Source organism: Holdemania sp., assembly GCF_986127675.1.
On sequence record NZ_CFQZWI010000001.1, the window covers coordinates 56,968 to 107,226 of the forward strand.

Annotated in this window: 48 protein-coding genes and 1 other annotated feature (1 of these 49 only partly in view); of the genes, 14 read left to right on the top strand and 34 right to left on the bottom strand. The window is 50.4% G+C overall.

Annotated features, from left to right (window positions below; all coding sequences use genetic code 11):
- The 5 genes from gluQRS to ispF all read right to left on the bottom strand — a co-directional run.
- Nucleotides 1-755: the 5' portion of a tRNA glutamyl-Q(34) synthetase GluQRS gene (gene gluQRS, locus AC5OW4_RS00275; protein WP_072683108.1), read on the bottom strand. Its footprint begins 172 nt before the window's first position; only the first 755 of its 927 coding nucleotides appear in the window; it begins with the start codon at nt 753-755; its stop codon lies off the left edge, out of view.
- Between the two features lie 258 nt (nt 756-1,013).
- Nucleotides 1,014-1,868 carry an anti-sigma-V factor rsiV gene (locus AC5OW4_RS00280; RefSeq protein ID WP_072683107.1) on the bottom strand — a complete coding sequence of 285 codons (855 nt, stop codon included), beginning with the start codon at nt 1,866-1,868 and terminating at the stop codon, nt 1,014-1,016.
- Nucleotides 1,869-1,871: 3 nt separating this feature from the next.
- A complete protein-coding gene (locus AC5OW4_RS00285; RefSeq protein WP_072683106.1) occupies nt 1,872-2,366 on the bottom strand; it encodes an RNA polymerase sigma factor in 495 nt (164 codons plus the stop codon).
- 357 nt (nt 2,367-2,723) lie between these two features.
- The gene (locus tag AC5OW4_RS00290) at nt 2,724-3,023 is read right to left on the bottom strand and encodes a hypothetical protein (protein WP_072683105.1); all 300 of its coding nucleotides are present in this window, start codon (nt 3,021-3,023) and stop codon (nt 2,724-2,726) included.
- Nucleotides 3,020-3,502 carry a 2-C-methyl-D-erythritol 2,4-cyclodiphosphate synthase gene (gene ispF, locus AC5OW4_RS00295; RefSeq protein ID WP_072683104.1) on the bottom strand — a complete coding sequence of 161 codons (483 nt, stop codon included), beginning with the start codon at nt 3,500-3,502 and terminating at the stop codon, nt 3,020-3,022. Before ispF ends, AC5OW4_RS00290 begins: the two co-directional genes overlap by 4 nt.
- Nucleotides 3,503-3,900: 398 nt before the next feature.
- Between ispF and AC5OW4_RS00300 the strand changes: the two genes are divergently transcribed.
- The 4 genes from AC5OW4_RS00300 (at nt 3,901) to brnQ (ending at nt 7,458) form a co-directional block, all read left to right on the top strand.
- Nucleotides 3,901-4,104: a helix-turn-helix transcriptional regulator gene (locus AC5OW4_RS00300; RefSeq protein ID WP_072683103.1), complete on the top strand. Its 204-nt coding sequence runs from the start codon at nt 3,901-3,903 to the stop codon at nt 4,102-4,104.
- On the top strand, nt 4,101-4,529 hold the full coding sequence (locus AC5OW4_RS00305) for a hypothetical protein (RefSeq protein WP_072683102.1): 429 nt from the start codon (nt 4,101-4,103) through the stop codon (nt 4,527-4,529). Before AC5OW4_RS00300 ends, AC5OW4_RS00305 begins: the two co-directional genes overlap by 4 nt.
- A 190-nt stretch (nt 4,530-4,719) precedes the next feature.
- Nucleotides 4,720-5,589 carry a carbohydrate kinase family protein gene (locus AC5OW4_RS00310; RefSeq protein ID WP_072683101.1) on the top strand — a complete coding sequence of 290 codons (870 nt, stop codon included), beginning with the start codon at nt 4,720-4,722 and terminating at the stop codon, nt 5,587-5,589.
- A 283-nt stretch (nt 5,590-5,872) separates the two neighbouring features.
- Nucleotides 5,873-6,107: a binding site (T-box leader), on the top strand.
- Between the two features lie 40 nt (nt 6,108-6,147).
- Complete coding sequence (gene brnQ / locus AC5OW4_RS00315) at nt 6,148-7,458, top strand: branched-chain amino acid transport system II carrier protein (RefSeq protein ID WP_072683100.1); 1,311 nt, start codon at nt 6,148-6,150, stop codon at nt 7,456-7,458.
- Between the two features lie 332 nt (nt 7,459-7,790).
- Here the strand turns inward: brnQ and AC5OW4_RS00320 are convergent, their stop codons facing one another.
- Together AC5OW4_RS00320 and AC5OW4_RS00325 are read right to left on the bottom strand one after the other, a co-directional pair.
- Complete coding sequence (locus AC5OW4_RS00320) at nt 7,791-9,254, bottom strand: hypothetical protein (protein ID WP_493676496.1); 1,464 nt, start codon at nt 9,252-9,254, stop codon at nt 7,791-7,793.
- A gap of 64 nt (nt 9,255-9,318) precedes the next feature.
- Complete coding sequence (locus AC5OW4_RS00325) at nt 9,319-10,356, bottom strand: diguanylate cyclase domain-containing protein (protein ID WP_493676497.1); 1,038 nt, start codon at nt 10,354-10,356, stop codon at nt 9,319-9,321.
- Between the two features lie 359 nt (nt 10,357-10,715).
- Here AC5OW4_RS00325 and AC5OW4_RS00330 point away from each other — a divergent pair, with 359 nt between their 5' ends.
- Genes AC5OW4_RS00330 through AC5OW4_RS00340 form a run of 3 tightly spaced genes read left to right on the top strand, consistent with a single transcriptional unit; the run spans nt 10,716 to nt 13,195 of the window.
- On the top strand, nt 10,716-12,215 hold the full coding sequence (locus tag AC5OW4_RS00330; protein WP_493676498.1) for a sensor histidine kinase: 1,500 nt from the start codon (nt 10,716-10,718) through the stop codon (nt 12,213-12,215).
- Entirely contained in the window at nt 12,212-12,925 is a 714-nt protein-coding gene (locus tag AC5OW4_RS00335) for a response regulator (RefSeq protein WP_493676499.1), read from the top strand. The genes AC5OW4_RS00330 and AC5OW4_RS00335 overlap by 4 nt, the downstream gene beginning before the upstream one ends.
- A 6-nt stretch (nt 12,926-12,931) precedes the next feature.
- A complete protein-coding gene (locus tag AC5OW4_RS00340) occupies nt 12,932-13,195 on the top strand; it encodes a hypothetical protein (RefSeq protein ID WP_072683096.1) in 264 nt (87 codons plus the stop codon).
- Nucleotides 13,196-13,615: 420 nt separating this feature from the next.
- On the opposite strand, the gene fucO is transcribed toward AC5OW4_RS00340, so the two are convergent.
- Together fucO and AC5OW4_RS00350 are read right to left on the bottom strand one after the other, a co-directional pair.
- Nucleotides 13,616-14,767: a lactaldehyde reductase gene (gene fucO / locus AC5OW4_RS00345; RefSeq protein ID WP_195395740.1), complete on the bottom strand. Its 1,152-nt coding sequence runs from the start codon at nt 14,765-14,767 to the stop codon at nt 13,616-13,618.
- A gap of 92 nt (nt 14,768-14,859) precedes the next feature.
- The gene (locus tag AC5OW4_RS00350) at nt 14,860-15,417 is read right to left on the bottom strand and encodes a TetR/AcrR family transcriptional regulator C-terminal domain-containing protein (protein ID WP_072683093.1); all 558 of its coding nucleotides are present in this window, start codon (nt 15,415-15,417) and stop codon (nt 14,860-14,862) included.
- A 329-nt stretch (nt 15,418-15,746) separates the two neighbouring features.
- Here AC5OW4_RS00350 and AC5OW4_RS00355 point away from each other — a divergent pair, with 329 nt between their 5' ends.
- The 5 genes from AC5OW4_RS00355 (at nt 15,747) to AC5OW4_RS00375 (ending at nt 19,673) form a co-directional block, all read left to right on the top strand.
- Nucleotides 15,747-16,142, top strand: coding sequence for a hypothetical protein (locus tag AC5OW4_RS00355; RefSeq protein WP_493676500.1), 396 nt, complete (start codon nt 15,747-15,749; stop codon nt 16,140-16,142).
- The gene (locus AC5OW4_RS00360) at nt 16,136-16,609 is read left to right on the top strand and encodes a potassium channel family protein (protein ID WP_493676501.1); all 474 of its coding nucleotides are present in this window, start codon (nt 16,136-16,138) and stop codon (nt 16,607-16,609) included. Before AC5OW4_RS00355 ends, AC5OW4_RS00360 begins: the two co-directional genes overlap by 7 nt.
- Before the next feature lie 2 nt (nt 16,610-16,611).
- A complete protein-coding gene (locus AC5OW4_RS00365) occupies nt 16,612-17,277 on the top strand; it encodes a potassium channel family protein (protein WP_195395743.1) in 666 nt (221 codons plus the stop codon).
- The gene (locus tag AC5OW4_RS00370; RefSeq protein WP_493676502.1) at nt 17,274-18,752 is read left to right on the top strand and encodes a TrkH family potassium uptake protein; all 1,479 of its coding nucleotides are present in this window, start codon (nt 17,274-17,276) and stop codon (nt 18,750-18,752) included. The genes AC5OW4_RS00365 and AC5OW4_RS00370 overlap by 4 nt, the downstream gene beginning before the upstream one ends.
- Nucleotides 18,753-19,031: 279 nt before the next feature.
- Nucleotides 19,032-19,673, top strand: a complete 642-nt coding sequence (locus AC5OW4_RS00375) for a CatA-like O-acetyltransferase (protein ID WP_072683088.1) — start codon at nt 19,032-19,034, stop codon at nt 19,671-19,673.
- A gap of 255 nt (nt 19,674-19,928) precedes the next feature.
- On the opposite strand, the gene AC5OW4_RS00380 is transcribed toward AC5OW4_RS00375, so the two are convergent.
- From AC5OW4_RS00380 to AC5OW4_RS00450, 15 genes are all read right to left on the bottom strand, one after another.
- Nucleotides 19,929-21,338, bottom strand: coding sequence for an ATP-binding protein (locus AC5OW4_RS00380; RefSeq protein WP_072683087.1), 1,410 nt, complete (start codon nt 21,336-21,338; stop codon nt 19,929-19,931).
- Between the two features lie 111 nt (nt 21,339-21,449).
- Nucleotides 21,450-21,899: a UCP014422 family protein gene (locus tag AC5OW4_RS00385; protein ID WP_072683086.1), complete on the bottom strand. Its 450-nt coding sequence runs from the start codon at nt 21,897-21,899 to the stop codon at nt 21,450-21,452.
- Between the two features lie 64 nt (nt 21,900-21,963).
- Nucleotides 21,964-23,295 (bottom strand): MFS transporter, encoded by a 1,332-nt coding sequence (locus tag AC5OW4_RS00390; RefSeq protein ID WP_083538356.1) that lies wholly within the window; start codon nt 23,293-23,295, stop codon nt 21,964-21,966.
- 51 nt (nt 23,296-23,346) lie between these two features.
- The gene (locus tag AC5OW4_RS00395; RefSeq protein ID WP_072683084.1) at nt 23,347-24,669 is read right to left on the bottom strand and encodes a hypothetical protein; all 1,323 of its coding nucleotides are present in this window, start codon (nt 24,667-24,669) and stop codon (nt 23,347-23,349) included.
- A gap of 54 nt (nt 24,670-24,723) precedes the next feature.
- The gene (locus AC5OW4_RS00400; protein WP_493676503.1) at nt 24,724-27,750 is read right to left on the bottom strand and encodes an AAA domain-containing protein; all 3,027 of its coding nucleotides are present in this window, start codon (nt 27,748-27,750) and stop codon (nt 24,724-24,726) included.
- A gap of 190 nt (nt 27,751-27,940) precedes the next feature.
- On the bottom strand, nt 27,941-29,002 hold the full coding sequence (locus tag AC5OW4_RS00405; RefSeq protein WP_195395751.1) for a HipA domain-containing protein: 1,062 nt from the start codon (nt 29,000-29,002) through the stop codon (nt 27,941-27,943).
- A 151-nt stretch (nt 29,003-29,153) separates the two neighbouring features.
- Nucleotides 29,154-29,549 (bottom strand): BlaI/MecI/CopY family transcriptional regulator, encoded by a 396-nt coding sequence (locus tag AC5OW4_RS00410; protein WP_072683081.1) that lies wholly within the window; start codon nt 29,547-29,549, stop codon nt 29,154-29,156.
- A 186-nt stretch (nt 29,550-29,735) separates the two neighbouring features.
- Nucleotides 29,736-30,194, bottom strand: coding sequence for a hypothetical protein (locus AC5OW4_RS00415; protein WP_195395752.1), 459 nt, complete (start codon nt 30,192-30,194; stop codon nt 29,736-29,738).
- A gap of 75 nt (nt 30,195-30,269) precedes the next feature.
- A complete protein-coding gene (locus tag AC5OW4_RS00420) occupies nt 30,270-32,201 on the bottom strand; it encodes a BglG family transcription antiterminator (RefSeq protein WP_072683079.1) in 1,932 nt (643 codons plus the stop codon).
- 71 nt (nt 32,202-32,272) lie between these two features.
- Nucleotides 32,273-33,502 (bottom strand): hypothetical protein, encoded by a 1,230-nt coding sequence (locus tag AC5OW4_RS00425; RefSeq protein WP_493676504.1) that lies wholly within the window; start codon nt 33,500-33,502, stop codon nt 32,273-32,275.
- 9 nt (nt 33,503-33,511) lie between these two features.
- Nucleotides 33,512-33,931, bottom strand: coding sequence for a PTS sugar transporter subunit IIA (locus AC5OW4_RS00430; protein WP_195395755.1), 420 nt, complete (start codon nt 33,929-33,931; stop codon nt 33,512-33,514).
- The gene (locus tag AC5OW4_RS00435) at nt 33,924-34,802 is read right to left on the bottom strand and encodes an HAD-IIB family hydrolase (RefSeq protein ID WP_195395756.1); all 879 of its coding nucleotides are present in this window, start codon (nt 34,800-34,802) and stop codon (nt 33,924-33,926) included. The genes AC5OW4_RS00430 and AC5OW4_RS00435 overlap by 8 nt, the downstream gene beginning before the upstream one ends.
- Complete coding sequence (locus AC5OW4_RS00440; protein ID WP_493676505.1) at nt 34,786-35,616, bottom strand: PTS system mannose/fructose/sorbose family transporter subunit IID; 831 nt, start codon at nt 35,614-35,616, stop codon at nt 34,786-34,788. The genes AC5OW4_RS00435 and AC5OW4_RS00440 overlap by 17 nt, the downstream gene beginning before the upstream one ends.
- Nucleotides 35,591-36,403 (bottom strand): PTS mannose/fructose/sorbose/N-acetylgalactosamine transporter subunit IIC, encoded by an 813-nt coding sequence (locus tag AC5OW4_RS00445; RefSeq protein ID WP_195548222.1) that lies wholly within the window; start codon nt 36,401-36,403, stop codon nt 35,591-35,593. Before AC5OW4_RS00445 ends, AC5OW4_RS00440 begins: the two co-directional genes overlap by 26 nt.
- 18 nt (nt 36,404-36,421) lie before the next feature.
- Nucleotides 36,422-36,925: a PTS sugar transporter subunit IIB gene (locus tag AC5OW4_RS00450; protein WP_195395759.1), complete on the bottom strand. Its 504-nt coding sequence runs from the start codon at nt 36,923-36,925 to the stop codon at nt 36,422-36,424.
- A gap of 394 nt (nt 36,926-37,319) precedes the next feature.
- On the opposite strand from AC5OW4_RS00450, the gene AC5OW4_RS00455 reads away from it, so the two are divergent.
- Nucleotides 37,320-37,484 (top strand): transposase, encoded by a 165-nt coding sequence (locus AC5OW4_RS00455; RefSeq protein ID WP_493676506.1) that lies wholly within the window; start codon nt 37,320-37,322, stop codon nt 37,482-37,484.
- 538 nt (nt 37,485-38,022) lie between these two features.
- Here AC5OW4_RS00455 and AC5OW4_RS00460 read toward each other — a convergent pair.
- The 8 genes from AC5OW4_RS00460 to AC5OW4_RS00495 form a co-directional block, all read right to left on the bottom strand.
- Nucleotides 38,023-38,763, bottom strand: a complete 741-nt coding sequence (locus AC5OW4_RS00460) for a YdcF family protein (protein ID WP_195548223.1) — start codon at nt 38,761-38,763, stop codon at nt 38,023-38,025.
- 269 nt (nt 38,764-39,032) lie between these two features.
- Entirely contained in the window at nt 39,033-39,605 is a 573-nt protein-coding gene (locus tag AC5OW4_RS00465; RefSeq protein ID WP_195395761.1) for a guanylate kinase, read from the bottom strand.
- Nucleotides 39,606-39,845: 240 nt separating this feature from the next.
- Complete coding sequence (locus tag AC5OW4_RS00470; protein ID WP_195548224.1) at nt 39,846-40,679, bottom strand: Cof-type HAD-IIB family hydrolase; 834 nt, start codon at nt 40,677-40,679, stop codon at nt 39,846-39,848.
- The gene (locus tag AC5OW4_RS00475; RefSeq protein WP_195548225.1) at nt 40,672-42,156 is read right to left on the bottom strand and encodes a glycoside hydrolase family 1 protein; all 1,485 of its coding nucleotides are present in this window, start codon (nt 42,154-42,156) and stop codon (nt 40,672-40,674) included. The genes AC5OW4_RS00470 and AC5OW4_RS00475 overlap by 8 nt, the downstream gene beginning before the upstream one ends.
- A 1-nt stretch (nt 42,157) precedes the next feature.
- A complete protein-coding gene (locus tag AC5OW4_RS00480; protein WP_195548226.1) occupies nt 42,158-42,667 on the bottom strand; it encodes a PTS sugar transporter subunit IIA in 510 nt (169 codons plus the stop codon).
- A 5-nt stretch (nt 42,668-42,672) separates the two neighbouring features.
- Nucleotides 42,673-44,064: a PTS transporter subunit EIIC gene (locus tag AC5OW4_RS00485; protein ID WP_195548227.1), complete on the bottom strand. Its 1,392-nt coding sequence runs from the start codon at nt 44,062-44,064 to the stop codon at nt 42,673-42,675.
- An 18-nt stretch (nt 44,065-44,082) separates the two neighbouring features.
- Nucleotides 44,083-44,955, bottom strand: a complete 873-nt coding sequence (locus tag AC5OW4_RS00490; protein WP_229100736.1) for a PRD domain-containing protein — start codon at nt 44,953-44,955, stop codon at nt 44,083-44,085.
- A gap of 333 nt (nt 44,956-45,288) precedes the next feature.
- Entirely contained in the window at nt 45,289-46,206 is a 918-nt protein-coding gene (locus AC5OW4_RS00495) for a LysR family transcriptional regulator (RefSeq protein ID WP_195395766.1), read from the bottom strand.
- A 195-nt stretch (nt 46,207-46,401) separates the two neighbouring features.
- Here AC5OW4_RS00495 and AC5OW4_RS00500 point away from each other — a divergent pair, with 195 nt between their 5' ends.
- Nucleotides 46,402-48,168 (top strand): FAD-dependent oxidoreductase, encoded by a 1,767-nt coding sequence (locus AC5OW4_RS00500; RefSeq protein ID WP_195395767.1) that lies wholly within the window; start codon nt 46,402-46,404, stop codon nt 48,166-48,168.
- A gap of 46 nt (nt 48,169-48,214) precedes the next feature.
- On the opposite strand, the gene AC5OW4_RS00505 is transcribed toward AC5OW4_RS00500, so the two are convergent.
- The gene (locus AC5OW4_RS00505) at nt 48,215-49,255 is read right to left on the bottom strand and encodes a hypothetical protein (protein ID WP_195395768.1); all 1,041 of its coding nucleotides are present in this window, start codon (nt 49,253-49,255) and stop codon (nt 48,215-48,217) included.
- A 34-nt stretch (nt 49,256-49,289) separates the two neighbouring features.
- Nucleotides 49,290-49,802: a hypothetical protein gene (locus AC5OW4_RS00510; protein WP_195395769.1), complete on the bottom strand. Its 513-nt coding sequence runs from the start codon at nt 49,800-49,802 to the stop codon at nt 49,290-49,292.
- Between the last annotated feature and the right edge of the window lie 457 nt (nt 49,803-50,259).

Below are 50,259 nucleotides of genomic sequence, written 5' to 3' on the forward strand. Positions count from 1 at the left end.
AGCGCCTGATCCCGTTTGGATAACCGCTGCCCGTGTTCGTTCATCAACAAAGGAATGTGGTAAAACTCGGGGACAGGCAGGCCAAGACATTGATAAAGATAGATCTGGCGAGGGGTGGACGATAACAGATCCATCCCCCGGACCACCTCGGTGATTCCTGTCAGACCATCGTCAATCACCACCGCCAGCTGATAGGCAAACACGCCGTCGGAACGCCGCACAATAAAATCGCCGCAGGTCTGATCCAATCGTGACACCCCCTGTCCCTGAAGTCCGTCCTTCAACGCGATGACCCGATTGTCCACCCGGACCCGCATTGCCGGCCGGCGGGTTTTCTCAAGCGTCCGTTTTTCCTGTTCGCTCAAATTCCGGCACCGTCCGCTGTAAAGCAATTCCCCATCCGTTCCGTGCGGAGCACTGGCGCTGTGCAGATCCGTCCGGCTGCAATAACAGGGATAAATCAGGTTCTTCTTCTGCAGCTCACCGAGCTTTTCTTCATAGATTGCCGTACGCTCACTCTGCCAAAGCGGTGTTTCATCCCAATCCAATCCCAGCCAGCGCAAATCATCCAGGATCTGTTCAGCAAAAGCGCGCCGGCTGCGCTGCGGATCCAGATCCTCAATCCGCAGCACCCAGCTTCCCTGCTGAGATCGCACGGACAGCCAGCTTAACAACGCCGCCGTCACATTGCCAAGATGCATCCGTCCGCTGGGACTGGGCGCAAACCGTCCCCGGACTTGTCCTTTTTCTCCCATAACCTTCCCCATTTCCTTCTCCGGCGGTCTGCGCTTCACGAGCTTTCCGTATCAGCGTCATCCGGCCGGATCTGAATATTTTTATGATAAAACTTTTTCAGTTAAAAGTAAAACAGACCGTCGATTCCGATCTGTTTTCCGTGTTCCTATTTCATTTCTACTCTTTCCTTCAAAACTCAGGTCCTGACAAAGCCCAGCCCAAGCTTCGATTGATTTGCATTTGCCGCAGAGCGTATCCTCCGTTCTGAGCCGGGCTGTCTATTTCAACAAAGGCAGACTCAGAATAAATTCCGGCGTTCCGCTGGACCCCGGGGCGATTTCATACTCGTCATAGACAACGACAACCTGACGATTTTCATTAATAAAGAATTTCTGATTCGCGCTGAGTCCGGCATATCCACCTTCCTCATCAAAATCGAAGAACGAAGATGGGTTTTCAGCCAGCTGGCGTTCGATCTGGGCGCGGATTTGTTGATCTGCCGCCGCAAGATTCTCCGGGCCTATCGCCTCAGCTAACGTCAGCTCCTGTCCGGTTTCCAAGTCCAGATTGAAGAAATAGCGCTGATCATACCCGCTGGCCATCGTCGTTGTCGTGTCGATCGAGAAGCTCAGCAACGTTCCCTGATTGTAGTGAATATGATAATCGGCATAAAAATCAACTGGATAATACGGCTCCTTCTGACTGGCAGCCTGTTTTTTCAGCGCTTCCGCCTGGCCGCGGGCTTCGGCGGACAGCTGGTTCAGTTCTTCCTCAATCCGCTGATTAATCCGCTTTTCAAATTCCGCATTGCCGCTGTTTTCCACCTTCGGCAGCGTGATGTGGATGACTTCATTCGCATCTTCCTTATCAATCTGCACGCCCGTCACAAGCCGCAGAAATTCGCCGATCACCGGCAGTTTCGCTACATTTTGCGCAAACACCGGCGACACATGCATCATCAGAGTAAAACAAGCCGCCGCGGCCGCAAAGCTGATCAGCCCTTTCATTACCCACCGGGGTTTTTGCGTTTGTTTCTGTCCCTGAGCAATCGCCTGTTTTACCCGTGCGTTCAGCTGGGGCGGAAGCGGTTGATTCTGATATTCCTCTTTGGCCTCTATCCAAGGTTCCTGCATTGTCTACACCTCCTGTTTCAACTGTGTTTTTAATAATTCCAGTCCTTTATAGACCTGAGATTTGATCGTATTGACATTGGTCTGCGTCATGGCCGCGATCTCGTCAAATTTCAGTTCTTCAAAAAAGCGCAGGATGATCACCGTTCGCAGCTTTGGTTCCAAGGCCATCACGGCCTGAAACAAATCGCTGTATTCGATCGGCGATGTATCCTGAGTATACCCCTGATACTCCTGCAGCGATGCCTGACGCTGACGTTGTGTGATCTGTTTGCGGCATGTTCCGTTGGCTTCGTTGATGCAGATCCGCACTAACCATGTCCGGATATATTCCGGCTGTCGAAGCTGGCCGATTTGCGAATACGCCTTGACGATCGTTTCCTGTACGACGTCCAGCGCGGACTGTTCCTCTTTGACAATGGAAAAGGCGATTCTGTACAACATCGCCTGATGTTCCAGAACCGTTTTTTCCAACAGCTCCTTTTTTTCTTCTCTGTTCATGAGCCTGCTCCTTCCGATCTAAAACCAGATTGCCGCCGCGATATCACCTCCGATTTTAGAAAAAGATCTTTTTCCGGGTTTCTACTTAATTAGGTGTTAAACCTGTGGTAAAAGTTGGAATTTCGTTTTCTTTTTTATACGATTTCCAATTTTATGGATGGCTGCGGAAAACAGAAAAACCGGAAACGCTCTTCTATCCGCGATCTTTTCACACTCGCTAAAATGGAAAACCCTCTTTTCCCATGGCGAACATGGCCGGATCCGGAAAAGAGGGGATTCTGTTTCATGCCTGGAGCGGGACATGTTCATCCTGTCCCGGTCTTTTCTGCTCCTGACACAAACGTAATGAATATTTGTTTATCGGAAAGCCTGCCGGCTGCGCATGACCAGAAAGGTCATCATAGCCGGATCGATCAGATTCAACAAGTTAAATGACAGATCGACATGATTCAGAACATTGATCAGGAAAATCGTCGCGCACATCGTCCAATATAAACGCAACCCCAACAAACGTCCCTGCATCAAAAGCGTCAGACACCACAGACTGATCGCCGCGATCCCCAGCATCATCCAGGCCTGACCAAACAAACTCTCAACCGCGATGATGGCATTGTAAATCAGACTCAGCTGCAGCCAGAAACGACAGAATTTACTCATGCTTCCGTTTTCTCCAACAAAACGATGGCCTGGGCCAGCACGCCTTCTTCCCGGCCGACAAAACCGAGCTTCTCCCCGCGCGTCGCCTTGACGTTGACCTGATCCTGCGCGCAATGCAGCGCCTGTGCGATGTTTTGACGCATCAACGGGATATGCGGAGCCATCTTCGGGCGTTCAATCATGATCAGCGCGTCGACGTTGCCGATGCGATAGCCTTTGCTTTCCATTAATTCTGTCACCTGTTCGAGCAGAATCAAAGAACTGATGCCTTTGTATTGCGGATCGGTATCCGGAAAATGCTTTCCCAGATCCCCTTCGCCTAAAGCGCCGATCACCGCTTCCGCGATCGCGTGAAGCAAGGCGTCAGCGTCGGAATGTCCGACTAATCCTTTCGTGTGTTCAATTTCAACGCCGCCTAAAACTAAACGGCGGCCTTCCGCCAACTGATGAATATCGCTGGACTGCCCAATTCTAAACATGTTTTATCCTTCTTTCTTTTGTGTTCTTGAACGCCGATCCCCAGATCAAACCGCGGGTATTTCAGAAATCCATCTTTGATTTTCATCCCTGGGGAATGGGAAACGAATTCTTCTTTCTTTTATTATAAAGAATACGGCGTAAAATCGCATCCTTTCTCTGAAATATTTTATAAGAACTTTTCCTTATTACGTCCTGCGCAGCGGTTAAAAGCTGAGTGTTAAAGATCAGAAAAGCAAATGATCGAAAGAATGTTCTTCACCAGAGACCGCCAGCTCCATTTCAATCTCGTTTGTTCCACCCCTTCTCTATCCCGGAAAAATGGAAAGTCTGCTTGACATAGCAACGAAGCATGCTATACTATAATGGAAAGCAAGCTTTCCATGAATGGAGGAGGTTTATGAAGAACAGACTGGAAGCGCTGCGTAAAGCGCGCGGCATCAAGCAGGAAGAATTGGCAGCCGCCCTGGAAGTTTCCCGGCAGACGATCGGCTCGCTGGAAAACGGCAGGTATAATCCATCAATTTTGTTAGCTTTTAAAATTGCCCGCTATTTTGACGTCAGTATTGAAGATGTTTTCATTGATGAGGAGGAATCAAAATGAAAAAAAGAAACGCACTTCTGCTTGCCGCAGCCGGATTGCTTTTGATTGCCGCTGGTTTTCTTCTGCTTCGCACATCCATTTTTCCCGTTGATAATCTGCCCGCTCTGCCTTATCTTTTGATCGGCGTTGGCTGCGGCGTTTTCGGTCATGGCGCAGGCGCCTGGATCAGCCGTCAAGCTTTAAAAAACGCGCCTGAGATTCAGAAGCAAATCGAAATTGATCAGCGGGATGAACGCAACGTTCAGATCGCCAATCGGGCGAAAGGCAAAGCTTACGACGCGATGATCTATATTTTCGGTGCTTTAATGGTATCGTTTGCGCTGATGAACGCGGATCTCTTTGTCATCCTGTCCTTGGTCGCCGCCTACCTGTGCGTCGTCGGCATTTCGGTTTACTATCGCGTGAAGTTTGACAAAGAAATGTGAAGTTGCTAAACAGTCAGTCAGGCTCACGAAAAATACAGGATTTTTTCAAAATTCACAAGGGAAGCCGGCCACTTCCTTTTTTCTTTTAAATCCGAAACATTTCCGCGGAATTTCGCGTTCTTTCCGCATGGATTGACAGTTTTCTTTCCGCCGACTTTCTGTTATCATGATGGAAAAGGATGTGGGAATCATGAATGGAATCGCCGTGATCGGAACGTCAATGATTGATCTTGTCGTTGTCGGCCGTCAGACTTTTGAAATGGAGCATTGCAACAAAGCGCAGATCGTGCGAAGCTTCGGCGGATCAATGCACAATGTCGCTTATAACTGCGGTTGTTTAGGTCTGGAAACGCATTTTGTCAGCAAGTTCGGGCGCGATGACGCCGGACTGGCAATCGTCAACGAGCTGCAGAAAAAAACATGTTTCGTTTACGGCCCGGTTGTCAATCAAAGCACGCCGGTTTTCATCTCGGCTTCCGATCCGGAAAAAGGGCTGTACTTTTCGTCCATCCAGCCGGAATTTCTCTTCCATGGCGAAGGGGAAGATCTTCCTTACTGCGTCTTGGGAGAATGTGACTGGGGAATCACCGATCAGACCGATCTCACATTCTTAACGACGCTCTTAGCCAAAACGCCGCAGACACGCTGGATTTTCAGCGGTCAGATTCCGCCGGAGGCCACATTGGACAAATGGGAAGGAATCGTGCTCAACCGTGATGAAATGACAGCTTACGCCGGCTCAGTCCCGATGGCGCAGGCTGCGAAAGCGCTGTTGAAAAAAGGCGTCAGCTGGATCATTATTACTTTGGATAAGGATGGCGCGCTGTTAGTAACGCTGGATGGGATTCGCCCGTATCCAGCGGAGAAGGACGGCGCTTATCCGCTGGGCTGCGGCGACGCGTTTTTAAGCGGACTGCTCTTAGGTCTGACGCAAAAGAAACCGATCGAGCATTGTCTGCATCCCGCTTTGGCCGCGGCGGCAATCGTGCTGCAGGAGCCTGCCGCATTGTCAGAAAAGCTATGTCAGCTGAAACCCCGAACCGCTTCCCAACCCCAGTAAATCGGCAGATAAGCCAAGCCAAATGAGAAAGATTGATAAAACTCCGTTTCCTTCAATTTTAATCGCTATCCTTGATTGAAGGTGCGATCAAGGGGATTGAAAACCGGGATTATCCTGCATCTATTCCTTCAGGATGACAAGGTTAGAGGATTAGGACTATCTCCGCCAGAAAAATCAAGAGGTTCACCTCAATTCTGATTGATTAGCGGTAAATCATGACCAATATTTTGTCGATCTTCCACAAAAGAATTGACATCCTGCGGAAATTGAATACAATCAGGGTATAGATTCGATGACAAGAATAAGTAGACGGAAATTTCTGAACCTCACCAGAGAGCCGGATCCAGGTGTAAGCCGGCAGGCAGAATTCCAGCCGAAGTCCTCTTGAAGAAGCCTTCTGAACTGACAGTAAGAAGTGCCGGACGCTGATCCCGTTAAAGACACAGCCCATTGACAGATGGGAAAAGAGCCGGAATTTTCCGGAATCAAGGTGGTACCGCGGTCAAGCCGTCCTTTGTTGGACGGTTTTTTTGTGGATCGAACTGGAAGGAGAGTTTTATGAAAAAATGTTCTAAAAAGAATCTGATCCTGCTGAGCCTGACGTTGTTTTCAATGTTTTTCGGGGCTGGCAATCTGATTTTCCCGCCCTTCCTGGGACAAAATGCCGGGACGCAGAGCCTGCCGGCGTTAATCGGTTTTCTGATCACCGCGGTGGGTTTCCCGGTGCTGGGGATCGCCGTTGTGTCCCGCTTCAATGGTCTGGATGTTCTGGCCCAGAAGGTTCATGCCGGATTCGGACTGTTCTTCGCGGTTTTGATCTACCTGTCGATCGGACCGCTGCTGGCAACGCCGCGGACAGCTACGCTGCCCTTTGAGATGGCGATCCTGCCCTTGCTTCCGGAAGGCAGCTCCCCGCAGCTTTCCCTTCTGTTGTTTACGAGCGTATTTTTCCTGATCGCCTGGCTGCTTTCCCGCAATCCAAGCAAGCTGATCGACCGGCTGGGAAAGCTCCTGACGCCGACGCTGTTAGTGTTGATTGTGGCCGTCTTTGCCGCCGCGCTGCTGCATCCGTTAGGACAGCCGGCCCTGCCGCAGCCCGATTATGCATCCGGGCCGTTAATCAAGGGATTTTTAGAAGGCTACCTGACGATGGACGCGCTGGCAGCCCTCAATTTCGGCATTGTCGTTTCTTTGAACATCCGCGCGCTGGGGATTGACGACGATCAGGAAGTCATGTCCACCAGTATGAAAGCCGGCTGTCTGGCGGGGTTGATTCTGGCCGTGATTTACATCATGTTAACGCTGTTAGGCACTTCCCTTTCCGGCATGCCGATCGGCGCTAACGGTGCGCAGACGCTGACGCTGGCCGTCACTTCGCTGTTTGGCGAAAGCGGCCGCTGGGTCATGGCGTTGATCTTCCTGTTGGCCTGTATGACGACTTGCGTCGGCTTGTTAACCAGCTGCAGCGAATTCTTTTCCTCACTGACGCCGAAAATCAACTATTCTCAATGGTTGTTATTCCTGACGCTGTTCGCGCTGGGCGTTTCCAATTTTGGGTTATCGGCGATTCTGTCGATCTCCGTTCCGGTGCTGAATATGATTTATCCAATGGCGCTGGTTCTGATCCTGCTGGGATTGGGCGATCCTTTATATAAGGATAACCGCCTGATCTATCCATTGACTGTGTTCAGCACGGGTGTCGTCAGCGTTCTGGCTGAGCTGGATACCCTGGGTTTACGAATTCCCGGACTGACCCAGCTGTTGGAAAGTCTGCCGCTGGCCTCGCAGTCACTGAGCTGGATCTGCATCGCAATAGTGATGTTTGGCCTTTCGCTGATTCTGGGCAGAAGAAAGAAAGCAAGGCGTTAACCTTTTTCTAACAATCAGACAGGAAGCGCCATGTTTTATAAATCAGACTTATCTTTCATGGGCAAGCACGTCCTGATATACTACTTTTCTTGATTTCTGTTTCCTATTTTGTCTGTTGTTTTCCCCCAGCTTTCTTCATCCATTACATCACGATAATCACTTTGCCTTCGGTTAGAATTTTGATGCTTGTGCCACTACTGCACAGTGATCTTCCATATCCAGTTATCACCCTGGCAGGTTGTGTTAAAAAAAGCTGATTTTCCCCGATCATCCGGAAGTCAGCTTTTCGTTTTCCTATTCGCAAAAAGGCAGTTCAGACAGGCCGCTGCCGCTTATTCCTCGTCGTTTTTCAACAGGATTCCGCCGACGTTGACGCGGAAAGTCTGGAAGGCGGCCCACTTCACCGGCGCTTCGGCAAATACGGCCACCGCCGCGTCCAGCACCGCTTTGAGATCCCAGGCGATGAAGTCCAGATATCCACAATTCAATCCGGAAGCCCCGCCCAGCCAGGCTGCGGCGTCCATCCCGGCCCTTTCGCTGATCTTCGCTTCCAATTCATCGCGGAAATCCAGGATCGCTTTCGCCCGGTCTTCCCCCTGAAACCCGTCGATCGGATAATAGAAGAAGCCGGCGGCGATGCCGTCCTTATGCAGATCATCAACCGCCTGCGTTATCCCGCGCAAATACTGCTGGATCAGCACCGGGCAGCATGTCGAACCGGCCGTCACATCCCCACGCACCTGTTCCTGGCGTTTCTCGTCCGGCTCCATCCGATATGCAGTGTAGCTCTTCAGTACACGCGCCGGATCGCGGCTGAGATCCAGCCCCATCTCACGCAAAGCCTCCGGCAGTTCCGCCAGTGTTATCCCCGCATCACTTTGCGGCTGCGAGTACAGCTTGACCTCGTCAATCACCGACATCGCGGCAATCTCGCCCAATGTCTGGTCAATGAAAACAGACAAAATCCACCAGACCTGATTTTCATTTTCCGCCATAAGCTCTGCCAGCGCCGGGCAGCAAACCGCCAGCGACACCGTTTTTTCAGTATGCTCTGTAATCCACACCTGCACTTCGTCCGCCGAAAGCTCCCGGCCCGCGATCCGCAGCGCCGCTTTGGGCGCAGGCTGGCGGCCGATCATCACATTCCAGCGTTTTTTCAAGCTCTCCGGCATCTGCTTCTGATAATAATCCAGCGCTATCAAGCGTACCCGGTCGCCCTCAGGCGTCAATATCAGATCATAACGATCCTGATTGCATCCCAACTCAAAGGCGATCTCTGAAAATGCCGGATGAAGCAGCCGGGTTGTCTGATTGATGATTTCCTCACCCTCAACCCGATTGCGCATCCGCACCCGCAGCACCTGTTCTTCACGCTCAAACAGCTGCCAGCTCTCCTGCACCCGCTGCCGAAACGGCTTCTCAAAGCGCGGTAAAGCTAAGCGTCTGCGGCAATCTTCGATCAACGCCAGCGTATCCTCATCGCCCGGCCGGGCGTTTAGTGCCCGTTCAAAATAGGTCAGCGCCGGGCCTTCCTGATCAAGATAATAATAGGCGTAAGCCATCCGGAAATTCCAGGTATGCTCCTTTCCCAACGGTTCTTCGACCCTCTTTAACAGCTGGATCGCTTTCTCAAAATTTGCCCGGTCATTCACGTCCGCGGCATTATTATACGCTTTCGCCAGTTCGCTGATCAGTTCAGGCGTGAGCTTTGCCTCTTCCAGCGCTTCGATGGCATCAATGATTTGGGTGTATTGTCCGTTTTCGTTCCAGAGTTCGATCTGTTTCCACAATTCCATTTCTGATTTCCTCCCTGAGATCAGCGCGGCTGACCCACATTCCACATTCAAGTTGATTTCTTTCTTACAATCCATTCAAGGGTTCATCCTTTTCCCCGCTGAAGCGCATACACCCCCGGCCGGCAGCTTTGGCCTGATACAAAGCCTGATCGGCATGGTACCAGAGCTGATCAAACTGTTGTCCCTGCTCCGGGAACCGGGCGGCGCCCAGACTGGCGCTGACAGGAATCGTCAGTCCTTGCTGTTTTCGAAGCGTTTCCCAGACACTCATCAGCCGGTTGGTTTCCTCTATGATCCCCGTGGTGGAAAGCGGATTGATTTGATCCCGGTCCGATCTGAGATAGAGGATGAATTCATCGCCGCCGATCCGTCCGCTTAAGGCGTCAGGGAAAACGGCGAGGATCGCCTGGCCCAGCGTTTCCAGCACCTGATCGCCCAGCGGATGTCCCATCGTATCATTGATCTGCTTAAACCAGTCGATATCCAGCATGATCATGACGCCCGGGCGGCCTTCCTGCATTGCCGCGCTGATCTGCGCTTCAACCCACCGGCGGTTCAGCAGCCGCGTCAGCGAATCATGCCGGGCATTGTATTCCATCCGGCGGTAAGATTCCTCCAGCGCACGTGTTTTCTCTTCCACCAGCTGTTTCAGCTGACGGTTGGATTGTTCCATCAGACGGTGCGGAAAAAATTCATCCGTCCCCTGTTCCGGATCAGGAACCGACTGATGTACATGCAGAACCCGCCATTGATTGCCCATCTGACGCAAAAGTATTGTAAAGCGGAACCGGCCGATGAATTCCAGCGGATTCTCGGTCTGTTCCCGAACCCGCAGCTCGCCGATCACAAGCGTGCAGTCGGCGCTGACCGGCTGACTTTGATACCACTGATCCTCAATGATAAACGCCGTTGTCCGCGCGCTGATTTCCGCGGCGATCTTCTGCACGAACATCTCAAAGCTGCGGCTGACCTCATGTTCGCCGGTACCGATGATTGTCGTTTCCGGCAGAAAACAATGATCCAATAAAGTATAATTTTGTTTTTCCAGATATTCATGCCAGAGATACCGGCAAAAAGTTTCGGGGGAAGGCAAATTTTCCATGCGATCAACTCCTTGATTTTTCAGCCTTGCTTACGAACTTGTTTCATCCGGTCGACCGGGCAATGAAATTCCCGGCCTGTCGTTCGGTAAATCCTGAAATTTTATTGCTTCTGTGCGTTTTCAAAAACTTGTTTTGTTCGATTCTTGAATCAGCTGTTTCTATTATAACGAACTTCCGGATAAATGTCTTTAACGAGAACGGTAAATCCGGCGCTGCCCGCCGGCTTCCGGATCTGCCCGGGGTAAATCAGGCTCGGCCTGCCAACTTCCCGATACCGCTTCCGCAACTTTCAACGGGAAAGCGAGAAATGGACAGTTTCCGCTTTTTAAGCTACAATCAGTACCAGGAGATGAGCGAGATGTCAAATTCCCGGATTTCGATTTTCTGGGCGACGCTGCGGCATGGGCTGCAGATGCTGGGACTGCTTTGCGCCGCGACGGTTGTCGGCCTGGTATTCCGCCAGCTGGGTTTCCCGGAAACCAATATCGTCCTGTTATACCTGCTCGCCGTGCTGCTGACGGCCTGGATCACCCGCGGCTACGGTTACGGCGTCCTGGCGTCGTTAGCCGCCACGCTGATCTTCAATTACTTTTTCACGGCTCCCTACTGGTCGCTGTCTGTCGATGATCCAAGCTACTGGATCACGTTTGTGATCATGACCGTCACCGCCTTCATCACCAGCGCTCTGACTTCCAAAGCCAAGCTCAGCGCCCGGCGCGCGATGCAGCGGGAACAGGAGATCAAAACCTACTATACGCTCAGCCGAAGGCTGAACGAAGAAATTGAATTACCCCAGATCGCACGGCTGGCTGCTGAGGTCCTTTCCAACGCCTTGAACACGGAAATCAGCTGTCTGTGCCTGAACGAAAGCGAACAGCCGGCATCGCTTTACCGCGCTCTGCCGGGGCAAAGCGCCCTTTCCCTGCCCTGCGGCGATCTGACGGTCGGGAAGGAAAGCCGCGAAACTGATCAAAGCGAAAAAACCGTCAGTCTGCCGTTACAGAACAAAGGGGTGCAGCTGGCCGTTTTGCGGATACCGGCGGAAACCATGAATTCGATGAGCGAATCGGACCGGCAACTGCTTCAATCGTTAAGCGAAATGATCACGCTGGCGATGGATCGCTTCCGCGCCGCAAGACAGAAAATCCGCTCGGAAGAAGAAGCGGCCCAGGAACGGTATCGAAGCAATCTGCTGCGGGCGATCTCCCACGATTTGCGCACCCCGCTCTCAGCGATCATGGGCACCTCGGAAATGATTCTCGGCATGAGCGAAAACGACGATCCGCGCCGCGCTCTGGCATGGGATATCTATCAGGACGCCGACTGGCTGCACTCCCTGGTGGAAAACATTCTCAGTCTGACCCGCATTCAGGACGGGCATCTGAATTTGCATCTGGAAAAAGAAGCGGCGGAGGAAATCATCGCTTCCGCTCTCGATCACATTGCCAAGCGGGCGCCGCAGCGGATGATCAACGTTTCCATTCCGGATGAAGTGCTGATGATTCCGATGGATGGCAAATTGATCCAGCAGGTTTTGATCAATCTGCTCGACAACGCCTTGAAGCATACTCAGCCGCAGGATGAAATTACGCTGACGCTGCGGCGTGATCAGAACGAGGCCGTTTTCACAGTCCGGGATGGGGGCGAGGGTATCGCGGACAAAGACCTCGCGCATATTTTCCAGACTTTTTACACGACGCGCACCCGTCAGGCGGACGCGCAGCATGGCATCGGCCTGGGCTTGACAATCTGCGAATCTATCGTCAAGGCCCATCACGGCACGATCAGCGCCCGCAACCGCACGGATTGTTGCGGCGCGGAATTTACATTCCGGCTGCCTTTGGAGGAATCACAATGAACAAGTTTACAACCCGGATCCTGATCGTCGAGGACGATCCGCAGATTCGTAATTTTATCAGTTATGTCTTGAGCGCCGAAGGCTTTGCCAGCGACAACGCCGCAACGGCGCAGAGCGCGATGACGCTGCTGGCGGCGAATGTTTATGATTTAATGCTGCTGGATCTGGGACTGCCGGATTATGACGGCATGGATGTCATCCGCAAGGTGCGTGAATGGTCGGAAATCCCGATTCTGGTCGTTTCCGCCCGTGATCAGGATCAGGAAAAAGCCCAGGCGCTGGATCTGGGGGCCGACGATTATCTGACCAAGCCGTTTTCCACTACCGAGCTGATGGCGCGGATCCGGGTAGCGATCCGGCATGCGTTCCGCCAAAACACAGTGGCGGTCCAAAAGGTGCTGACGGTCCGCGAGCTGTCGCTGGATCTGGAAAAACGCCAGGTCACACTGCGAGGCCAGCCGCTGCACCTGACGCCGATGGAATACAATCTGCTGAGCCTGTTTCTGCGCAACAGCGGCAAGGTCTTAACGACCCGCTATCTGATCAGCTCGATCTGGGGCAGCGGATATGGTGAGGATACGCAGGCACTGCGGGCCTTAATGGCCGGGCTGCGGCGCAAGATTGAGGAAAATCCCGCGAAGCCCCGCTACATCGTCACCGAAATCGGCGTCGGCTATCGGCTGGTGGATCAGGACATGCAGAAAGGATAAAAAGCAATGCAGAAAATACAAACACAGGAAGCGCTGGCCGCGCTGAAAAATGGTGAAATCCTGTTGACCCGGCAGGCGGATCAGGTGCAGTTTTACGCGCTGGTGAACGGGCGGGTCCGGATTCAGAATTCCAACAGCCGCTTCACGTTAAGCATCGAGGAATGGCAGGCCTTGTTCTTCAAAGAGGAATTCTGGCTTTATGAACCGGTGGAAACGAGCGAGATCTCGTTGGAAAAAGACGCCGAATATTATGGCTGGAATCATAAATAATTCAACTTTCAAAGCAACAGTTCGACACAAGAGCTGGTCATAACGAAATGCCCGATTGGACTCGCAGGAAATCATCCGGCGTTGTTGCGGTGCGTGGAAAGTCCGTCATGGGGAAATGTCCGGTTGGACGCACTTTCTGGTAAATTCAGAAAAACGCGCCTTTAAAACGAGCGCAAAGAAAGTGGTCGATCAGGACTGCATCAAGGCCGCTGGAAACGAAATGGATCGTTTCCGGCGGTCTTTTTTCATTCAGCTTATCCCCAGCGGCTTTGCTTTTTAAAGCATAATGTAAAAATCGCCATGAAAAAAACACCGGAGTTTGACAATCCCGGTGTTTTTCAATCATTCTTCATTGATCCCTGACGCTCGCTTCAAACGATACAGACCATTTCTAAAAGCGCAGGAAATTCAGCCGGCCTCTCAGAACGCTTTCTTATAGACCTCCAGCACCAGCTCAAAGGTGCATGGGCGCGGATTGCCGCCGGTGCAGACGTCCGCCATCGCCGCTTCTGCCAGCGCTGGCAAATCTTCTTCCTGAACACCGATTTCTTTCAGGGTCTGCGGGATGTTGACATCCAGAGACAACTGACGCACCGCGTCGATTGCCGCCTGACGGTATTCGTCTTCCCTCATCGCGTCGACTCCCTTAACGCCCAGGACACGGGCAATTTCACGGAATTTCTCGCCGGTGTAATCCTTGTTGAACTCCATGACATACGGCAGCAGCACCGCGTTGGCAACGCCGTGCGGAATGCCGTAGAAGGCGCTTAATGGATGCGCCATGCCATGCACGACGCCCAGACCGACGTTGGAGAACGCCATGCCGGTCATATACTGACCCAGCGCCATGTCTTCGCGGCCCTTCGGATCATTGTTGACCGCGGCGCGCAGCGAACGGCCGATCAGCTCGATCGCCTTCAGGTTCAGCGTATCCGCCAGCTCCCAGGCAGCCAGCGTCGTATACCCTTCAATCGCGTGCGTCAGCGCATCCATACCGGTGGAAGCCGTCAATCCCTTTGGCATGCTTGACATCATCTCCGGATCGACGATCGCCACAGCCGGCAGATCGTGCGGATCCACACAGACGAACTTCCGGCGCCTGGCTTCGTCGGTAATGACGTAGTTGATCGTCGTTTCCGCGGCCGTACCGGCAGTCGTCGCCACCGCGATCATCGGCACTGCTTTATTTTTCGTAGCGGCCGTGCCTTCCAGGGAGACCACATCGGCGAATTCCGGATTGTTGATGATGATGCCGATCCCCTTGCCGGTATCCTGCGGCGAACCCCCGCCGATGGCGATCAGATAATCCGCGCCGGCTTCCTTGAAAGCCGCGACCCCTTCCTTGACCATATCGACAGTCGGATTGGCTTTGACCTTATCATAGATGGCATACGGCAGCCCTGCCGCATCCAGCAGATCAGTGACCTTTTTGACGACGTTAAACCGGACCAGATCCGCATCGGTGACGATCAGCGCCTTGCGGAAGCCGCGGTTTTTCACCTCGTTTACGATTTCGTTGACTGCGCCGTAGCCATGGTAGCTTGTTTCATTTAACATAAAGCGATTTGCCATATTTGATTTCCTCCTTCGCTTTCTTTACTTTCATTGTAAATAAATTAACAAAGGATTCAAGTGACACTTTGACAAAAATGGTACAATCGGATTTATTCCAGTTCTGTATCCCGCAGCATTGCCCGCAGCTTTTCCGGCTGAGCGTCGATCAACAAATCCACAATCGTTTCCGGGCTTTCCTTTGCCCCCTGAATCACCCATTTCACCGTCATCTGCATCGAACCCCGGCAATACATCTCAAGCAGAAACTGAATCTGGGGCGTCAGCGGCTGCTGCGTCTTCTGTTCGATCCATTTTGTATAGAAATCCAGAATGCATTGATAATCATAGTGCATCAGCGAATTGTAGTCCTGCGAACGAAAAGCCTGAGAAAAAAATGTTTTTTCCTGCCGGATAAATTCGAATTTTTTTAACAAGCCTTCCCGCAGCGTGTACTGGACGCCCATCAGCTTAAACGACTTCTGAGCCAGCCGTTCAAAATACCAGTTAACCAGATCGTATTTGTCCTGAAAATGCCGGTAGAACGACTGCCGGGTCGTATGGGCTGACTCCACAATATCCCGCACGGTGATTTTATCCAGAGGTTCCGTTTCCATCAATGTCTTGATCGCCTCGGCCAGCCGGTACTTCATCATTTCCTTTTCCGCCATCCTGACTCATCCTTTCGCTTTGCCTGTTCGCTTTCATCATAAAAAAAAACGTGCTCTCCGTCAACCGCCGCCTCCGCCGATTTCCTGATTTTCTCATTTGTCAGCGTTCTTTTTCCTCACCTTCCCGCTCTGGCTTAACGAAAGACGCGCGTTTTATCCGATGGGAACCCCCGGCAGATGCTGTCTTTTTCTTTTGTCCGCCAGCTTTTTTATCCTTGAACCGGATCTCATCCTCACGCCATTCTCACACGCCGCCGGTTCTTTCTCACACAAAACTCACAGCTTTCACGGTATTCTATTCCCGTCAAGATGAAGCGGAGGTGTTCATGATGAATGAAATCGCAAATCCCATGACGTTGGAAGCCTTAACGGAAAGTATCCGGACTGCCGTCCGGCTGCAGGATTACGCCGGCGGAGAACACGAAATCGCCGAAGCGATGCGCATGCATCCTCATTCGCCGGTCCCGCACAACCTGATGGGCATCCTGCTGGCCAGCCATCATGAGCTGTTGGCCGCCATGAAACATTTCCGGGCAGCCGCGGCCCTCGATCCCACTTATATCCCGGCCCGCTGCAATCTGGAGCTGTGCGCCTCGTTTACCGGTCAGGGGAATTTCGCTTATTCCCCAGGCGACTGCCAGAGCGTTCCAGCCTGGAATCCATGGAAGATCGTCTATGACGAAAAAGGGATCGGTCATGTAGTAAGGAGGAAACATTCATGTTAAGTATTCATGTCAACTGGCTTGGCAAATCCAAATTGACGGTGATCGTCGGCTGCGGGCGGCTGGGTTCCACGCTGGCCGACCAATTATCGGACGAGGGCAAAAACGTAATTCTGATCGATCAGAACGAAGCGGCATTCCGCAAATTATCGCCGGCCTACGCCGGACTGACGTTAGTCGGCGACGCGACGGACGCCGCCACTTTGAAGCAGGCTGAAATTGAACGGGCGGATCATCTGGTCATCGTCACCAACAACGACAATACCAACATCATGATCGCGCAGCTGGCCCGGGAATGCTTCCAGACGCCGCATGTGATCTGCCGGCTGTATGATCCGCAGCGGGAATGTGTTTACCGGGAATTCGGGATTCAGACGATCTGTCCGACCGCGCTGTCGTCTCTGGCGATCGAACGGCTGTTAAACAATCCGGCCAGTCTGAATCAGGCGGGTCAGGAAGGAGGAAATTGAACATGAAGAAACGAATTCTGATTGTCGGCGGTTTTCATAAAGCGCAGACGTTGGCGCGGTCGTTTCTGGAAAAAGGCTACGACGTCACGGCGATCAATAAAAACCCCCTGCATTGCCGGGTTCTGGCGCAGATGAGCGATTTGACGGTATTGACCGGCGATGGCTCCAAACCCTTCGTGCTCGAAGACGCTCAGGCGGAAAATGCAGATATCGCGATTGCGCTGACGCCGCGGGATGACGACAATCTCGTGATCTGTCAGCTTTGCAAGAAACAATTCCACGTCCGCAAGACAGTTTCACTGGTAGCCAATCCGGAAAAAATCAAATTTTTCTACCGGATGGGGATCGATTCTGTCGTCTGTGCGTTGTCTGCCATTACCAGCATTGTGGAGCAGCAGACCTTTCTCGATGAATTTACAACCCTGCTTCCCCTGGGAGATGGCGAGCTGCGGATTTCCGAACTGCGGCTGCCGGCTACCTCTCCCGTTATCGGGAAGACGCTCAGCGAAATTCAGCTCAGCCGCGACGTCATCATCGCGACGATTCTGCGTCAGGATCAGCCGCTGGTTCCGCATGGAGATACGAAGCTATTAGCGCAGGACGTCCTGATTCTGATCGCCGCCGCCAAACAGGAAGCCGCCGCCGTCAGGGTGCTGCAGGGCAAATGAAAAATTCAGGATGGAGCCGGCTGCGGCATGGCGGCATTATCGGCAAATTTATGATGTTGTGCGGCTTGCTTTGCGCCGTACCGATGGTGACGGCCTGTTTTTATCCAACCCTGCCCAAAGAACTGGAAGCCTTCGCGCTGCCGGCTGGAATTTCGCTTTTGGCGGGGTTGTTCAGCTGTTGGAAAGGGGCGGCGCAGGATCAGGAGGAACCACGTCCGCAGCTGATTCAAAAAGGGGGATTCTTCGTCTTGTTCGCCTGGCTGTACGGAATTTTCATCGGGGCGCTGCCCTTTGTTTTAGCAGGCCGGTTAAACTGGATTCAAAGCTTGTTCGAATCGGTCAGCGGCTGGACGACGACCGGTTTATCCGTGCTGGATGTGACGCAGGTTTCACCGATATTTCTGTTTCACCGGGGCTTTATGCAATATTGCGGCGGTCTGGGCTTCGTCATGGTGATGACGTTGTTCATCCAGAATAAACAAAGCATGAACCTGTTTCAGGCTGAGGGACATTCCGATCAGCTTACCCCGAATCTGGGCCGGACTGTGCGTTTGATCGTGTTGATGTACACAACCTTCCTGGCGCTGGGCGTCGCGGCCTATGTCCTGGCGGGCATGAATTTCTTCGACAGTCTGATCCATGCGATGTGCGCCTTATCCACCGGCGGATTCTCCACCCGCGCGGAAAGCATCGGCTACTATCAAAGTCCGCTGATCGAATTCATCACGATCGTACTGATGGTGATCGGGACGACGAACTTTGCGGCGTTGTTGCTGCTGGTGCGCAGACAGGCGCGTAAGTTTATGGCCGTCAGCGAAGTCCGGTTTATGGGACTGGTGCTGGCGATGGCAATTCCTCTGACGGCGCTGGTGTTGTTCTTTGCGGCTTACGCCGATCTGCCCGGCAGTTTCCGGATCGCTTTCTTCGAGGTGGTTTCCGCGTTGTCAACTTCCGGTTTTTCCACAGTCGGTTATACGCAGTGGCCGCAGGCCGCGGTGTTCGTACTGATCGTCATGATGTTGATCGGCGGCGGAATTGGTTCGACGGCCGGGGGTCTGAAACTGACGCGGGTCTATCTGATGCTGCGGGGGCTGGGTGAAAGTTTGCGCCGCAGAAACGCGCCGGCGGGCGCCGTTTCCTGTATGTTTTTTAAGCGGCCGCAGGGACGGGTAGCCATTGATCAAAAGTTGTTAGCAGATACCGCAAATTTTGTTTTCTGTTATTTTCTGATTTATCTGATTGGAACGTTCTTGTTGATGCTGACGGCGAATTGTTCGTTGATCGAAGCGATGTTCGATTTTTCTTCCGCATTGGGGACTGTCGGGTTGTCAATCGGCATCACCGGACCGGCGACGCCTGCTTTGGCCTTGATCGTGGAAATGGCGGGAATGCTTTTAGGGCGGTTGGAGATCTTCATTCTGCTCTCAGGGATCCACGCGGGGTTCCTTCGCTTAAAAAACGCGGTTTTCCAATAGCGGTTTTGCTTTGTGAAAGCGAAAGACGCCGGCCTTGAGAAGAAGTGGAAAGACAGTTTCTCCGCTTTCTTTCCTCTTGAACCTGCTTCTTTATCTTGAGAATCAACCAGGTCTGTTCTATAATGAAAACAAGTTATAGCAGCGCATAATCAGGTTGAGCGTTTCGACTCACAGCCGTAAATTGTGGATTAGAATCCGTAAGGGTTGGAATCTGCGTTTACGGCTTTTCAATTCATGCCCGCTTTCATTTCAAACTGCGTCAGCGCAAAGGAGAAAATCATGAATTATCAAATTTTAGATCTGGAGACCTACAAGCGAAAGAGCCATTTTGAATACTTCAGTCAGTTGGCTTATCCCTATGTCGGCGTGACCGCTGACGTCGATATCACAAAGTTCCACGCCAAAATAAAAGAACAGCGCCTGCCGTTCTTCCTTTCCTTCTGTTATTGCGCCGCCCAGGCCGCAAATGCCGTTCCGGAATTCCGCCAGCGGATTCTCAAGGGGCAAATCATTCAGTTTGATCGCTGCCGGACTTCTCATACCGTCGCGCTGGAAGATGGGACATATTGTTACTGCACGCTGGATTATTCGCTGCCTTTCCCCGACTTTTTGCCTTATGCGCAAAAGATGCAGGAGGCGGCAAAGCAAGGCGGATCGATTGCGGAAAACGAGGAAGACACGCTGGATTTTTTCTACATTTCCACGCTGCCCTGGATTTCATATTCCGCATTGATTCAGCCGGTGCCGATCCCCGCTGACAGCAATCCCCGGATCACCTGGGGCAAGTTCTCAACGCGGGATAACCGGCTGGTTCTGCCAGTATCCGTGTTATGCCATCATGCCTTAGTCGACGGCCGCCATCTTGGGCTGTTTTATCAGGCGCTGGATCAGGCCTTAGCCCAGCTGTGCGCCGCTCTGTGACGCTGATCGGTCACGCCTCGAAGAAACCGGCGTTTCTTGTCAACCAGCCGCCAGTCCAAACTTAAGCGCCGGAAGCCGCCCCGCAGGGACGGCTTCAATGACAGATCCAATCACGATTGTTGATCAACATCGCTGCCCTGAGTGATTCAAAGATTTTCCAGTCCTTTACTCTGTGTCACCGTGAGCTTCTGCCAAAAGAAATTGAAACCAGAAAATTCACGCTGACAAAAGACGGCACTCTTCATCGTTTCTTTTTCACACTTGAGGTTCGCGAAACAATTCCATCATTTCAGTGAACGAAATCAAACTGACATGGTCCAGCGTTTCCGCCATCTCGCGGCAGCCTTGCGTAAAACCGGTCTTCGCAAATAAAAATAAGTGAACTTCTGTGTAAGAAAACAGCTGGCTGCGGCTGACTAATGTTTTTAACACGCCTTGATCGACCTTTTCATTCGTCCATTTGCATTCACCGAACAAGGCCGTCGTTTTATCCTGAACGCCCATAATGTCAATTTCCGTCTGTTTTTTTTCGCGGGGATCCGTTCCCCACCAACGACCCAGCTCTGAAAAAAACACAGGTGATCTGCCTGCCAGAAGCAATTTCCAAAGATATTGCATACAGATCTGTTCAAAAACATTTCCCATGTATTCTGATAAATAGGGCTCGATCCGCTTAAAAGCCAGTTCTTTCGCTCCGCGGGAAATAATTGAGCTGTTCTGTGGAACAAACCGGTACCAGAACCGGAAAAGATTGTCGCTGATCACATAGACGGCCTTTCGGGAAGCCTGATCACCATACGGTATTTCCTTTTGAACCCATCCCAATCCTAACAGATTCTTCAGATAGGCGGCACAGACATTCGTATTTTCGCCAACCTTTGAAGAAATCTCCGACAAACGGGAAGCCCCGTTAGCGATTGCTGAAATGATCGCATTGTAAAGGGCAGGTTCACGAACTTCTTGTTTCAGAAGATTTTCCGGCTCCTCAAATAAGGCGGACGTCGGATCTAAGAATGTATTCTTAATATTTTCAGCGACGCTGAGCCGATCGTCAATCTGAAGCAGATACTGAGGCGTCCCGCCCACCGCTCCGTAAACAAGCGCTTGTTCTTCAGCAGAGTAGCCGGGGAAACAGCGGCAGACTTCTTCAAAATCAAACGGCAGGATCTTCATTTGAGCTGTTCTCCGGCCATAAAGCGGAGCCTTGTATGCCAAAACATGATCTTCCATATAAGACATCGAGGATCCGCACAAGATAAGCATAAGTTTAGACGTTTCTTTATATTGATCGATCAGAAGCTGGAGCGTGGAAGCTAAGCTGGCAGAAGCTCGGGCTACATACGGGTATTCATCAATGACCAAAACCAACCGCTGATGTTCGGCAAGTTGAAAGACCATTTCTAAAGCTGCCTGAAAGGAAAGAAACGTCGTCTCAGCCTTGAACCCTGTTTCCATTTCCAAAATACTGCGGCTGAAATTCTCTAAATTCTGTTTAGCATTGCTTTCCACACCCATAAAATAAATGGCTTTTTTATCGTTGATAAACTGATTGATCAACGTCGTTTTGCCTACCCGGCGGCGGCCGTAAATCACGGCAAATTCAAAACGATCCGATTGATAAAGCCGATCTAAAGCAGCGAGTTCACGAGTTCTGCCAATAAACATCCGGTTCTCCTCCTTATCCTTTTAATTCACTATAAAGTAAATGATAAATTTAGTCAAGTATGATTTGGCAAATCGTATCTGAGTAATTTTGTTGATAAGAAAGGTAGGCGTTTACTGCGGGTTCCTCGGCTCGCGGTTGCCTTTGATCGTCAGTTCCATGGATTCCAGCTGATGAAACACGCATTCCACTTCATCCTCAATCTGACTGCGGATCGCTTCCGAAAACGGTTCAAGAAATTCCGCGATCGCTTTGTCATATTGATTTTTATACTTTGTGTTCAGCTGTTTCCAGTTCACTGCCCGAAACCAGGACAAACGTTCTTCATGAATCTTCAGCTGACCTTGCATCATCATCACGGCCAGAATGGGATATCCTGGATAGTGCTGCCACAGTGTCGCGTTGTCGTTGCTGGAATAGCCGTTTTCCAAAAACTTGACCGTGTACCGTTTGGCCTGATCCGAGGAGAGAACATAAGCGCGGTCGGCCCGCATGTCAATCCGCTGATCCGCCACCGCGCTCAGCGCTTCATAAATTTTTGATAGAGGGGGATTTTTTTCCATGCTTGACTCCTTTATTTTTATTCTTCTATTATACCCTGTCCGCGAACGCTGCGGACTTTTTTACTCAACTCGCCTCGGATTCCGCGCTGACGCCTTCCTTCAGGAAACGATTCAGACGGCGGTTTCTGACAAACGGCAGGTAGAGGATCAGACAAATTCCCTGACCGATCGCTGAAAGCAGGCCCAGAGCCAGGCTTTCGCCAAAGAAACCGAATGCCAGCGTCGAGATCAGCCGGCCTGCCGTCATGATCGACGTTTCCAGCGCGACTAACCGGCCGCGCATCTGTTCCTCGCAGCCCAGAATCATCGCCGAGGAAACGATGATGTTGCCAATCGAATTGAACAGATTGGCAATCAGATACGAAACGCATACTAACGCCGGATTGCGGCTCAAGGCGGTGATGAACGAGGCGATTGTGCCGATGATCATCGGCAGTAAGCTGCACAGCTTATCGCGCAGCGGTTTGGGCAGCATTCCGGGAATAAACGTTCCGGCTACCGCGCCGACGCTGCCGAAGGTCAGATATAAACTGTAAAATTCATCGGCCAGTCCCTTCTGCTGCAAAAACGGCAGCGTCACCGAGGATAAGCCCGATACCAGTACGTTCCAGGCTAAAAGCAGAAGCAGCAGATCGCGCAGGGACGGATTGCCAAACGTGATCTGTAAGCCCTCTTTAAAATCGTTGAAAAAGGAACTTGACGCTGAGACCGGGACTTCGGTCGGCCGCAGCGTGATGAAGCATTCCGACAACGACGAAGCCCAATACAGCACGCCGTTGACGATCAACAAAGTTGCCGGCCCACACATCAGCGCCAACAGGCTGCATATTCCCTTGCCAGTCAGGTTGATAACCATGAACAATCCTGTGTTCCACGACTGTGCCTTCATGAACTGGCTGCGTGAAACGACAAGCGTAAACGCGGCCGTTGCGGCTGGATTAAACAGCGCGTTGCACAGCGCCATCGCCGCCGCGCACAAAATCAGCACCGGCACTGACAACGCTCGTCCCCAAAACCAAAGTCCGGCCAGCACCAGCGTCACTCCACGGATAAAGTCCATCAGCACCATCATCCTTTTCTTGCTTCGCCGGTCGACGATCGGTCCCAAAAACGGCGTGATCAGCACCGAAACCGCCATGCTGATGGAACTCATAACGCTCATCATCATCGTCGATCCCGTCTGTTTGTAAACCCAGATCCCGGCCGCTATGCTGAACAGCACATCGCCAAAGCCGGAAAACAGGTTGCCCTGAAGCAAAAGCAGATAGCTGCGGTTGCGCAGCAGCGGCTTTTCGTTCTCCTGCCTTGGTTCCTCCCCCTGTCCTTCTTCCACTTTCTTTGCGGCTTCATCCGTCAATGCCTGCGGCATTTCTGCTTTCATTTCTTTCTTTCTCATCTTGATCACCCGGATTTACTATAACAAAAACAGGACCCGCAAGTCCTGCCTTTATCCATTGATCCAAATTTCGCGGATCAGCGCCGGTTTCCGCCGTTTTGTAATCCGCTCAAAATTTGCCAGTCCTTTGTAGCTGCCGCTCTGCTGCACCAGCGTCAGCAGTTCGTCATGGAGCAGCGGAATCAACTCCTGCGGACGGTAGACCGTGTCTTCAATCTCCGGCAGAATCTCTTTCAATATTCGCTGCTGCAGCAAGCCCGGCGCTTCCCCAGTCTGCTTCGCTTCATAATACCGGTAAACGGCCAGGGTTCCGGGCGTCGTCCAGCGGTCAAGATAGACCTGCGCCAGTTTCAAAATCCGCGCCGGATCCAGAGGACAGCGAAATAAATGCGGCAGATAGTACAACGCCAGATATGGCGCCTGGGCTAACGCCCGGTCGATCCGCTCCGTCCCCCTCTTTGCGCCGCCTTCGCACAGGCACAGCCCCAGCTCCATCCAGCCCTGACTTGTCAGCTCCTTGGGCAGCGCTGCCAGCGTTTGTTCGAATGATCCGCTCCTGCGGAATGCGTCGTCCTGATCAAATTGCTTCCAGATCCGAAAACGCATAACCTCTGTGAGGGTACGCACGGAATCCGATAATGGATACAAGCCGCTTAACACCTGATTGAAGCAATCCAGGGCTTCCGCCTTGCGGTTCAGCGCGGATAGGAAGGTGCCCTTGCGGTGCAGCCAGATCCCGTCGTGCGGCTCACACTGCTCCAGCCGTTCCAGTAAGGTTTCGGACAGTTTCCGATCCGTCCATTGATTGATGTTGATCTGCCAGAATAAGACGATCATCATGACATATAAATCCTCATCCAGCACTTGAGCCAGATCAAGGTACATGGAAATCTGATTTTTCAGCTTCGCATCAAATTCACGGTAGCGGATATACAACGGTTTGTGCGGCTGCGTATCCGGAAAGGCAAGATGTTCGATGATCAAGGACAGGCATAGCTGCAGCTCCATCGTGATCACCTGCGTTGTCAGCGGCAAGGCTTCGATATCCGTAAGCAGCTCACCGAGCGCTTTCTGATCGAACTGTTCGTAAGCCTGCTTCAGCCGCTGGATTCGTTCTTTACGCAAATCAACCTGTTCGGGTTGTTTTAACGGCGTTTCGCCCAGTTTTCGAAGCAGCAGCTCCAGCCGTTCTTCATCCTGAATTCCCTGGCCCTGTTCCAATTTATATAACGTCATCCGCGAACAAATCGCTTCTCCCGTCTCATCGAGGATAAATTGATCCTGCGTCCAGCCGCCGGCCGGATCTTCCATTAAGCGCTGACGGCGGTGAATGCCGATCAACACCCCGGCTACGCGTTTTGTTTCTTCCTGCATACACAGCCCTCCTCTGTCGGCTTCTTAAGGCTCTGACCAGCCACTTCGTTCATGCTACTCACCCAAAGCTTCCAGAATGGATTCCTTGATAAACGAATAGCGGCGCACATAGTCGTTGCGGATCGTGATCAGCCGGAGTTGATGCGCCTCGCAGATCTGGCGCTTTTTCTGATCCCGGCTGCGGACCTTGGCATCGTTGAAATGCTCCGTGCCGCCGACCTCCACCGCCAATAACGGCCGGTGGCTCAAGTCGTAGATCACAAAATCAAAATGAGCCTGATTTCCATACATAAACAACTTGCGATCTCCGGGATCCAATTCCAGAACGTCAGTGATCTTCACCTTCTGTTCGACTAAAATCTGGCCGAATACCGATTTGATGTGCAGCAGTGTTTTCAAAAACTCATCTTCCGCGGCGGTGTTGAAATACTTAAAGTTTTTGACCTTCGACTGAAACAGCTGACTTTCCCGGGCGCTGATTTGAGTTTGCCCCTGCTTTCCGACATATTGCATCAGTTCCAGCAGATCGTTGGTTTTCCCCTGGGAGAGGCGGGCGATCTGGGCCCGGTCGGCGATCATCGTGAAATGCTGCTGAGCGCGGGTGACGCCGACGTTGATCAGCTCCTGATTGTTTTTCACCCAGTCAAACGTGCCCTGCGTCGTCGATTCTGTCATCGCGCAGCTGAGAATCACCGTGTCCTTCTCGTCGCCCTGGAAGGTGTGGATTGTTCCAACCTTAACGAAATCGAGGTCCTGTTCAGACAGAACCCGCCGGATCATCTGTGCCTGACGGCGAAACGGCGTGATCACCGCGACATTCTTCTGGGGATGATCGCGAATCTGGCGGACGATCTCCGCGACTTCTTCCATCGCCACGTTTTTCTGCTTCTGCGCCGAGGAATGCACGTCGATCAGCGTCAGCGCATCCGGTGAAGCTGGCGGGCCGCACAGCACCAGCTCCCCACCGTAATATTTCTGATTGGAGAAGGCGATGATCGGATCTGCGCAGCGGTAATGATGTTTTAACAGAATAAATTTTGAGATCGTGTCGATTTTCAGCATCGTGCTGAGAATCGAGTTCATCTTATAATCATAAGCCTGGGGAATATCGTAATCCCAGACCAGCCGGGTATTGCGGGAAGCGGGCAGCGTGATGACCGGCTGCAGCTGGCTCGGATCGCCGACAAACAGTGCCCGGCGGCACCGGGCCATCGGCAATAAGGAAAGCGGATTGCTGCACTGCCCGGCTTCATCCATGATCATGAGATCAAAAATGGGTTCCGCGGTGGCCAGCTTGCTGCAGGACACATTGGTGGAAATCAGAAATGGAAAACAATCCAGCACCTGTTCCAACCCTTCACGCCTCTGAATCAGCGCCCGGAACTCAAGAAAACGGTCTTCCGGATTGTCAATCCGGACGATGGACCACAACGATTCATTGCGTTTGTTCAACAGGCGCTGCAGCACAGCCCGCGATTTCAGGTCGAGAAACCGCAGAACCTCGCGGGGATCCTGAACTGCCTGGATTTCATCTTCGCTCACGCCTTCCAGTGTCTGGCGCTGACGGCGCAGTCCGGCAAGCTGGCTTTCAATCGCCATCGCGGTCATCTGGGCGCTCGGTTCCTGCCGGCTGCTAAACCGCAGCTGGTTTAATACCCCTTCCAGCGATTCGATCTGTTCATCCAGCTCCAGCCGGGTTTCAATCTGATCCAGCAGCTGATTCATCTGCTTGCGGCTGCCGCCCAGTTTCTTCGTCAATACCTTCAGTTCTTCCCGTTCTTCCCGCGTCGGCGGACAGGCCTGAGCTTGATCTAAAAGCAGCTTGATCTGCACCAGCGCCTCCTCAATCCGCTGATTGGAGCCTAAGCGCAGGATTGGAAAGCGTATCCGCCGGTCTCCGCTTTGCAGGGAGTTCAGCTTGCGGTCCAGATTGTCGATCGCTTCGTTGTTATTGGAAACGACCAGGGCGGTCTGGTTATTGAGAAAGCAGGAAAGCAGCACGTTGACGATCGTCGCGCTTTTCCCGGTCCCCGGCGGTCCCTGGACATACACAACGTTTTGATTCATGGCGTTATAAATCGCCCGGAACTGATTGATGTTGACCTGCGACCCCAGCGTCAGAATCGGCGTCTTCCGCCGGCGGACTTTTTCCGGCATGCCAAAGAAGGCTTTCAGCGGAGCACAGAGCGTCTGATTCTGCATCTGGTTCTGAATTTCATTGTATTCTGTTTCAATGTTAATGTTCATCCGGCGCTTGAGTTCAAACAAATACGGCCGTTCATCCACAGTTTCGCCTCGTCCGCAGTTCACCGCAATCTGTTCGCTCATCATCGCAGCCTGAGTCGGATAGCGGTCGATGAATTCCCCGGCTGAGCAGTCGAGATAGCGCTGCAGTAAAAACCGCGGCTGCTCCTGGTCGTCGCTGACTTTGATGTTGAAGCCAAGATCCGGCGAGACGATCAGCCGGCGGTGAACCAGATCGAGCAAAAGATCGCGGTAAACGATTGGAATCATCCCATCCCGCCGCTGCAGGGCCAGTACGTTGATCGCCAGCTTCAGCCAGGCCGGAGCTTGTTTTCGCCGCTGCAGGCGCAGCTCGTTCTGCAGCCGGCGCACCATCTGATCAAATTGTTCCAGCCCCAGCGGCATCGCGTTCTTCTTTAAAATATCAGGATCCAGACCATCGACCAGCGTATAGCTGTGAACGGAGGTGTCCTGATCCAGCAGGTAGCATTGCCGGTAATAGCCGAGCACCCGCTCATTGATGCCGGTATATTCCAGAAAGTCAAAGTCATTGTAATGCGTGCGGATTTTATCCATCAGGGCTTCCTGCAGCGGAAAGATTGTACTTTCGATGACCCGCGCCGACAGAATTTTATCAAAATAGACCGTTCCGTCCAGAACGTCCATTGACTTCTCCGGGTTGAACATTTTCACTTTCATTTTTCGGCTCGGGACTTCGATGTCTTCGATCGCAATCCAAAAAAATGTCCGCTTCTGATCGCTCGTGTTGTCATACTCGATCTGCAGCCATTTTCCGCTCTGTATCGATTTTGAACACTCCAGGGCCTTGGAATTCATAGATTGACTTGCTCCTTAAGTTGATTATACCACAGCCGTTTTCAAATAGAAAAGCAGACCGTACAAAGGGTACCCCAGGGCAGTCCGCTTTTCAACATCCAGAATTGAAAGAGAATTATCAATAACTTCCATAAGCTTGAACGTGTTCCGTCCAAATCAAAGAACAGAACCGCCTGGATCCGCTTTGCACTCAGTACTTATTCCCACAGGCTTGAACGAACGCCACTTGTCCGTTCATCAGGAACGTTATGATTTCAGAGGCGTTCACGGAAATAGGGATGGACTCCATAATGTCCCGTAAGACCGATTCCGTAAATTGCGGCGGGTTGTACTCAATCTGATTTTGGATAAGAAATTCTCTGAAGGCGTCGATCAGCCGATCCTGGGATCGATCTAAATTTCTGGGGTATCCCATCGCGATTAAAGAAAGATTATTATCAAAGTTCGGCGCCATTCCCAGAACCTTACCGGTCGTCCGGGATCGTAAAATACCGTAATTCATCCCATGGCGATGGGGATTTCTAACGATTGCGTCCAGATACAAAAGATCTAAATATTGCCTGCCGCAGTCTGGATTCAGATTCTTCAACGTTTGATAATTCAATGTGTAATCATCCGTTTGATCACCGATCAGCGCGGCCGCCGGTTCAAAATTCATTTCCTGTTTCGTAAAATCCTCGGACATGATATAGTCTTCATTTAATCGGTAGACCGCCATGTCCATGCCTAAAAAGCGTCCGAGCTGCGCACAGAAGAATTCGCTGAAAAGTTGTTCAGGACTGCCTTGCTTGCTTAACCACCAGACTCCGTCAACAAGCTTCCAGCCTTTTTCAAAGTTGCCGATATTGGTCAACTCCGGAGTGTGCGAGGATCGCGGATCTAATCTTTGGGAAAACACCTCCAAATCTCCCGCTAAGGCAAGATCGGAATAGGTATCGGTTTTAAAGCGGATATCCTCATACGTCAAGGTGTCGGTGTCTAATTTGATCCAATAGTTATCCGTAATACACGCAGCTCTAACTGCCATGGTTGCGGATAACTCATCCTTCCTCTGCAGCTGAAGCGCTTTTTTAAGAAGACGGGAATGTACGCGATCCCCGTCAATCGCCCGACTTTGGATCCATGTCAATAGATCGCCGTTTCTACGGAAATAATAAGGAAGGCAATCGCTGCGGAGTATTTTAAGCTGATTCTTCTCGATGAGAGCGACCGGCAGATCTCCGCTCATCAGCAACCCATTGATTTGATTCATGAGCTGTCCTCCTTTTTGTTTATTCTATTTTAAGCGATCCCAAAAAGTTTGGCAATGCCTGCCTGCTTTTCTATCAATTCTGCGCTGATTCAACATTTTCTAAACGACTAAGCTTAAATCCAGAAAAGAGCTTCATGCTTCTTAAAGCATTTTAAGCAGAAAAATCAGCTTGTTCCATCGCTTCATATTTTCTTATAACTGCATCAATTTCATCAAGAGCCGCCTGGTGTTTCTCCGGATCTTCGATAAAACCGAGAAGAATTTCATCAAAGGTCTTATTTTCACTTTTCATTAAGAGTGAATTGAGTAAATTTTTAGAATACTGACCTTGGGTGATGGAAACCCAATACTTTGTTCCATCAATTTCTGCTTTCCTGATTAGCTCTTTTTCTTCCATTCTCATTAGAAAAACAGCGACTGAACTATCTTTCCAGTGGTTGGGATACGCTTCACGCACTCTTTTATAAATCTCATGACAAGCGATTTGATATTTGTTGTTCCAAAATAATTGAAGAATTAAGTTCTCAGAATTAGATGTTTTTTTCATACAGTTCCCCTTTCGCTACAATTATATTATTTTTTGTAGTTTTTGAAAGAGATTTTACTAAACAAAGCCTATTATTTCTGTTCTTGTCCTTCAGCTTGTAGATTCAACCTTTTTTGGTTATCATAAATTCTACGCCCAGTCATTACTCTTCAATTTTCTTTCACTCCGTTTTGACAGTACTCTATTTTACTGAGACGCCCGGCGAGGCTTCTTCGATTTCCGCTCCCGCAGCTGCCGCTGACGGATTGCAGACGTTTCCAATTCCGGCATGCGCCTGCACAGCGCTCTATGCGCTTTCATTGTGTCCCGGGTTTCAATAAAATAAGTTTCTCCGTTCAGAGTCCGGATTCGGATTCCATCCCGGGTATTCCACTCCGCCACCTCGCAGAACGGAATAGCCGTCACAGCCTGTGTTTTTTCCGGAAGCAGAACGATTTCTCCGGCTTCGATTCGGGCGCAGGTTTCATCCTGAATGCCGAAGACGACGATCAGCGCCGTAAGGGCAAAGATCAGACCGGGAATCATGAGCGCGGCATTCCCGGAAAGGATCATCACGAAGGCAAAGAAAGCACACAGTCCTGTCGAGGTTCTTGGCTTCGTTTTGATCCGGATACCGGCTGTCTCATTCGCAGTTAATTCTTTCATTTTTTCCTCCATTCCCGTGTTCTGCACGGCCATCATTCATGTCTGAAAGTAAGCCAATCGCCTACCCTTCATGCTTTATTCCTCTACATTTAATATTTTCCGCAGCGTATTCAAATTGGGCTCGCCGATCAGCAGGCTGCATTTATCCGGGTCGATCAGCATCGCCTGCAGACCCATTTCATAGTTCTGCAGATCCGGATAAGCAGCGGCCTGAATAAAGATGATATTCTGCACAAACCGCTGGTTCCAGGAAATCGCATTTTTCAGAATCAGGAAATGAATTTGATTCACTGCCGACGCTTCGATCACAGCGACCAGCGCCACCCGGTAGCCGCATTCACAGGTCAGCCGCTTATCCTGATCCGTCAGTAAACTGACCGGATGCCTGAATTCCGGCATCGGCGCCAAAAACCGCTTGGCGATGTAGCGGAAAACTTCATGCTTCGATTTTAGATCCAGATTCGTTATGAAGCATTCAGGACTGAGCTGATGATAAAACCAATAAGTGCCGCAGATCTGGGTAATCCGGTATTCCGTTTGCGGCTTCATCGTATTAACTGTACTGTACGACTGATAGTAAACCAGTTTTTCGTCCCGAGCCGCCAGCTTGCGGTCATTGATCAGGATGACGTCAAACTGATCGTAGATTTTTTCAATCTCATATAACTCGCAGGAAGCAATTTGTGCCAGGGAATCCTGATATCGTTTTTGAAGCTGTTCGGCATAACGCCGGGCTTCGCAGAGGCCGTATTTACTTGTGACCAAGACCCGCTGCTTCTTCCTCAGCCGGCCGCGGTCCAGCCCTTCCGCGATGCAGACGGTCAGAAAGACCATTTCCTTATCCGCAATTCTCGTATGAAGCTTATCTTCCAGCAGCCGGGAAAGCTTGCGGCTGTATTCAGCGGCGGTGATCAGCTTGCGCTTCACGCGGGTTACGCCCATATACTGCCGGCTGATGTCAAAATGACTGCGGACCTGAAAACCCCAGAAAAACAACGACAGATTTTCCATCAGAGCATCTGCGTCCTCAAGCCGGCCGCCGTCATAAAAATCTTCTAAAATGACGTTGGCCGCCAGCTTGCAGAGCGCATAGGCTTCATTGTCCATTTCCTGAATCATCAGGTTTCTGCGGCTGCCGAAGGAAATTAAGATCATCGCCAGGAAATAACTGTCGTCGCGCAGAAATTCGTAATGATACCGGCGGTCCAGCAGGGCAACGATCGCCTCCGCCGCGCTGAATTCCACGTCGTAGCTCTCCAGCATCCGCTTTTCTTCCTCTGTAAACGACACGCATTTGTTAAACTGATTGCGCCGGTAGGAAATCCAGAGCGACTTTGACATGTATTGAAACAGCAGCGACGGGACGCTCAGCGTTTCGCTCTGTTTGAAAAAACTTTCCAGCGCTTCATACACGTTTTCCTCAAATTCAGGATTGGTGATCTGGCCGCGGATGTTGTCCGGGATTCCCTTGTATTCCGGATTGACATAGATTGTTTTTAAAGCCGCGATGCGGATTGCGATCTCATTGCCGTTGACCTTTAATTTCCCGTTGGCGAAGTTCATCGTGTAGTGACTTTTGAGCGAGGTGCCGTTGGATTTTTTGATCAGCGAGCGGATTGTTGATTCACTGAAATACAGCATCTGCGACAGCTTATAAAGCGTGACATCCTTCATCAGCATTGCCAGAAGACGGATTTCACGCTCGCGGAAATGGATCAGCTCCCGCTCCATCGTGTTGACGTCATAATCCAGATCCTTCATAAACTGCCTGAACTGGCACACATCCTTGACCCACACCTTGTAGCCCTTCGTATGCGTGCTGACCAGTTCAAAAAAATCATCCAGTTCCTCGGAAAACAGAACCTGATTGATCCGTTTGATATCATCGCGGATCGTTCGCTCGCTCACTCCGGTGACAGCCGCCAGCTGCTTGCCTAAAATATAGGTATCGCTGATGGACAGATAATGCAGGATATTCTTTTCGCGGGAAGTAAAATGATAGACCATGGATTTCCTCCTGTTCTGCAAAGAATCCTCATCAAAGGCAAAACGCTTTCAACGAGGATTCTTTCACTGACTTAATTATTAAATAAATGCTGGATAATCAGGGCGACAAATTCTTCCGCCTTGCCTTTCGGCAGCTGCGTTGAGATTCCATCATGGCCGCCGCCAAATTCGCTGGCTTCGACGACATAGCCGTTCTGGCCGTTCGCATAGCCCCAGACAAAGCACACTTTAGCCTGGGAGCTCTTTTTGATCTGGCGGCCGAAGGCAGAAACCAGTTCGCATGGCAGCACGACAATTTCTAAGTCCTGCATCCGCAGAATCGTCGCTTCCAAATCCATTTTAACATGACCGGCTTTGATTTTCCGCTGGAAACCATTGATTTCCGAGATCAGCCACTTCCGCTCATCGTAAGCGGCCGCCTGTTCCAGCTTAGCCTGGGAATCAGCCAGGCGGGCTTTCAGGACGTCGATGTCCGGGTCGTATTCGATTGGAAAAACGAAAGTTTTTGACTGCGGATGGGCAAGGGTCAGGTCCAGCTTTGTATCAAACTGGGAAATCTGCCGGGCGATGCCCGAACTGACCCGCTTCAGCTCATTGAAGTCATTGTTCTGGCGGTACAGCCGGTTGGACATATCGCCGGCATTGCCGTTGCAGACAAGCGGCGTGACGTTCAGATATGGAATCAGCTCGCGCCGGACGGCCGCCAGCAGATCGCCTGAAATCTGGTATTCTTCCGGAGAAAGCACGGTGGAATGACAGGACATGTTCACCAAGGCCGCGATTGTGGCGTCGGTCTCATCCTTAAATTCGATCACAACGATCGAGGTATCGCCGTATTTGTCCTTCGCGTTGCGGTTGCCGTAATATCCCTGCGATTCGCCCTTCGTGCACTGCACGCGCACCGCTTCGTGAAATTCCTTATTCATCGTTTCCTGCGCGCCGTCGATCAGCTTCTTTAGAACCTCCTTGCGCCACCCGTCGTCATGCGGCATTTCCGGATTGCGCGTCAGCAGCAGCGGAGCGGAATGGCTGTGGTCCGCGCTGAGGATGATGTGATCGTAAGGAATGCGCAAAGTTTCGACGATGTGATACTTGAACAGATGGACAAAATCACAGTCAAAATTAGAAATATCCGCCTCGATCCATAAAAACGGCTTCCCGTCGATCTGCAGTCCCAGCATAATCGCTTCAATTTCATCATGAACGCCCTTGAACTTCTCCGTCCGCATGGCGTGTCCGGCAATGTATGTCGGATGATCGGGCGTGATGTTCACGCTTGTCGTAGTCGTAACTTTTACCATAAAATCCTCCTATTCGTCGCCGTCCTGAAATTCGACGGTCACTTCCCGCATGAATGCGATCGAATCGCGGCAGCTTTTTACTTTTTCGGATATGAGTTCCGGGATGACCGACTGAGGCTCCATCGTGATCATCTCCAGAAGCAAGGGCAGGTTCAGTCCCGTGACAATATGCACGTTCGTTCGGTTCTGCAGCTTCAGCATGATCTTCTGGTTGACGCTTCCCCATAAAATGTCCGTGAGCATCACGACGACATCTTCCTCGTGAATATCCTGAATCCAGGCATCCAGCTGCACTTCCACATCCGATTCGGGGTTTTCCTCATAAAAGGGAAAGATCTGAATGAAGCTGACGTCCCGGGTAAACAGCTTTGCGGTTTCCCGCATGCCTCGGCATAAGCTGCCATGACTGGCCAACGCTATTTTAAACATGGCTTTCTCCTTTGATTAACAGTTGTTCCAATACGGTATCAACATGACCCGCGCAGTAAGCCGCGGCTGAGCGCAGCGGATCGTCATTTCTGCCGATATAATAGCTGTGATCAAACAGCTGCAGCATCTCGATATCATTTTCATCATCCCCGGCGCAGGCAATCTGATCCGCACTGATGCCAAGACTGTGCGCCAGCCTGAGAATTTCAGATGCCTTAGAGCGTCCCTGAGCCAGAACCTCCGCCTGTTTGTCTCCGGTTTTGACCAAACGATAGCCGGGGAAATGAATTTGGAATTCTGACTTGATTCCAGGATACAGCTCCCAGCGGTCCAGGTGCAGGCAGATCCGGCTGATCTGCATCGTTGTTGCTTTTCGAATGTCACTGATCAGGAAATCGGCAACCCCATTCAAATCACAGATCCGATCGGTGCGCCGCCATTTTTTCAGCAGCGCCTCCCGGCTTTCCGAGCTGCTTCCGCAGGCTATGCCATGATCCGAGTACAGCGTCATTTCCAGACCGGGGTTGTTCTGCGCAAAGACGTAGACCGCTTGGATCATGTCCAAGCTGAACGCCGCGGCTTCTTTCTGGCGGCCGTGGCTGACATTACCGGAATAGCCGATGACTGCGTCGAATTGAAATTTCCGGATTCGTTTTTGAATAAAGGACGGATGCCGCCCAGTCGCAACGATCAGCCGCAGGCCCCGGCAGCGCAGCTGTTCCAGCAAAGCCGCGGTCTGATCGTTTAAATCTACATTCGGCACATCCTTGGGAACCAGCGTGCCGTCAAAATCCAGCGCTGCCAGACGAATCCCGGACAGACCGCCAGTTTCGCCGATCCGCCGGGAATCCGGCTTAGGCAATGATGCCAAAGTAGGAAAGCAGAATCGTCACGACGATCAGAATCCAGACCATCTTAACCGTATTCATGCCCTTGATTTTTGTTAAGCCGAAATAGGTCATCGCAGTGACCAAACACGGCAGCAGCGCCGGCAGAATGCCGTCCAGAATCGACTGAATCGTCTGCGTCGCATCGCCGACAGTGATCGCCAGCGGTGTCGTGACCTTGACCAGCGAAGGAATCAGAGCGCCGATGACGATGACGCCCAGCACAGAAACCGCGTCGCGGATGTTGTTGAGCTGATCCTTGCGCGAGGTAATCAATTCCGCGCCGCCGTAATAGCCGACTTCGATCATCTTCTGACGAACCCAGGTAATCAGCGGTGTAAAGATCGCGATCATGATGATGCTGGTAATCCAGTTGCCCTCAATCGCTGCATAGGCAGTCATCGCCCCCATGACGACCTTCGGTATCGTGTTGAACAGCGCGTCGCCGATGCCGGAGAACGGACCCATCAGCGACGTCTTTAACGAAGCCGCCAGCTGCAGGGACGAGGGATCGCGGTCCTGCTCGATCGCCAGCGCCGCTGCGGTGATCGCCGCTCCGAAATAGGTTTGGCAGTTGAAGAATTTCAAGTTGTTCTGGAACTTTTTCTGCATCAGCTCCGGATCGTCAGCGAACCATTTTTCAAAGAATGGCCCCATCGAATAGACGCAGGCAATTCCCTGCATCGCTTCGTAGCTCTGACTGGCCTGGGCAGTAATGGCATAGCGCAGCGAGAATTTCCGCAGTTCTTTTTTAGTCAGCTTTTCATTCTTTTCACTCGTCTCCGATACCTCCTGCATCCACGTTCAGATAAGCGTTGGCTGCCGCTTTGGACTCTTTTTCCATGCGTTTAAACAGGACGATTGCAATGACCGCGCCGACCAGAGTAATCGCCAGGATCGACTGGCCGAAAAAGACATACAGCACAAAGCCGAGAAGCAGATAATGGAAGTTTTCCTTCACCGGCATGTACAGCATCAGTAAGGCCATGCCCAGCGCCGGAAGTACGCCGGAAACCGTGCCCAATGCGCTGGTCAGCCAGACCGGCATATAATTGATAATCAGCTGAACAATCGGCTCACCGAACAGTAAGAAGATGATGACCGGCAGCGTCTGGCCTAAAGCGGCGCGGCCGAAGCCGTATTCGCCAATGAGAATATCGCGGTATAATTTCTTGTATTCGCGTTTCTCGACATGTTTTTCAGCACGGTGATACCAATAGGAATTAACTGTTTTGGCAATGACGTCCAGCTGAATGCCCAGCGTGGCGACCGGAACGCCGACCGCCATCGCCAGCTCCAGCGGAGCATCGGTGCCGGAAGCGATCGCAAAGGGAACAGAGATCCACAGGGCAATGTTGAAATTAGGAATCGACGCGCCGCCATAGGCCGCCAAGCCCATGGACATCAGCTGGAAGGTACCGCCGATCAGCAGCCCGGTTTTGACATCTCCCATAATGAAGCCGGCGATCAGGCCGCGGAATACCTGCTGGCCGCCGAATTTTGCGACTAACTGGACATTCTGCCCCAGCGTTCCGATGATATGGCAGGCAAGAATCAGCAGTATGATCTGTATCGGATTAAACATTCTTTCTCTCTCCTCTCCTCATGATTTACGTTTATCTTTCATCACCTGATAGAAATCAGCAATCGCGTCGTCCGCCGGCTGCAGCTTGGCTTCCAGCCTGACCCCTTTTTCATGCAGCTGTTCCAGGGCGGCGGCTTCCTCATCATTCACGGTGATGTAGCGGCTGATCACGACCGAATCTGCGGTCTTGTCGATGTTGCCGAGATTTCCCAGCGTCAGCGATGGAACGGGTATCCCGTTTTCCACCAGGGTTAAGAAGGTTTTGGGACTTTTGGCGACGATCATGACGGCTTGATTTTGATAGCGGTCAGCTTTGAGATTTTCAACGGCTTTTTCGTGAGTTAATACGGACAGGAATACGCCATTGGGTGTGGCCATGCGCAACGCATTTTTCAGCATCGGATTGTTTGCGCTTTCGTCGTCAATGCACAGAACGCGCTCCACATGGAGTTTCGGGACCCACATTGTCGCGACGCAGCCATGCACTAAGCGGTCGTCAACACGGCAGTTCAGAATATTCATTGAAATTCTCCTTTCTGCGCCTATTCTAGCATCCGAGTTGTCAAAAAAATCATTCCCAGATTCCGCTCAAAGCGGAAATACTTTACATCCTTTTTGTCGAAGACAAGAAGGATTCATAGCTTGTTTAGGTTGATCGTAAAATGAATTTAGGTATTTTTATCATATCTTGCATGAAATCCCAAACCTGCCGGACATAAAATATTCAACACCTTATATCGGTTAATCGCTCAATCAGAAAGTCATTAAATCATTGAGAAAAAGTGTTCTACGAACACTCTGAAAAACCAATCAAGAGGGGGTTGACTACATTATCCATTATGTAGGCCGACCTGTCATTGCTCAAAGTCGGATTGAAAACTATGATTATGATCTTAATTTCGTTTGATGGCATTATATTGATCATCAAACGAAAGAACAGGTCGATATCTTTGACTCCATCGTAGATTTCATGAAGAAATTGATGATCCATATTCCCGATGAGAACTTCAAAATGGTTCGCTATTTAGGCGCTTATACTTCACGAAAGAAAAAACTCAGCGCCTGTATTCGAAAGATGTAAAGTAAACCTCGGAAGCAGATTCACAAGAAACTAACCTCCTATCATGAATTCCGTAAAGAGTCCACCGGGATATTGATTCTTTACTCTGTCCCTGCAGTCATGTTATGGAATTTGTAGAATTCCTCTGCCCGTCTGGATTGGAGATGAAAATCAATGAAACGTGGAAATTTGTTGACTGGCACAACGGAATTGATCCCCTTCAAGTGTACTCAGTGCGACTTCTTTGATCCGATGGAAATCGACATCGCGGAAGAAGTTTGCGACTTGGTTACCGTAAACGGTATTCTATGTTTTTCTGCTTATTGTATCCGTTGTGATTCTCTGATGCTTCCTGGGGATGTCCTAAAGAAAGTTTCTAAAACAGAGTATTCCTACTTCTCTTTCTTTTCAGTGTGTACCTTAAAAATGAATCCCATCACTTTAAAATTCTTTAGCGCAACATAACTTTGAAGAGTTTTTATTTTCCTTACTCCTTTACGTGCACTTTCCTAATAGATAAAAAAGATTTCTCAGTTTCGACTAAGAAATCCTGTTTATTTTATTTCTGCAGCGCCAGTGCTTTCACTAATCCAAACCATTCCCGCACGGTATACATCGGAATCAACGATACCGGAGTTTGCGAATTTACAGCGCTGATTTGTTCGATTCCCAACTGTTTTGCCAGAATCGAAGCACGCAGCTGATGGAAACTGTCCGTGACGATCACAACATTTTCGCTCAGGTTGTTTTGACGCAGCAGCTTTAAAGAATATTTCAGATTTTCACCCGTGTTGCGGGCTTGGTTTTCTTCCAAAATTCGATTCATCTCCAGCCCGTTTTCCACAAGCCAGTTCTTCATCACTGTGCTTTCCGCATAATCCTCCCCCTTGCCCTGACCTCCGGTCACAATGATCATGCAATCCGGATTTTCATTGGCATAATCCAGCGCAGCCTGAAGCCGCCGTTTCAGAATTAAGCTCGGCTGATCCCCATTGATCTTCGCCCCCAACACGATCACTGTGGACCCCTGATCTTTAAGAGCAGCGACATGCATGTTGGCCGCATTTACCATTAAGCCGATCAAAATCAAAGCCAGTATGCCGCTGATCATCCAGATACCGTTCATCCATCGCTTTCCCTGTTTCCCCAGCTTTTCATGGATTAAGCCCTCGCCGATCAGCACCACTGCTAACGTCAGAAAAAAGGCGTTGCCGAATTGCAGGGAAACCGTAACCATTGTCAGACAGGCATAGATGAAACAAATCAATCCTGAAATCACCATAACTGTTTTTCTTTTCATCATCGCCGCCTGCCTTTCTGACGTTAGAATAACATATTTTATGATGAATATCCGGAATGTCAGAAAACCTTAAGTTCACCGTAAGAGTCCGCGATGTTTCGTTATCAATTCGTATGGATCTTACTTCAATTTTTTACTTTATTTTTCCGCTTTGTCAGAAAAGCAGCTTTTTATCAACAAAAGAAACCCCGGATAAGGTTATAGAACAAATCGAATTCTGTTCCTCTTTTTCCCAACAAAAAACCGGCGATACGCCGGCTTTCCTTCTCCTATTCGCGATTTTTCAATTCTTCCAGCAGTTCCGTCTTGATGACGTTGAAGGCTTCCTCATCAGAAGTCAGCGGCACGCAGATGCCGAAGATATTCGCCAGTTCCAGTTCGGTCTTCGCTTTATTCATTCGCAGATTGATGCCCGATTCGTCCGCATGATACCGCTGACGGATCTGCTTCTCCAATTCGTCCAGACTTGGCGGAACCAGGAAAAAAGCTTTGTTGTCCGGATGTTTAATGCGGATCTGGCCTACGCCCTGCGCCTCAATGGAAATCAGAACATTCTTCCCCATCGCCGTCAAAAACTCTACGTGCTCCGCCGGAGTTCCATAGTAATATCCGTTGAATTCAGTATATTCCAGCATCCTATGATCCCGCACGGCATTCGCAAAGTCCTTATGATTAACAAAGTAATAATCCCAGCCATCTTTCTCCGTTTCCTTCTTTGGCCGTGTGGTCAGAGAAATGATATCCATCAAGCCCAATTCCGGATCATCCAGCAGCTTCTGACGCACCTGATCTTTGCCGATACTGCTGACACCGCTCAAAATAACGACTAATCCTTTTGCCATAAATTCGCCCCTCCCTCAGATTTCATAATGTAGTTATACCGCAAAACGAAGGCAATGACAAACATTTTCTTTTTGATTGTAAAATTTTCATCATAAAATGTTGCATTTACAAACATAACTCTCCATGAAATCTGTTCTTCTGAATCTATTATAGCAAGAAAGCGCGTTTCACTGCACAAAGATAGTCCTCTAAAGGAAGAAATTCGATGTAAATCCAAATTCTTCCGTTTAAACACAATCTTAATTATTTAATTTACTTAGAATCCAATCATCACCCCGCAGCAGCGCTTCCAACAATCGTGCAAAGCCGTCCTGATCATGCGGAGGCGCGATGACATCGGCAATCTGCTTCAACGCATCCGCACCGTTTTCCATAGCCACTTTCATTCCGCTGGCTTCCAGCAATTCCAGATCATTCAGGCCGTCGCCGACCCCCAGAATTTCTGCTTTCTTCAGCTGGTATCGCGCAGCCACGGCTTCAACGCCCAGACCTTTATGCACATTCAGCGGGACAACTTCCAGATAATACGGCCGGCTCCGGACAAACTTCGCCTTTGTTTTCAATCTTTCAGGAAGAACAAGCGAATCCAACGTTTCCGGCTTGTCAGCGATCATGATTTTGCAGATATCTGACCGTTTCAACAAAGCTTCAAACTTCGCGACTTCCAGCGGCATATTCGTAATAAAGCTGTCCCGCACCGTGTAATGTTTCACCGGATTCAATCCCGTCACAATCGAAGACGGAGATTCCAGGTGAAAATTCACGTTCACCCTGCGCAGCTCGGCAACAATTTCCCGCAGTGTTTCCGGCTCAAAAAAGGCTGCCCGCAATACCGTGCCCGTACCATTTTCATACAGTACGCCGCCGTTGAAACCAACGCTGCAGTACGCTCTTTGGTTCAATCCCAAAGCTTCAAGATAATCCCGCATCCCCGGAAATGGCCGGCCGGAACAAAGTACAATTTGAATTCCCTGCGCCCTTGCTTTGCCTGCCACTTCCAGGGTCCGCGACGTCAGCTTCATTTCGGCGTCAGTTAACGTTTGATCAATATCAGTGATGATGCATTTAATCATTGCTTAAATCTTCACCGTTGCTTGCAATCACTTTTTTATACCAGTCAAAGCTCTTTTTCTTATACCGCCGGTTGGTGCCCTGACCGGCGTCGTTGCGGTCAACATAGATAAATCCATAACGCTTGGACATCTGGCCTGTACCGTTGGAAACCAGATCAATCGGTCCCCAATAAGTATAACCGAACAATTCAACGCCGTTGCGGATCGCTTCTTTCATCGCATTGAAGTGATCGGTTAAAAACTCAATCCGGTAATCATCCTCAACCGTTCCCTCAACCAGTTCTTCCTTCAGCCCCAGGCCATTCTCTGCGATGAAAATCGGAACCTGATACCGGTCATACAAATCGGTTAACGCCAGGTATAAACCATCCGGATCAATCGACCAGCCGGAAGGCGTCAGCTTCAGATATGGATTGGTCTGCCCGGTCGAAACAATATCCTGACGGCCGATCTGCTGCTGATCCCCTTCGACGAGCGCGTCCGATTTATTAGTGTCCTTCTGCACGGATTCAATATAATCCTTACCCGCGATCCGGGACCGGTAATAGGTAAACGATAAGAAATCGACAGGATTTTCTTTAATGATCCGCATATCATCTTCTTCATATTCGATCTCGATGTGATGTTCTTCTAAATACTGCCAGATATAGGATGGATATTCCCCACGCACCTGCACATCAGGATAGAAATACGATTTCTGCTTGCATTTGGAAACCACGACGGAATCCTTCGGATCACAGGTGATCGGATACATCGTCTTATATTCGATGACAGAGCCAACTTGAGCGGCCGGGTCGGTTTCATGAATATATTTTGTCGCCAGCGATGACGCGACAAACTGATGATGGGAAGCCTGGAAACATTTCTGCTCGAGATTTTCACTGTCGGCGCGGATACCGGCGGTCATCCACATCATCGGATAATTGACATTATTCCCGATCTCATTGAACGTCAGCCAGTAGCTGACCTTGCCGCGGTAGCGATCGACGATTGTCCTGACGAATTTCATATAGAATCCGATCCACTTCCGGTTATCCCATCCGCCATATTTTTTCACCAGCGCCAGCGGCATTTCATAATGGGAAATCGTGATCATGATCTTCATGCCCTTGGCGATCAGCTCATCAAACATCGCGTCATAAAATTGCAGGCCGGCTTCATTGGGCGTTTCTTCCTCGCCGGTTGGATAAATCCGCGTCCAGGCAATCGAAGTGCGGTAGACGTTCCAGCCCATTTCCGCAAACAGCGCGATATCCTCTTTATAATGATGGTAGAAATCAATGGCCTCATGCGTGGGGTAGAATGGCTGATCCTCCTGTGGTCCGCCGAAGATGCCGTGCGGCTGGACGTCTGCGACGGAAGGCAGTTTGCCATCCGCCAAATAAGCTCCCTCATATTGATTGGCCGCCGTGGCTCCGCCCCACAGGAATCCCTTGGGGAAACCCTTTGGCGCTTGAATCTCTTTTGTATTTTTCATCTTATTTGTCCTTTCCTTCCTTTATTTGATAGGTCGCAATCCGACTTTGCCCTTTTTTGACAAAACCGCTGCGCTGTATATCGAGCTGAAAAGCATCGGCGTTGGGAAACAACGTCATCGTTGTCATGTCCATGCCTTTCTGATTCATGAGATAGGAATCGAAGCGGATCATTTTATCGCCGCGCTTTACTGAATCCCCTTCCTGAACATAAGCTTTAAAGCCCTTTCCCTGTAAGCTCACCGTATCAATTCCGATGTGCACGAGAATTTCCAACCCATCAGGATTAACTAAGCCGAACGCATGCAGGGTCGGATACAGCATCGTGATTTTCCCGTCACAGGGGGCAGCGACAATTTCACCTTCCGGCTGGACCGCCGCTCCATCGCCCAGCATTTTCTGCGCAAACACTTCATCCCGAACCTCGCTCAGCGGGAGTAAGCGGCCGCTGATGACCGCGGTGATCTCGGTTTGCGGACAGCTTGAAGCTTGTCTTTTGAAAAGATTCAGCATCGGCGTCAGTCGTTCACCGTTTTCCCGTTATACAGCACAAAGGTGGCCAGGAAAGAAACGAAGAACGCCGCGATCACACCCGCTACAATCGCCGTGATCGTATTCTCGAAAATGACAACGCCCAGAATACTGGAATACCCCATGGAAAAAGCTTTCGCCCCCATAAATCCGGCAACTGCCCCGCCGACCAGACCGCCGGCCACGACGCCGAAGATCGGTGTTCTTAAACGCAGATTGATGCCATAGAGCGCAGGCTCGGAAACTCCGGAAATAATCGCGCCGATCGCCGCGGACAGCGCGCTGGATTTCAAATCTTTATCTTTCGTTTTCAGCATGACTGCCAGACAGGAACCGCCTTCTGCGATGTTGTGCAGAATCCAGCCTGGACGGAAAACATTATCGTAGCCGACCGACGTGAATAATTCGGTCATCGGCGCGACCATCAGCATGTTGACGCCCATCATGACTAAGAATGGATGAATCGCCGCAATGATGCCCGGCGCAAAGCCTCCGACATGGGCCTGCAGCCAGACAATGCCGGTCACAATCCAGGTGCCCACGACAACGCCGGCCGGTCCCAGAATTAAAATCGTCACCGGATAGCCGACCAGGAATACGCACAGCGGGGCAAAGACGGACCGCAGCATCCCGGGAATCACACGATAGAAGAATTTCTCCAGATACGCTAACAGAATCGCTGAGAAAATCGCCGGCAGCAGCGAACTGGAATAGCTGACCAGCTTCACCGGCAGACCCAGCATCGTGACCGGATCCCCCGCTGCGACCATCACCGCAAAATCAGGATAAAGCAATGCGGCCGCCACGGTGATCGCAAACGCCGGATTGGATTTCAGGACGCGGGAGGCGCCGTAAGCAACCAGAATCGGCATGAAATAGAATGGCGCCTGCGACATGAAGTTAAACAACATATACGTTGTGCTGGACGTTATTGCCGGATAAAAATAGGAAGCCAATGACAGAATGACCCGCAGCATGCCCGCTCCGAATAAGACGGTAATAAACGGTGTCAAGGACGCGGACATGAACTGAATCGCCTTCATGAAATAATCTTTTATTGTTTTCTTTTTTCCATTCAGCGCCAGATCTTCCGTATGGTTTTCCGCTACGACATCGCCGGTTTCGACTTCGTAATTCTTAACGATTTCGTCAAACACCGGAAACAGATTTTCCCCCAGAATTACCTGATACTGACCCGAGCCATAAACCACGCCCAAGACGCCGGTCAGCTGTTTGATTTCAGCATCCTTCGCCATTGAGCGGTCCTTGAGTACAAACCGCAGCCGTGTAACGCAATGTGATACTGTATGAACGTTGCCGGAACCGCCGACGTTTTCCATAATCGCCGCGGCTAATGCAGAATAATCAATTTTAGCCATAAGTTTCTCCCTTCGCTATTACGCTTTATGACTTCCGCCCGGCTGATCCCACAGCCGGACGACATGAATCATCAGATATAACCGGTCTTCATCGGTTAGCGAGTAATCATAGTGTTCCAGAACATAGTTGGAAATCAGATCGACACAGCGGCTAGCCTGCTCATAGCCGGTAGAAAACTGGGATAACATGGATCCCAGCGATCCTTCGCTGCGCCGGACTTGTTCAAAAAGGATGCTTCGCATAAAGAATTTCAGATGGATAATGAAGCGGGAAACCGCCATGGAATCTTCATCCAGTGTCAGATCCAATGTTTGCTCCACAAGCTTGATGATTTCGCTGACACCCTGCATAATCCGCAGCGCATCATGGTTCGGTCTTTTTTCCGCGGCGGTAATTAGATGGAAGGCAATCGACGTGGATTCTTCCCGTTTCAGCTGGATATGCAGCGTTTCGTTGATCAGGCGAACCGCTTTTTTACCCACCTCATATTCATCTTTATAAAACCGCTTCACTTCCTCGTTGACCAGCGCCGGCATATCAAAGCCGGCTTTGTACTGATTGACGCTGAATTGAATATGGTCCGCCAAGGCTACGACCAGATTCACATTAAACGTCATTTTGAGATCTTCCTGCGCGATGTCAATAATTCTCTGCGTCAGCTCGATGATCTCAAAGGGTACCTGTTCAAACAAAGAAAGCAGCTGCGGACGGGCAGATCCATCAACCAGCACATACGTCTTCATTACTTCGCGGCTGTTAATACCGTCATACTTTTGTTTGCGGAATCCCAGCCCTTTGCCAATCGCGACGACTTCGTGGCCTTTGAAGTCCTCGGCGATGACAATGTTGTTGTTTATGATTCGTTTGACCCGCAGTGTGTCTTTCAGCATAAGTCCAAACGAGTCCTGTCCTGCGTCATCTTTTCCTCTTGCCTCCTTCCCAGAGAAGAACAAAAAAAGGCAAACTCCAAATTGGGTTGTCCTCTCAACAGCCCATTGGAATTTGCCTTAATCTTAAGATCAAGTAACAAGTCCGATTTCTATTTTTGTTCCTGACTGTATTATAATGAAAGCGATTGCAGATTGTCAATAGCGATTTCATATTTCATGATTTTTCAATTTTATCGTTTCCCTTCCCTCGATTAACGCAGGATTCCCGCTTCTTCCATTGCCAACTGACCGATGTTTCAATAAAAACGAGACAGCGTGAAATTGTCAGCGAACTCAGGCCGCGATGGCCGAATTGTCAGTCTGTGCCTGACTTTGCATGAATTCCATAAATAGCTGCTGGGCCAGCGTGATTTCCTGGGTCTTCCGCGTGATAGCGTAAATTCCCCAATCATCCGTTTCGCCAAGATTCAGCGGCAGCACCTTGACCTTGGATGGGGAAGGGTGTGTGTCTTTGCGGTAGTCTGGAAACGCAAAGCTGACCGACCGGTTCTCCAGCACGAGGTTGCGTGAGATATTCACATCCGCAGTGATAATAGAAAAGGTTGGTAAAAAACCATTTTCGTGACACTTCTGCACATAATAGCGATGCAGGTCATACTTCTCTCCAAAGCCGACCATCGGCACATCCTTTAAATCCTGAAATGTCAGCGATGTTTTTTTCGCCAGCGGATGATCGACGTGCATGCACACATGCAGATCACTCTTTTTGATCAGACAGTAACGGAACCCCTGAATGTAGGCCGGCGTGGTTCCGATCAAGCCCAGATCCGCTTCGCCTTCCGTCACATGATGCAGTATCGCTTCATTATCTTCTTCCTTCGTCGATAATAAAATGGAAGAATGAGCGGTGGAAAAACGGGCGAAAATCTCAGCTGATAAATTCAGAACAATGCCGGCGCCCATGACGATTTTGAGTTCGTTTTTCTTATCTTCAGCTTGCTTCATCATCGCTGCTTCAAACTGACTAAACGAACGGACAATTTTCGCCGCCTCCTTCTGAAAAACCTGTCCTAACGGCGTCAAGGCCAGCGTATTCTTCCGATTGATCAGAAGCGACGACTGCAGCTCCGTTTCCAACTGCCGCACCGCCTGCGCAACCGCCTGCCGGCTGATATATAATTCCTCTGCCGCCTTGGTATAATTCAAGGTCCGGCTGACGGTCAGAAAATAACGCAGATGCTGAATATCCATCTGAATTCCCCCTGTCTTCTCCTTATAATTGATTTGACTTTTTTTGCACAAAGCAAGTTTCCCTTGCGCAGCCGCAAAAAAAGAATGCTTTTTTCCTAATCCGAAACCGCCTACAATATCAATTAAAGAGCATTGTGCATTTCTTGTCAATCTTATAAAAGCACAGTTCGGCTCGAAAACTCAAGGAGGAAGGAAATGAAAAACACTGACAAACTCGCGCAGGGAATCTCCCGGCGGGACTTCATCAAAGGTGCGGCAGCGGGGGCTGTCGGCTTGGCGGCTGCCGGTATGCTGGGCGGCTGTGCTTCAGACAACGATGCGAAAACCCCGGAGGCTTCATCAGCGCCGGCCAACAACGACGTCTTAACTGCCGATACGATGGCGCAGAAAAAATGGTCGTTTGAAATTGCGCCGGATCCAATCCCGGATTCTGAAATCAAAGAAACGATCGAGCATGACATCATCGTCATCGGTTCCGGTATGGCTGGCTTATGCACGATGTGCTCGGCAATGGAACAGGGCGCCGATGTCCTGATGTTCTCCGCCGGCTCCCAGCCGTATTCCCGCGGTGGTTCCAATCATGCGGTGGGTTCCAAGTATCAGAAGGCCAAAGGTATTGATTATTCGCCGGAAATTGCCCGGGAAATCGTAAAAACGGAACAAACCTCCGGCACTTATTTCATGGATAAAAAGAAATGGGAACGGTGGATCAACAACAGCGCGGAATCCGTCGACTGGATGATCGACAAAATGGAAGCGAAGGGATTGCACGTCTGCCTGGAACCCGGCTATTATGATCCGGATGGAGTCTTGACCGTACCCAGCGCTTCGCACAATTTCTGGAATGAGGAACAGCCGTTCGGCGCTCTGTTCGGCGCGCCGCTGCAGGCTCAGGCCTATGCCAGCCACATTGCGGACATGGGTGGAGAAATTCATTATAAGACCGTCGCAAAATATCTGATCCGGGAAAATAACAACACCGGACGCGTTTCCGCCGTCGTCGCGCAGAAGGAAGACGGAAGCTATGTTAAATATGTCGGCCGCAAGGCGATCGTGCTGGCTACCGGCGACTTCTCCCGAAACAAAGATATGATGGCCAAGTATTCGCCATGGGCTTACGAAATCTTTAAAGATACTTTATCGGATGAGATCGACTATGACGCCGGTCTGGTCTATAACGGATTAATGCCGGGCGATGGTCAGAAAATGGGGCTGTGGGTCGGCGCTGCCTGGCAGAAAACCTACCCTTGTGCTCCGATGATCAACGGCGGCGTGCCGGGTCCTTCCCATGCGGTTATCTCGAATTTCTGGGGCTTGAATCTGGATATCCGCGGTCAGCGATTCCAGAACGAAGTCACCAACTTCGCTTACGGCGCGATGTCGGTACTCCAGCTGCCGCAGCGCACCGCTTTCGGCGTCTGGGATGTCAATTATGCCTATACCCAGGATCAGTGGGAACCGTTCGGCCATTGCGTCGACGAGGAAAACGGCATCAAAGCTTATTCCCCGGAAGAATATATTGAAATGTGGAACAGCAACTCCAATTATTTCAAAGCCGATACCCTGGAAGAACTGGTCGATAAGATGTACGAAGGTTACAGCGATGAAGTGAAAGCGAATGCGCTTGCCAGCATTAAGCGCTACAATGAATTTGTCAAAGCGGGCAAGGATGACGAATTCCATGTGAACCCGGAAGTGCTCTATCCGATCGAAACGGCTCCGTTCTACGGCTCCAAGGTGACAGGTGCAACCTTCTTAACAGTCTGCGGCGGTCTGCGCACTAACGATCATCTGCAGGTCTGCGACGCCGACGATCAGCCGATTGAAGGTTTGTATAACACCGGCATCATGGTAGGCGATTTCTATGCCAACTCCTACAACTTCGTCATGCCGGGACAGAACCTGGGCGCCGTCTGCTGCACGCTGTCCTATCTGTTAGGCCGCGAACTGGCGGAACTCTAATTCAGATTTTAAATCCGGTAAACTTCGGTTCGCCGGATTCTTTTGTTTATGGATTCAGGCGGAACGAAGTCGGAATAAAGACATGCGCCAAAGCTTTTCCATTCTCGATGATCTCGAAATCAATGCCTGAATTCTGGACAGACTGTGAAAAAAAGTAGCTTCGCTGCCAATCTTCCGTAATGAAAACATAACCGTAAGACTCGCTGTCCAAGTCCTCGGCAAATCCCTGACCTGAGTTGAAACATATTGGAATCGGGATCACTTCCGAATTGGCATTGACCAGCAATTCCTCGATCAGATCGCGCAGAACTTCGCCGCTGACCATTTCCGTTTCATATAAAGGACCGTCAAGATAACCGCCGACGGTCTTTTTGGCGATCAGCGGTTGATCCGTTTGCGGCAGAAAATCATGGTAATCTGCAACTGGACAGGCGCTGCGGTCAACCACTTCGCAGGCTACTTTCCTTATTAACATCCCTGAAAAACGACTGATTACCTTACAGGCTTCAATATCGACAAGAACCGGCGCACTGTCGGGATCTACCGCACGGCTTTGCGTAAAAATATTTCCGTCTGCGTATTCTGAATACGGATAAAGCGTTAAATACTCTGTCCGATCTAATTCTTCCTGAGTCGGCGAACCCGCAATCACCGTCGCCGGCACGGTTGTCACCGTCACATCCCCCTCCTTATCCCGTAGCGTAAGAGCAATACGGAAGACTTGATCCTGATCAAAATGGAGCGAATCCAAAGCGTAGATCAGCACGCTTACCGTTTGAATTTCTTCCTCGGGAATTGACGACCCATCTGTCGGAAACAGCGGTTCTTTCCATCGCTTCCATTGATTCCCCTGTTTGATTTCAACGTAATTTTCGATGATTTCATACTTTGGATAGCGAACTTGCGGATCAAGAATAACCGCAATTTTCCCCTGGGTATAAAATTCTTCCCGGCCGCCAATGAGTTCCACGATGTATCTTGCTTCTTCTGATGCGGCAGTTTCCTCTGGCGGCACATTGGCCGTCGACGGCGCACAGGAACAGAGCCAAAACAAGCTCGCACAAAACAGAATGATTCTTTTTCCCATGATTTTCTCCCCTTTTCGCAATCCATTTTCAGGGTCAATCCAGCTGCATATCGAATACCGGCGTCAGCTTTTTAAACTGCCGAACGCAATCCTGTTTTTTCATCCTTGCGGCAGTTTCTGCCTTCCCGGAAAAGGCTAGGAAAAAGACGTCAGTGTGTTGATAACTTCGCCAATCTTCTATCCTTGTCAAATTTGCAATCTTATTTATTCCAATCGCATCGTAGTGCTTTCCAAAATAAATTTCCCATGGAGTTTCATTCTCGCATAAATAAGGTCCGCCTTCCAAGGCGCTCACCAGACCTTCCGTTTTTTTAATCTGGCAGGCCTGACCGTCGAACTCGATCAGGATAAAATCAGGAGTGCTCACCAGTTTTAGGTCACCTGCCGCCTCTGTCTTTTCATCGGCGCTGGTAAAACGAACGACAGACAAGATTTTCTCGCCTTGAAATTCACGTTCAGAAATGTAAAAAGCCATGACCAAACCAGACGCAGTCATCAGCGCAATAACAGAAATTAAAATGATTAACAAAACTGTCTTACCTTTCATATTCATTCCTCTTATCAACGTTCTTTGATTTCACAAAACTGGCGTCCACATTAGAATAGGCAAACCAGACGCAGATTGACAGGTCGTGGATTCTGATTTCATTATAACTGCTTTCTGTCAAGAATAGTAAAGAAACATTGGACATAAAAAAGTATTCAGATATTGACTGCCCGAAAATAAAAAAATTTCCTTTGCAAAAGGAGAAATTCGGAATTACCAAGCTTATTTCGTATCATTTTCCAGATCATCCCCCCGCTATGATAAAAAACTTTCAGACACTTTTAAATAAAGATCCGCCCTTTAGAGTTTTACTAAACCTCAAAAGTAATTTTACTTTTCCCATTTTCTCAGAAGGCTTTTTTGAATTTTACGCAATATTAAAGATGTAGGGTCTTTGATAAAGCGGCTGCCCGTCCTGGATGGATCTTTCTTTTGATTCATTTGTTTTTCGAGCTTG

Bases quoted from the DNA above. Each gene is read 5' to 3' on its own strand.
- AC5OW4_RS00405 (WP_195395751.1), bottom strand. From the start codon at position 29,002: ATGAATCAAATCAATGGGTTGCTGATGAGCGGAGATCTGCCGGTCGCT.
- brnQ (WP_072683100.1), top strand. From the start codon at position 6,148: ATGAAAAAATGTTCTAAAAAGAATCTGATCCTGCTGAGCCTGACGTTG.
- AC5OW4_RS00475 (WP_195548225.1), bottom strand. From the start codon at position 42,156: ATGAAAAATACAAAAGAGATTCAAGCGCCAAAGGGTTTCCCCAAGGGA.
- AC5OW4_RS00420 (WP_072683079.1), bottom strand. From the start codon at position 32,201: ATGGTCTATCATTTTACTTCCCGCGAAAAGAATATCCTGCATTATCTG.
- AC5OW4_RS00320 (WP_493676496.1), bottom strand. From the start codon at position 9,254: ATGGAATTGTGGAAACAGATCGAACTCTGGAACGAAAACGGACAATAC.
- AC5OW4_RS00425 (WP_493676504.1), bottom strand. From the start codon at position 33,502: ATGGTAAAAGTTACGACTACGACAAGCGTGAACATCACGCCCGATCAT.
- AC5OW4_RS00415 (WP_195395752.1), bottom strand. From the start codon at position 30,194: ATGAAAGAATTAACTGCGAATGAGACAGCCGGTATCCGGATCAAAACG.
- AC5OW4_RS00365 (WP_195395743.1), top strand. From the start codon at position 16,612: ATGAAGAAACGAATTCTGATTGTCGGCGGTTTTCATAAAGCGCAGACG.
- AC5OW4_RS00370 (WP_493676502.1), top strand. From the start codon at position 17,274: ATGAAAAATTCAGGATGGAGCCGGCTGCGGCATGGCGGCATTATCGGC.
- AC5OW4_RS00450 (WP_195395759.1), bottom strand. From the start codon at position 36,925: ATGAATATTCTGAACTGCCGTGTTGACGACCGCTTAGTGCATGGCTGC.
- AC5OW4_RS00310 (WP_072683101.1), top strand. From the start codon at position 4,720: ATGAATGGAATCGCCGTGATCGGAACGTCAATGATTGATCTTGTCGTT.
- AC5OW4_RS00355 (WP_493676500.1), top strand. From the start codon at position 15,747: ATGAATGAAATCGCAAATCCCATGACGTTGGAAGCCTTAACGGAAAGT.
- AC5OW4_RS00335 (WP_493676499.1), top strand. From the start codon at position 12,212: ATGAACAAGTTTACAACCCGGATCCTGATCGTCGAGGACGATCCGCAG.
- AC5OW4_RS00340 (WP_072683096.1), top strand. From the start codon at position 12,932: ATGCAGAAAATACAAACACAGGAAGCGCTGGCCGCGCTGAAAAATGGT.
- AC5OW4_RS00300 (WP_072683103.1), top strand. From the start codon at position 3,901: ATGAAGAACAGACTGGAAGCGCTGCGTAAAGCGCGCGGCATCAAGCAG.
- AC5OW4_RS00385 (WP_072683086.1), bottom strand. From the start codon at position 21,899: ATGGAAAAAAATCCCCCTCTATCAAAAATTTATGAAGCGCTGAGCGCG.
- AC5OW4_RS00375 (WP_072683088.1), top strand. From the start codon at position 19,032: ATGAATTATCAAATTTTAGATCTGGAGACCTACAAGCGAAAGAGCCAT.
- AC5OW4_RS00465 (WP_195395761.1), bottom strand. From the start codon at position 39,605: ATGGCAAAAGGATTAGTCGTTATTTTGAGCGGTGTCAGCAGTATCGGC.
- AC5OW4_RS00400 (WP_493676503.1), bottom strand. From the start codon at position 27,750: ATGAATTCCAAGGCCCTGGAGTGTTCAAAATCGATACAGAGCGGAAAA.
- AC5OW4_RS00485 (WP_195548227.1), bottom strand. From the start codon at position 44,064: ATGGCTAAAATTGATTATTCTGCATTAGCCGCGGCGATTATGGAAAAC.
- AC5OW4_RS00305 (WP_072683102.1), top strand. From the start codon at position 4,101: ATGAAAAAAAGAAACGCACTTCTGCTTGCCGCAGCCGGATTGCTTTTG.
- AC5OW4_RS00285 (WP_072683106.1), bottom strand. From the start codon at position 2,366: ATGAACAGAGAAGAAAAAAAGGAGCTGTTGGAAAAAACGGTTCTGGAA.
- AC5OW4_RS00390 (WP_083538356.1), bottom strand. From the start codon at position 23,295: ATGAGAAAGAAAGAAATGAAAGCAGAAATGCCGCAGGCATTGACGGAT.
- AC5OW4_RS00500 (WP_195395767.1), top strand. From the start codon at position 46,402: ATGAAAAACACTGACAAACTCGCGCAGGGAATCTCCCGGCGGGACTTC.
- AC5OW4_RS00280 (WP_072683107.1), bottom strand. From the start codon at position 1,868: ATGCAGGAACCTTGGATAGAGGCCAAAGAGGAATATCAGAATCAACCG.
- AC5OW4_RS00495 (WP_195395766.1), bottom strand. From the start codon at position 46,206: ATGGATATTCAGCATCTGCGTTATTTTCTGACCGTCAGCCGGACCTTG.
- AC5OW4_RS00480 (WP_195548226.1), bottom strand. From the start codon at position 42,667: ATGCTGAATCTTTTCAAAAGACAAGCTTCAAGCTGTCCGCAAACCGAG.
- AC5OW4_RS00430 (WP_195395755.1), bottom strand. From the start codon at position 33,931: ATGTTTAAAATAGCGTTGGCCAGTCATGGCAGCTTATGCCGAGGCATG.
- AC5OW4_RS00510 (WP_195395769.1), bottom strand. From the start codon at position 49,802: ATGAAAGGTAAGACAGTTTTGTTAATCATTTTAATTTCTGTTATTGCG.
- AC5OW4_RS00330 (WP_493676498.1), top strand. From the start codon at position 10,716: ATGTCAAATTCCCGGATTTCGATTTTCTGGGCGACGCTGCGGCATGGG.
- AC5OW4_RS00410 (WP_072683081.1), bottom strand. From the start codon at position 29,549: ATGAAAAAAACATCTAATTCTGAGAACTTAATTCTTCAATTATTTTGG.
- AC5OW4_RS00470 (WP_195548224.1), bottom strand. From the start codon at position 40,679: ATGATTAAATGCATCATCACTGATATTGATCAAACGTTAACTGACGCC.
- ispF (WP_072683104.1), bottom strand. From the start codon at position 3,502: ATGTTTAGAATTGGGCAGTCCAGCGATATTCATCAGTTGGCGGAAGGC.
- AC5OW4_RS00350 (WP_072683093.1), bottom strand. From the start codon at position 15,417: ATGGCGGAAAAGGAAATGATGAAGTACCGGCTGGCCGAGGCGATCAAG.
- AC5OW4_RS00380 (WP_072683087.1), bottom strand. From the start codon at position 21,338: ATGTTTATTGGCAGAACTCGTGAACTCGCTGCTTTAGATCGGCTTTAT.
- AC5OW4_RS00460 (WP_195548223.1), bottom strand. From the start codon at position 38,763: ATGAAAAGAAAAACAGTTATGGTGATTTCAGGATTGATTTGTTTCATC.
- AC5OW4_RS00440 (WP_493676505.1), bottom strand. From the start codon at position 35,616: ATGCAGGAGGTATCGGAGACGAGTGAAAAGAATGAAAAGCTGACTAAA.
- AC5OW4_RS00490 (WP_229100736.1), bottom strand. From the start codon at position 44,955: ATGCTGAAAGACACACTGCGGGTCAAACGAATCATAAACAACAACATT.
- AC5OW4_RS00360 (WP_493676501.1), top strand. From the start codon at position 16,136: ATGTTAAGTATTCATGTCAACTGGCTTGGCAAATCCAAATTGACGGTG.
- AC5OW4_RS00290 (WP_072683105.1), bottom strand. From the start codon at position 3,023: ATGAGTAAATTCTGTCGTTTCTGGCTGCAGCTGAGTCTGATTTACAAT.
- AC5OW4_RS00445 (WP_195548222.1), bottom strand. From the start codon at position 36,403: ATGTTTAATCCGATACAGATCATACTGCTGATTCTTGCCTGCCATATC.
- fucO (WP_195395740.1), bottom strand. From the start codon at position 14,767: ATGGCAAATCGCTTTATGTTAAATGAAACAAGCTACCATGGCTACGGC.
- AC5OW4_RS00505 (WP_195395768.1), bottom strand. From the start codon at position 49,255: ATGGGAAAAAGAATCATTCTGTTTTGTGCGAGCTTGTTTTGGCTCTGT.
- AC5OW4_RS00325 (WP_493676497.1), bottom strand. From the start codon at position 10,356: ATGGAAAATTTGCCTTCCCCCGAAACTTTTTGCCGGTATCTCTGGCAT.
- AC5OW4_RS00395 (WP_072683084.1), bottom strand. From the start codon at position 24,669: ATGCAGGAAGAAACAAAACGCGTAGCCGGGGTGTTGATCGGCATTCAC.